Annotated in this window: 34 protein-coding genes and 2 pseudogenes; 14 read left to right on the forward strand and 22 right to left on the reverse strand. The window is 43.0% G+C overall.

The window, feature by feature from the left end; all coding sequences use genetic code 11:
* Positions 1–163: 163 nt before the first annotated feature.
* Positions 164–1,168: a metal-dependent hydrolase gene (locus tag A6D97_RS07600; RefSeq protein WP_065584124.1), complete on the reverse strand. Its 1,005-nt coding sequence runs from the start codon at positions 1,166–1,168 to the stop codon at positions 164–166.
* A 227-nt stretch (positions 1,169–1,395) separates the two neighbouring features.
* Positions 1,396–2,205 (reverse strand): sulfite exporter TauE/SafE family protein, encoded by an 810-nt coding sequence (locus tag A6D97_RS07605; RefSeq protein WP_065584125.1) that lies wholly within the window; start codon positions 2,203–2,205, stop codon positions 1,396–1,398.
* Positions 2,206–2,548: 343 nt separating this feature from the next.
* Here A6D97_RS07605 and A6D97_RS07610 point away from each other — a divergent pair, with 343 nt between their 5' ends.
* The gene (locus tag A6D97_RS07610; RefSeq protein WP_029405689.1) at positions 2,549–3,526 is read left to right on the forward strand and encodes a DUF1852 domain-containing protein; all 978 of its coding nucleotides are present in this window, start codon (positions 2,549–2,551) and stop codon (positions 3,524–3,526) included.
* Between the two features lie 45 nt (positions 3,527–3,571).
* Positions 3,572–4,600 (forward strand): methionine synthase, encoded by a 1,029-nt coding sequence (locus A6D97_RS07615; RefSeq protein ID WP_017062410.1) that lies wholly within the window; start codon positions 3,572–3,574, stop codon positions 4,598–4,600.
* 211 nt (positions 4,601–4,811) lie between these two features.
* On the opposite strand, the gene A6D97_RS07620 is transcribed toward A6D97_RS07615, so the two are convergent.
* The 8 genes from A6D97_RS07620 to A6D97_RS07650 form a co-directional block, all read right to left on the reverse strand.
* On the reverse strand, positions 4,812–5,213 hold the full coding sequence (locus A6D97_RS07620; RefSeq protein ID WP_065584126.1) for a hypothetical protein: 402 nt from the start codon (positions 5,211–5,213) through the stop codon (positions 4,812–4,814).
* On the reverse strand, positions 5,206–5,655 hold the full coding sequence (locus A6D97_RS07625; protein ID WP_065584127.1) for a GNAT family N-acetyltransferase: 450 nt from the start codon (positions 5,653–5,655) through the stop codon (positions 5,206–5,208). Before A6D97_RS07625 ends, A6D97_RS07620 begins: the two co-directional genes overlap by 8 nt.
* 69 nt (positions 5,656–5,724) lie before the next feature.
* Positions 5,725–6,225: a hypothetical protein gene (locus tag A6D97_RS07630; protein ID WP_065584128.1), complete on the reverse strand. Its 501-nt coding sequence runs from the start codon at positions 6,223–6,225 to the stop codon at positions 5,725–5,727.
* Between the two features lie 121 nt (positions 6,226–6,346).
* Positions 6,347–6,712 (reverse strand): hypothetical protein, encoded by a 366-nt coding sequence (locus tag A6D97_RS22175; RefSeq protein ID WP_083190217.1) that lies wholly within the window; start codon positions 6,710–6,712, stop codon positions 6,347–6,349.
* A gap of 215 nt (positions 6,713–6,927) precedes the next feature.
* A complete protein-coding gene (locus A6D97_RS07635; RefSeq protein ID WP_065584129.1) occupies positions 6,928–7,428 on the reverse strand; it encodes an opioid growth factor receptor-related protein in 501 nt (166 codons plus the stop codon).
* Between the two features lie 479 nt (positions 7,429–7,907).
* Positions 7,908–8,381: a response regulator gene (locus tag A6D97_RS07640; protein ID WP_017070648.1), complete on the reverse strand. Its 474-nt coding sequence runs from the start codon at positions 8,379–8,381 to the stop codon at positions 7,908–7,910.
* Positions 8,368–9,723, reverse strand: a complete 1,356-nt coding sequence (locus A6D97_RS07645) for an ATP-binding protein (protein ID WP_065584130.1) — start codon at positions 9,721–9,723, stop codon at positions 8,368–8,370. The genes A6D97_RS07640 and A6D97_RS07645 overlap by 14 nt, the downstream gene beginning before the upstream one ends.
* Before the next feature lie 6 nt (positions 9,724–9,729).
* Positions 9,730–11,148 carry an SLC13 family permease gene (locus tag A6D97_RS07650; protein WP_065584131.1) on the reverse strand — a complete coding sequence of 473 codons (1,419 nt, stop codon included), beginning with the start codon at positions 11,146–11,148 and terminating at the stop codon, positions 9,730–9,732.
* Positions 11,149–11,632: 484 nt separating this feature from the next.
* On the opposite strand from A6D97_RS07650, the gene A6D97_RS22180 reads away from it, so the two are divergent.
* The 3 genes and pseudogenes from A6D97_RS22180 to A6D97_RS21485 form a co-directional block, all read left to right on the forward strand.
* Positions 11,633–12,175, forward strand: a complete 543-nt coding sequence (locus A6D97_RS22180) for a hypothetical protein (protein ID WP_240492694.1) — start codon at positions 11,633–11,635, stop codon at positions 12,173–12,175.
* Entirely contained in the window at positions 12,075–14,651 is a 2,577-nt protein-coding gene (locus tag A6D97_RS07655) for an EAL domain-containing protein (RefSeq protein ID WP_240492695.1), read from the forward strand. The genes A6D97_RS22180 and A6D97_RS07655 overlap by 101 nt, the downstream gene beginning before the upstream one ends.
* 122 nt (positions 14,652–14,773) lie before the next feature.
* Positions 14,774–14,938: pseudogene (locus tag A6D97_RS21485) on the forward strand (DUF3103 family protein); the annotation flags it as partial.
* A 92-nt stretch (positions 14,939–15,030) separates the two neighbouring features.
* Here the strand turns inward: A6D97_RS21485 and A6D97_RS07660 are convergent.
* Complete coding sequence (locus A6D97_RS07660) at positions 15,031–15,348, reverse strand: Dabb family protein (protein ID WP_083190218.1); 318 nt, start codon at positions 15,346–15,348, stop codon at positions 15,031–15,033.
* 213 nt (positions 15,349–15,561) lie between these two features.
* Positions 15,562–15,801, reverse strand: coding sequence for a hypothetical protein (locus A6D97_RS07665; RefSeq protein ID WP_017070645.1), 240 nt, complete (start codon positions 15,799–15,801; stop codon positions 15,562–15,564).
* A gap of 81 nt (positions 15,802–15,882) precedes the next feature.
* On the opposite strand from A6D97_RS07665, the pseudogene A6D97_RS21795 reads away from it, so the two are divergent.
* Positions 15,883–15,993, forward strand: a pseudogene (locus tag A6D97_RS21795) (LysR family transcriptional regulator); the annotation flags it as partial.
* Positions 15,994–16,120: 127 nt separating this feature from the next.
* Here A6D97_RS21795 and tnaA read toward each other — a convergent pair.
* The 3 genes from tnaA to A6D97_RS07680 all read right to left on the reverse strand — a co-directional run bounded on the left by tnaA (position 16,121) and on the right by A6D97_RS07680 (position 21,132).
* Complete coding sequence (tnaA, locus tag A6D97_RS07670; protein WP_065584132.1) at positions 16,121–17,593, reverse strand: tryptophanase; 1,473 nt, start codon at positions 17,591–17,593, stop codon at positions 16,121–16,123.
* A 760-nt stretch (positions 17,594–18,353) separates the two neighbouring features.
* Complete coding sequence (locus A6D97_RS07675; protein ID WP_065584133.1) at positions 18,354–20,030, reverse strand: GTPase; 1,677 nt, start codon at positions 20,028–20,030, stop codon at positions 18,354–18,356.
* A complete protein-coding gene (locus tag A6D97_RS07680) occupies positions 20,017–21,132 on the reverse strand; it encodes a GTPase (protein ID WP_065584134.1) in 1,116 nt (371 codons plus the stop codon). The genes A6D97_RS07675 and A6D97_RS07680 overlap by 14 nt, the downstream gene beginning before the upstream one ends.
* Before the next feature lie 239 nt (positions 21,133–21,371).
* Between A6D97_RS07680 and A6D97_RS07685 the strand changes: the two genes are divergently transcribed.
* A complete protein-coding gene (locus tag A6D97_RS07685; RefSeq protein WP_017063632.1) occupies positions 21,372–21,884 on the forward strand; it encodes a peptide-methionine (S)-S-oxide reductase in 513 nt (170 codons plus the stop codon).
* A gap of 159 nt (positions 21,885–22,043) precedes the next feature.
* Here A6D97_RS07685 and A6D97_RS07690 read toward each other — a convergent pair whose 3' ends face one another.
* Entirely contained in the window at positions 22,044–23,651 is a 1,608-nt protein-coding gene (locus A6D97_RS07690) for a polysaccharide lyase 6 family protein (RefSeq protein WP_065584135.1), read from the reverse strand.
* Between the two features lie 85 nt (positions 23,652–23,736).
* A complete protein-coding gene (locus tag A6D97_RS07695) occupies positions 23,737–25,509 on the reverse strand; it encodes a transporter (RefSeq protein WP_017063630.1) in 1,773 nt (590 codons plus the stop codon).
* Positions 25,510–26,018: 509 nt separating this feature from the next.
* Here A6D97_RS07695 and A6D97_RS07700 point away from each other — a divergent pair.
* Together A6D97_RS07700 and A6D97_RS07705 are read left to right on the forward strand one after the other, a co-directional pair.
* A complete protein-coding gene (locus tag A6D97_RS07700; RefSeq protein WP_017061462.1) occupies positions 26,019–26,630 on the forward strand; it encodes a toxin-antitoxin system YwqK family antitoxin in 612 nt (203 codons plus the stop codon).
* A 1,304-nt stretch (positions 26,631–27,934) separates the two neighbouring features.
* Entirely contained in the window at positions 27,935–28,648 is a 714-nt protein-coding gene (locus A6D97_RS07705) for an oligogalacturonate-specific porin KdgM family protein (RefSeq protein ID WP_017067076.1), read from the forward strand.
* A gap of 140 nt (positions 28,649–28,788) precedes the next feature.
* On the opposite strand, the gene A6D97_RS07710 is transcribed toward A6D97_RS07705, so the two are convergent.
* The 3 genes from A6D97_RS07710 to A6D97_RS07720 form a co-directional block, all read right to left on the reverse strand.
* Positions 28,789–29,505, reverse strand: coding sequence for a 3'-5' exonuclease (locus tag A6D97_RS07710; RefSeq protein ID WP_065584136.1), 717 nt, complete (start codon positions 29,503–29,505; stop codon positions 28,789–28,791).
* A complete protein-coding gene (locus tag A6D97_RS07715; RefSeq protein WP_010438388.1) occupies positions 29,505–31,367 on the reverse strand; it encodes a DUF294 nucleotidyltransferase-like domain-containing protein in 1,863 nt (620 codons plus the stop codon). Before A6D97_RS07715 ends, A6D97_RS07710 begins: the two co-directional genes overlap by 1 nt.
* A 276-nt stretch (positions 31,368–31,643) precedes the next feature.
* Positions 31,644–32,363: a FadR/GntR family transcriptional regulator gene (locus A6D97_RS07720; RefSeq protein WP_010438385.1), complete on the reverse strand. Its 720-nt coding sequence runs from the start codon at positions 32,361–32,363 to the stop codon at positions 31,644–31,646.
* Between the two features lie 342 nt (positions 32,364–32,705).
* On the opposite strand from A6D97_RS07720, the gene A6D97_RS07725 reads away from it, so the two are divergent.
* From A6D97_RS07725 to A6D97_RS07735, 3 genes are all read left to right on the forward strand, one after another.
* On the forward strand, positions 32,706–33,482 hold the full coding sequence (locus A6D97_RS07725) for an SDR family oxidoreductase (protein WP_065584137.1): 777 nt from the start codon (positions 32,706–32,708) through the stop codon (positions 33,480–33,482).
* A gap of 174 nt (positions 33,483–33,656) precedes the next feature.
* On the forward strand, positions 33,657–34,379 hold the full coding sequence (locus A6D97_RS07730) for a FadR/GntR family transcriptional regulator (RefSeq protein WP_017063624.1): 723 nt from the start codon (positions 33,657–33,659) through the stop codon (positions 34,377–34,379).
* Between the two features lie 148 nt (positions 34,380–34,527).
* On the forward strand, positions 34,528–35,895 hold the full coding sequence (locus tag A6D97_RS07735) for an MATE family efflux transporter (RefSeq protein ID WP_081326300.1): 1,368 nt from the start codon (positions 34,528–34,530) through the stop codon (positions 35,893–35,895).
* Between the two features lie 258 nt (positions 35,896–36,153).
* Here A6D97_RS07735 and A6D97_RS07740 read toward each other — a convergent pair whose 3' ends face one another.
* On the reverse strand, positions 36,154–37,191 hold the full coding sequence (locus tag A6D97_RS07740) for a polysaccharide lyase family 7 protein (RefSeq protein ID WP_017063622.1): 1,038 nt from the start codon (positions 37,189–37,191) through the stop codon (positions 36,154–36,156).
* A gap of 538 nt (positions 37,192–37,729) precedes the next feature.
* Here A6D97_RS07740 and A6D97_RS07745 point away from each other — a divergent pair.
* On the forward strand, positions 37,730–38,590 hold the full coding sequence (locus tag A6D97_RS07745) for an oligogalacturonate-specific porin KdgM family protein (RefSeq protein ID WP_065584138.1): 861 nt from the start codon (positions 37,730–37,732) through the stop codon (positions 38,588–38,590).
* A gap of 190 nt (positions 38,591–38,780) precedes the next feature.
* Positions 38,781–40,607 (forward strand): hypothetical protein, encoded by a 1,827-nt coding sequence (locus A6D97_RS07750; RefSeq protein ID WP_065584139.1) that lies wholly within the window; start codon positions 38,781–38,783, stop codon positions 40,605–40,607.
* A 968-nt stretch (positions 40,608–41,575) separates the two neighbouring features.
* On the opposite strand, the gene A6D97_RS07755 is transcribed toward A6D97_RS07750, so the two are convergent.
* The coding region (locus A6D97_RS07755) for a polysaccharide lyase family 7 protein (RefSeq protein WP_065584140.1) at positions 41,576–42,647 on the reverse strand (1,072 nt) is incomplete at its 5' end.

The raw sequence follows: 42,647 nt of genomic DNA on the forward strand, positions 1-42,647 counted from the left end.
AAAAATAGATTGCCGATGTAGTTCACTCATCGAAGTGAACACACAATGGGGCATAAATGAGCTATAGCTTCCCCTAAATTAACAATTCAGAGATAACTAAACGTATGGAAAGTCGCTTAACGTAGCATCCAGTATTGACGGTGCAGATCAGTTTAAAACTAGCTCATTTATCGCCAGTGAGCATACCGAAGAAGATCTGTCTCGACTCTGGCGTGTTGTCTCTATGAGTTTCGTATTTTACATGCGCGTTTGCATCAACTGCTTTTGATAGCTTGATGCTCCATAGTGCTTTCATTTGATTTGGTACAATTGAATATCGGACATCGATAATACGCAGCTCGTCTGTTGGGTCCTGAGCGATATAACCATTTGAAAACCAGCGGAAACGTTCTATGTCTTTGGCTTGTTGAGAGTCCGGGTCAAGCCAAGGTAAATCCCTGCTAACATTCAGCTTCGCAATCGACTCTCCGGGATACGTGCTTACCGATGTGCCAACCCGCACTGCGTCTACATGGTAATGAGCCTCTGTTTCGTACACCACTTTCCAAACCAAGATATTCGCAAAGCTTGGTTTTGCCTCTAATCGAATCGGTGTGTGTTGCCTTTCTTGCGCTAATTGCCACCCAATCGCCTCTGCCCTGTCTCGCTGAATCATCCCTAATGTTGGATAAATTAGCGCCCAAGTAAACGCAACACGCGCTAGCCAAGGCGCTCGTTTTAACGTCGCAAACACAAGCAACACTAGAATGGGAAGCGTATAAACAGGGTCGATGATTGATATGGTATTCCAAGCAAAACGCGCGTTGGTGAAAGGCCAAAGTAACTGCGTGCCATAAGTGGTACAAGCGTCTAACAGTGCATGAGTGCCATAACCCAGAGCACAAAACAGCCAACTTTGTTTGAAAGAAAGCCCACGTTTTTTTGCAATCAGGTGATGCAGAACCAAAGCGCAGATCAAACTGCCAATGGGAATAAAGAAGAGTGAATGGGTAAATTGTCGATGAAATTCCAAAGCCAACAAAGGGTCACTTTGAGACTTAATCAGTGCATCCAAATCTGGTGCTAACCCGGAGAGCAGCCCTAATACCCCAGCAACAACCAAATGTTGTTTTTTGCTGGCAGATTGTGACAAAGAAACGCCTAACACGCCCTGCGTTAAAGGATCCATAAATCACTCATTGATAGCATTCCGTTGAATCAAACAAAATACATTTAGCTATAGCGGTGAACTGTTCATAACTAAACGGTTTTATCAATATACTCATGTACATAGTTGTATAAGCATAGACCGATAAACAAAAAAAGAGCAGTTATGAAACTGCCCTTTTCTAATTATTGGTGGTTGATCAATTTATTCGTTTTTGTTCTGTATATTCACACTTGAACGATCTTTTATTAACGAGCAACCATGCTTGCTGCGATAACCACCAGCAGTACTGAGAAGATTTTCTTAATCGTTGGAACCGGTAAATGGTTGGTGGCTTTTGCGCCTAACGGAGCCGTAAACCAAGACGTGCACACGATACCGAGCAGCGCAGGCAGATAAACAAAGCCGGCAAAACCGTCTGATAGAGCAAAGTGGCTGCTGCCTGAACTGATGTAACCTATCGAGCCAAACAACGCGATCACAATGCCACAAGCCGACGCGCAGCCAATAGCCTTTTTCATATCGACAGAGAAGAACGTTAATAGCGGAACCAGCAATGCACCACCACCAATGCCTATCATGGCAGACAAGCCACCCGTAATGGTTGTCAGCACAGTTAACACGCCCTTGTTTGGCAGTTTTCGTTCCTTAGGTGCATCATTTTTACTGCTTAAGAACATCTTGATCGCAATAAGAACCACACTTACAGCAAACACAATACGAACGACTTTTTCCGGCAACAGAGCCGCCATAAAGCCACTAACCAATGCACCCAGAGCAACACCGAGCATGATCCAAGGCGCCAGATCCCAAGGCACGTTTCCATTCTTGTGGTGAGCAAGTGCTGAAGAAGTTGAGGTGAACAGTATCGATGCCAACGAAGTAGCGATGGCCGCAACAACCACTTGATCCGCAGGTAGAATCTCTAAGTGAAGTAAAATGCTGCTTAGCACCGGAACAATGATCAGCCCTCCGCCAATACCTAACAAACCGGCTAGAAACCCAACACCACTGCCCAGTAACGCACAGTAGAAAATCAACAACAGCAATTCACTCATTTCATCCATCTCTTAATTAAATTAATCGTCTTAAATAACACACTATTAATGCGGTTATATTTCCATCAAGCTAATTAATATAACTGACACCGACTAAAATATTCAAACAGAATAGATCATGAATATTCCTCATGTTGAATGTGAAGTAATACCATTGTTAATGGTCAACCTATCCACGTATAAAAACCTTAAGCGATTAACTTTATACGACATTAATTCTACTAAGCATTAATTTCAGACAGCATAGCCTTCGATTCTTAATCCGGTCACAAGCAAAAAATAAAAGCCGTTTTAATACTAAAGACCGAGAGAATCAGAAAAAAAATTGGGATACCAAATCAGCATGAATAAAGAATTTAATTTTACGATTAAGAGCATTAGCCTCGACGAAAACTACCAGCCTGCAGACAGCACGCGTATCACTACCAACTTTGCTAACCTGGCTCGCGGTGACAGCCGTCAAGCGAACTTACGCAATGCACTACAAATGATCGATAACAGTTTCAACGCGTTAGCGCACTGGGATAACCCTAAGGGCGACCGCTACTCTGTTGAGCTTGAAATCATTTCTGTTGATATGGATATTGAAAGCAACGGCGAAGCATTCCCTTCAATTGAAGTGCTGAAAACCAATATTGTAGACCGTAAAACTAACGAGCGTATTGAAGGCATTATCGGAAATAACTTCTCTTCTTATGTTCGAGATTATGACTTTAGCGTACGTCTATTGGATCATAATAAAGGCCAAGATAAATTCAGCATTCCAGAAGATTTTGGTGATTTACACGGCAAGCTTTTTAAATATTTCGTTAACTCTGACGCTTACAAAAAGAACTTTAATAAGCCACCTGTTATTTGCTTAAGCGTGTCAGATAATAAAACCTATTACCGCACTGAAAACCAACACCCAGTATTGGGTTTTGAATACCAGCCGAATGAGTCTTCTTTAACTGAACAATATTTCAAAAAGATGGGCTTACAGGTTCGTTATTTCATGCCGCCTAACAGTGTTGCACCTTTGGCCTTCTATTTCTTTGGTGATCTGCTGAACGATTACTCTAACCTAGAGCTTATCAGCACCATCAGTACCATGGGTACGTTCCAGAAAATCTACCGACCTGAGATTTACAACGCGAACGCGGTTGCGGGTAACTGTTACCAACCAAACTTGAAAAACTTGGATCACTCGCTGACTCAAATCGTGTACGACCGTGAAGAACGAAGCCAGCTAGCTGTTGAACAAGGTAAATTCGCAGAAGAGAAGTTCATTAAGCCATACCAATCAGTTCTAGAGAACTGGTCGGCAAATTACGCACTTTAATCGTCTATTGCGCTCTCAAACCACCCAAGGATAGGCAGTATTATTATGAAAACACTATTACCGACTTCAACAGCGGGCAGCTTGCCGAAACCGTCTTGGCTTGCACAACCAGAGACGCTTTGGTCGCCATGGAAACTTCAAGGCGATGAACTCACAGACGGCAAACAAGATGCGCTGCGTGTCTCTCTGCACGAGCAACAGCAAGCAGGCATTGATATTGTGAGTGACGGCGAACAAACACGTCAACACTTTGTAACGACCTTCATTGAACACCTGAATGGCGTTGATTTTGAAAAGCGTGAAACCGTTAAAATCCGCGACCGTTACGATGCGAGTGTACCGACGGTTGTAGGCCCAGTTTCTCGTCAGAAATCTGTGTTTGTTGAAGATGCGAAGTTCTTACGTCAGCAAACCGACCAACCGATCAAATGGGCTCTGCCGGGGCCTATGACCATGATTGATACACTTTACGATGCGCATTACCAAAGCCGTGAAAAACTGGCGTGGGAATTTGCAAAGATCCTCAACGAAGAAGCCAAAGAACTTGAAGCGGCAGGCGTGGATATTATTCAGTTCGATGAACCTGCGTTTAACGTGTTTTTTGATGAAGTGAACAATTGGGGCATCGCTTGTTTGGAAAGAGCCATTGAAGGGCTTAAGTGCGAAACAGCAGTCCATATTTGTTATGGCTACGGCATTAAAGCGAATACGGATTGGAAAAAGACATTAGGCACCGAGTGGCGCCAATACGAAGAAGTCTTCCCTAAGCTGCAGCAATCGAATATCGACATTATCTCTTTAGAGTGTCACAACTCTCATGTACCTCTTGAGCTGCTTGAGCTCGTACGAGGCAAGAAAGTAATGGTCGGTGCGATTGATGTTGCAACCGATTCGATTGAAACACCGGAAGAAGTGGCTAGCACTCTACGTGAAACACTTAAGTACGTTGATGCCGACAAGCTCTACCCTTGCACCAACTGCGGCATGGCTCCCCTACCTCGCGAGATAGCCTCAGCGAAGCTTAATGCGCTAAGTGCTGGCGCAGAGATCGTTCGTAAAGAGCTTTCAGCGTAACGCTTTCCTAAAGAACAAAAACTATGCCTTTAAGCCTAAGTATCATATTGATGCTTAGGCTTTTTGTTATGCGAGTTAATGAGCTTTACGCGCTGCTTACCAGGTTTTATCTAGGTCTTGAGCATATAAAGAGATCGCTCGTTGGTACTCTTTAATCGCATCGCTATTCGTCGTGGAAACTAAAAGCTCAAGTAACAGCGATGTCGCTTCTTTATGGCGACCTAGTTCGACACGCTAATACACGCTGCCATTCATCTTTATTCATTGCGCCTTTAGAAAGGTAAATATTGTGTTTCTGCATTGCACCTTTCGTGTATGAAAGTTTGATGAATGAGCCAATTTCAAACGGAAGAAAGCTGCGCTGTAAAGTCACATCACAAGCAACTCCATTTAAACGTACGTGACCGTTCGTGATTTCAAATGAGCTATCGCGAAGCTTCCACCACAACATTAGAATTCTTATTAGCGGGGGAACACAAATTATTAGCCCTATGGTTAGTAGCGATGAACGATCACCGTCTGATATCCAATAGACAAGACCTAATGCAATAACAATAAACAGTAACTCTGAAAATAAGTATTTAATAAAATTTAATTGGATACGGTTATCCATGACACCCTCTCAATGATGATCCTAAAAGCAACTCCATTTCAACGAGCCCTTTCACTTCAGACAACTTAGTAAAACCTTTTGATTGATAAAGCTTAATAGCGGGATTCTCACTGAACACGCGCAACACTAACTGAGTCGATGCTTGATTGTTCGCATGTTCAATAGCTAAATCGAGACACTTAGAGCCAAAGCCTCTACCTTGATATTCAGCTAATATCTGCAAGTCCCGAAGAAACGTTGTATCACTGGTGTAACTGAAGCGGATAACACCAATACGGCTATCCCCTACATAAATTTCATAGTTATCCAGTTCATCCCAGCTACGTAAAAACTGACTATGACCCCAAGCGATTCCACGAGCTTGATAGTAACTCGCCATATTCGTTTTAGTGATCGATTCAGCGAACTTAGGATCGGAACCTTTGACCAACCTTACTTCCATATTGTGTCCTTTGTTTTCAAATCACATCTGAATGCGGCATAGAAAAGTGCCACATATATTGAATCATTTTTAGGTACATTCTGGTTTCACTTCCTCCCATTGTGTATCCCATTCTTCGCCTAACAAATTAGAAAGCTTTTCACAGTCGTATAGATAGCGAAGACTATCTTTACAGTACGAAGTAAGTATTTCAGTTAACTGAGCTGACGCTTTCTCGTTATCTTTGAGTTTTCCGTACATCATCAAACCAGTCCTAAAGGTGTCTTGATCGAGGTCAGACGCTTGCTTCGATAACATCCCAAAGGAAATAGCGTTAATAGACAGGGTTAATGCAATCGCATCGCCTTCATCTCCCTCTAATTCACAAGCACTATAACGAGCTAACAAGTTCGATGTTTTAATTAATGGGGCAAGGTCTTTTGTATTGGCATGTTTATAGGTTTCAAAACCTTGCCGCACCGCAGCTTTATGGCTGTCTTTAATGCTCACAACATAGTCGGCCAAAACATGTAAGCTCGCATATGCGCCTAGCCCGAAAGCCACAATGAACACGGCGATTAATCTGATCACTTATCTCTCCTAAAAGAACCTTGTGCTGGTTAATTTTAAACGGCGTCTTGTAGTAACAACCCTACTTGCCATCGACCTTTTCTATAAACCAACTCCCTTGGCACGGGCCATTGGTTAAGTGTCATCGGCCGTCAAATCTACTGCTACTGCCATTTGCGGAAAAACGATAATCCCATTGGCGATGTTTAGAATATAAACGTAAGTCGCCGCTTTCCGTCACCCAGTCCTCTAACGGTGTTCCATTGTAGGTAAGCCTTAGGGTTGCCTTGCCCTCACGAATGGTTCCGGTAATAGTTGTGCGTTCACACATATTATTGCCAGTGGTGTTAATGCGACGGCCTAGCCACTCACCGTCGAAATCGGTAGAAGGAACAAATTGGGGAATATCAGGAAGTTTAGGAAACAACTCGGAATTACTAGACCCGAACCACTGAAGAGCACGACCAACAAGGGAGAAGACAACAAAGCCGATTGATATCGCTATCACAAGTCCCTTTTCATGAGTCTCTTCCCTAAGTAGCTTACCTTAAGGAAAGAACCCTAACATAATGAAAAGTAATAACTTACCATCAATCTAATTAATTTTGATATATTCCACAAATTGCATTCAAACGTTGAATATAGAGAAAGCGGCATCGTACAAGAATGCCGCGCATTGAGTATCAATTATGTGCAGTGCCGAAAGCTCTGCACAGAAAAGCCCTAACATTCCAAGGCATTACGCCAATACTGAACGGTTTTCTCCGACACCGTGCCTGTCTCGCTCGCCGCTGATACTAGAAACTCACATAAGCTAGTCGCTACTTCTTCATTGCCTAACAAGTATAAACTGCGAATGGCTCGCGTTAACCTTAGCTGGTTATGGTCATGATTCTTTAACCATACGTGATTAGCCGGGCTAAGTGGTAACGATGAAGATATTTCACTCCCGTTTCGCTGCATACCCCAAAACTCAAGCATCAGGTCAAGCACTTGTAGATGAGCTGTGCGGAGCGCTTCTGAATTAGCAAAAAGCACCTTATCTTCTTGAGTAACCAACGGGGCATGTTGATTAAACTTAGTCCCCTCATCTATTGGGAAGAACACTTGAATGTACTTATGGTCATGCTCCAACCAAAAATGATTGTAAGCCAATAACTGTTCTATATTTCGACCAAATTTATCCGGCGCTTCACCAGATATAAAGCGAGCAATCTCACTCATTTTAAAATCCTACTGACTATAAACCCCCACTTGTGGGCGAATGCATTATTACGCAGTAAGCCGTCAAAAGCCTAGTCCTTTACGTTGTAAGTACCGATTTGGCTTAGAACTCCACGTCCCACGCGTTAGGAATCACTTTTGAATAATTTCGACTTACTTTTCTAACAAACGACACGGGAACTCTGCGACACATTTTAGCTCTGCTGTATGTTCAGGGAATCGTTCCTGAAGAAAACACAATGCATCCGTTGGCGTTGGCGTTGGCGTTGGCGTTGGCGTAGCGTATGAGTTTTAGACTTAAGCCAGCAACCAGTGTGTTAATAACTGAGTACCAAAACCTGAACGACTAAAAGAGGTAGGTAAAATAAGCAGCGAAAGATTACATCTTTCAAAGAAAAACCCTTCAGAAAGCGTCCTTCGGTGCATAGAATTTCAAGCGACTTACACTAATGAATAATGTAAGTCGCTAACATAAGAGGCTAACGCAAGCGTCTCAACACAACCTGCTGGTCGAGCTCATTCTGATAGTCCGTGTAATCAAGCCCTTGATCAAATATGTACTCAGTGACAAGAGTACGAATGCACTCAACCAATGTGCTTGCTTGCCAAGGCTTTTCAAAGTAACGGTCGATGCCTGCTGCATTAATCGCATTGATGGTATCGGTATGAGTGGCCTGCCCCGTAAGAAGAATTTTCTTTGTATTCGGAAAGCGGCTGTCATGGAACACTTCAGTGAGTAACTCCACACCCGTTTTCCCTGGCATCACATGATCAGACACGATGACGGTAATGTGTTCGCCTTCTGCGTCAAGTTCATCAATGAGATCAAGCACTTCTTGCGCTGATTCACAATCTTCAATATTCAGCCAACTCGCCAGCGGCTCTAAATCTTGTATCACTGCGCTCAGTACTTCTCTCTGGTCATCGACACAGATTAAATTAAGCTTCTCCATGTTCACCCTCTATTGGTAACTTGATTCTAAATACCGTTTTAGAAGCATCACTTTTCACAATAATACTTCCGCCATAACCTGCCACAATCCGCTTAACTACTGATAAACCCAAGCCCAATCCAAACGATAAACCACCTTTTTTAGTGGTGAAGTTGGGCTGAAATATCTTTCTACGAGTCCCCTCGTCTATCTCAGGGCCGTTATTCGTAATCGTAACTAATATTCTTTTCTTACTTAATCTGGTTTGAATCTCTATTGCGGCATCGTCTGAATTCGACATTGCATCACAAGCATTCTTTACAATGTTGACCCAAATCTGAACGAGCTCTGTTTTCGAGCCTTTAAAAGTCGGCAAATCTGCAGGGCTCAATCGCACAGATACTCTACGCAACTCACTTTGTAACAACGATAAGGCATGGTTAATGGAGTCATTAATATCAACCGCTTCTTCGGTGTCAATATCAACTCTGCCAAGTTGTTTAACCGATTTTACGATGCCCACAGTGTGTCTAGATGCCAAACGTAAATCATGTAAATCACAGCCCATCTGCCAAAAACGAATCGCTTCTTCTGGGTTTTTCAGCCAATGTTTTGAAATAACGTCTGTTGCAGATAAAGCATCAATTGGAATCGCCTTTGCAAGAGAGCGAGCAATGTTTTTGTCTAAACCATATTTTCTTTCAAATTGTCGCCCACGTGTTCGTGCTTCTGACGACGACGTTTTCTGACCATGCATTAACCCAAAATCGAAAAATTGACTGGCTTCTGGATGCACTTCTTCAAGCAGATCCATGATGACCGTTTCAAGTCGACCAGATTTACTATTTACGACACCAATAGCGTTGTTAAGCTCATGAGCAATCCCTGCAGCCAATTGACCCAAGGTCGTCATTTGCTCAGCAGTATGTAACTTCTCTAGCGCTTTTTGTTTCGCTATCGCTTCTTGTGTTGCGCGGCGTTGACGACGCGACAACTCATTGACAATTACAGGTGTGAACTGTGCGGTAAGAGGACCAAATTTACGTTCATCTTCTGCAGGCGTGTCTTTATCGATCCACGCTAACTCAACATCGGTTTTAGCAACAACCGTTGAAGATGCTGTCCAATTACCTGAAAAGAAGCTATGAACGCCTATAAAAGCCCCACTACCCGCGCTAAATACTCGCACTTGCGGTGTATTCGCATCGGTATAAAACCCTTCCAGTTCTCCACTAAACACATAATATAAACGAGTGTTTAACGCTGATTGTTCAATAATGGTGTTACCGGCACAGCACGTCACCCGACGTTCTGTTTGGTTAAAATAGCGCTCGATAAGTGCTTCTAGCTTTTGTTGATACACGTATCGTTATCCTATGTGACCAATTGAATGTAGCACCCACACCATAACAAAACTCAGTAGCACACCAACCACACCCAAAATAATACCGATTCTGGCCATTTGATTACTTTGCACATGACCAGTGGCATGAGCCAACGCATTCGGTGGCGTACTGATTGGCAGCGACATACCTAATGAAGCGGCAAAAGTCACAACCAAAATTAACGTTAGCTCACCGCCTAGTGGCGTGAGTGAAGCCATAGACGAACCTAATGCCGCCATAATTGGCATTAACAAGTTAGCCGTTGCGGTATGAGACATAAAGTTTGCCATTACCAAACACAAGAACGCCGCTCCGAACAACACCACATAGGGTGAGTAGCTATCAAACGGAATACTGTGTACCACGAGCTTTGCTAAGCCAGTTTTATCGAGCGCTAAACCAAGCGCAATACCACCTGATACAAGCCACAATACGTCCCAAGAAATTTTCTTCAGGTCTTCTTTATTGATGATCCCTGTGAGTGAGAACACAGCGACAGGAATCAGAGCGACGGTGTAAGAGTTCATGCCATGGCTTGAACCCATTAACCAAAGAATGATGGTCAGCGCAAAAGTGACGTACACCGCAATAGCTTTGGGTGTTTTAAGGAATTTACCTTTAATACTTAGTTCGATTTTCTTTTGGTCAGCTTTGTACATAAAGCCTATTAAAAACCACGCTAACGCCATCATAATAATGACAAACGGCACACCAAATGCCATCCATTCGCCGAACGTAATTAGGTTATCGCCAACTAAATATTTAAGTGCGATAGCGTTCGGAGGGGTACCGATCGGGGTACCAATGCCACCGATGTTAGCGGCAACCGGGATACAAAGCGCAAACGCTACACGACCGGGGTCTTTCGGACCAAACACAGCCAGTACCGGCGTTAAAATAGAGAGCATCATTGCCGTTGTTGCCGTGTTAGACATAAACATCGAAAAGATACCAGTGATCAACATTAAGCCGAGCATCACAAACTTTGGGTCTTGTCCAAATGGCTTCAACAACACGCGAGCTAAGTTTACGTCTAATCGATATTTAGTGGCGGCCATTGCTAAGAAGAAACCACCCAAAAACAGCATGATGATTGGGCTAGCGAATGTCGCCATGATATCGCTGTATTTTAACAGCTCACCAAAATGTTCCTCCCCATGCTCAAACCTTAAAAAGATCAGCCCTTTATCCGACAACATCAATAATTGCAGAACGATAATAACAACAGACGTCGCGTAGATCGGGATGGGCTCGAACACCCAGCACAATGCCGCTAACAAAAAGATCGCAATAACGCGTTGTTGAATAATCGTAAGGCCTTCAAATGGAAACGCTGATAGCGGCATGACGAGGATAATGAAAGGAATTAAAATAGGGATAATGTATTTAATATAGGGGCGCATAGCACAAAAACTCTTCCTGAGATAACAACTACTTAGAAATTAGATTTACAGTTCTAATTTAGATCCGACAACGAATTATCGACCTCTTATCACTATCTCACTATCGGCTAGATCAATGATTACGTAATCGCGATATCCCCTTTTTCGATTTTGTGCGCTACCTCTACGTTTGTATGTCATTTATTGTTGCAATTAAATTCAGGAGAGTGGTTTCTGCGTTTCTAGTCATAATCCGTTCCGGTTATTCTAGGTACTGTCAGAACAGATCAGTCGCTTAAGTCATGTCCATAAATTGAGGACCGCTTCTGAGTAACCTCTCAAATATATGAGTTAGACTTACTCGGATTGTGCGTGGTTTTGCATTTCCTTTTGCCGTAAGTTTATTTTCAAGCTCGCTTAGTAGAGCATGGAAGAAATAATAAAAAGATACCTATTCTCCCCCGAAAACAGTTCTACACAACACAACTTTCGACCGGCTAATAACATGACTATTGTTACATCTAAAAAACGTCCTACCGTTGGCATTGTGCTGCCTATGCTCAGTGGCTTCTACATGGGCGAGCTAAATGCAACCCTTAGAAGGCTTGCGAAAAACCATAAAGTCAATCTGATCTTCATCCGCTCGGGTGAGCGAAGAGATTTTAAACTTCCTATATATTTTAATCATCTCGATGCCCTTGTGGTCGTTCTCCATGCAGCGACAGTAAAGTTGATCGAAGAAGCTATAAACGCAAACATTCCAGTCATTTCTATTGGAGCAAGCTATGCGCCGCTGCCCGTTGAGCAGTATTATAGTGTGCAAAGCGATGGTGTCACTAAGCTCTATGAATGGTTACAAAGTCAAGGACACGAAGAAATCGGCTTTTGTGGCGATCTCACTGTTAATGATATCAGGTCTCGCTTCAAAGCGTATCAACGCACGGTGATTGATCATAAAGGCTCATTCAACCAACGCCATTTCTTCCGCGTGTCGAATTGTTCTCTATCTGGGGGGACGAGAAGCCGCAATAGAATTTATACAGCGTAAATCCAAATGCACTGCGGTTATCTGCGCAACTGACCACAATGCTGTAGGTATGATGGAGCAACTGTCTCACAGCAATATCTCGGTACCTGACGATGTCGCCATCGTAGGCATTGATAATATTTTCGTCGGTCAACAATTCAATCCCAAGTTAACAACAGTAGACCAACAGCTTGAGCTTCTAGCGACGCAAGTATTTCACCGCGTGTTGGAACGTATTTCTGGGAAGCCTTTTAATAATGCCAATAATAGTGTCCCGCAAAAGCTCATCGTTCATCAGTCTTGCGGTAACACAAACCCAGATCTCGAACATAAAGAAGATATCAACTCAACTCGCCAAATCCTCTTAAATGTGCAAGGGCGTTCTCCCGCTGAGATATTCGAAAATTTCTATTCACAAGCACAAGGAGGTTTTGACTCAATTAGAGATGCTCAAAGCCTTTACGGAAACAATCTTGACTGGGCCTGTCTCGCTGAGTGTAATTCGGAGCAATACACTATTAGGAAATGGGTAGAAAAAGGCATGACTCAGCCAACTACCCTACCGCAACAAACAGATATTCAAGACGATATTCGCAATTTCCCATTTTTCGAACGCTATGATCATTTCGTTGCTTCCATTCTTCCTATCAACTCAGGGCAAGAAGATCACTGGAAGCTCGTCGCTGTTGTTGATTCATTGCAAGATCACCAAGATATCGGTACACAATCGGTATTCAACAATTATTTAGATATGCTCGCACTGTTCATCGAGCGCGACGAGCTTATCAATACAAGTAACAATCGTCAGAAGAACTCCCAACAGTTGTTGCAACAGCTCAAAGTAGTATCTAACAGCTCAAACGATGGTATCTGGGATTGGGACTTACTAACCAATAATCTTGTCTGGAACAGTCGGTTAACCAAAATGATTGGCTTTCAAGATACCTTTTCTGATCGTAAGTTAGGATGTGACCATCTGTTCCAATATATACACTCAGAAGACTTAGAACTTCTCGAGTCCGCCATTCATAACCACTTAAACGAAGAAGTACCGTTCAAATGTGAATTCAGGATGAAGACGCAACATCGCGGATATATCTGGGTTCATGCCAATGGCTCAGCGGTTCATAATGCAGAAGGGCAGGCTGTGCGCTTCATTGGCTCAATGACGGATGTAACTCAAGAGCGAGAAGATGCGGAAAAGATTCAACACATGGCGTATTATGATGCGCTTACTGGCATCGCTAATCGCCGGAAAATAATGGAAAGCATCGCGCAACACATTGTGAATCGACCTAACCAAAAACGCGCGGTCATGTTGATGGATCTTAACCGTTTTAAGATTATCAACGACTCTTTTGGTCATCACGTCGGTGATGCACTTCTTTGCCACGTGACCAAACATATTCAGAACGTGCTATCAAGTGAACACCTTGTCGCACGTTTGGGAGGTGACGAATTCTTGTTTTTGTGTAATGTCAGTTCCGAAGCAGACATCAACGCACTCGCCACGCAGATTTTAAATGCCGTTCAAAACCCATTGATCGTTGATGATATTGAGATTATCAGCCAAGGAAGCCTAGGCATCGCTATGTATCCTTATGATGGCGTAAGTGCCGAAGAATTAATTAAGCAGGCCGACATTGCCATGTATCAAGCTAAAAAGCTGGGAGGACAAAGCTATCTCAACTTTCAAAGGTCAATGGCAAAAGAGACGGAAAACATAATCGAAATAGAGCACCAACTCAGTCGTGCCATCGCTCAACAAGAAATAAAGGTGCACTACCAACCTCAATATTGTGGGCAAGATGAAAAGATTACTGCTGTTGAAGCACTAGCAAGATGGGAATCTCCAACATTGGGGGATGTCCCTCCTGACCAGTTTATCGAGGTTGCTGAATCAGCTGGCCTAATCAGCAAGCTTGGTGAATGTATCATTCATCGAGTTTGTAAGGATGTTGAAGGATCTGAATGGCTACAAACCATGAGCCATATTTCCATTAATATCAGTGCAAAACAGCTGATACAGCCTCACTTCGCTCAAGAAATCATTCGAACTATTCGCCAATACCAGCTTCCTTTGACGTTATTCTGTATTGAGATAACCGAGTCAGCAGCAATTGTCGATTACGAGTTATGCATAAACTCACTTAAAGAACTACACGATGTAGGAATTTCTATCTCTCTTGACGATTTTGGCACGGGATTCTCTTCTCTATCTCTACTAAAGCAACTTCCACTAAGTGAAGTAAAGATCGACCGTTCATTTATCTCTGACATAACTCAAGGGCAGACCAACTTAGACTTCGTCAACACTATGATCATGATGGGTAAAAGCTTGGGCTATCGTGTTGTAGCTGAAGGGGTGGAAACTGCTGATCATAACCAACGCCTAAACGGACTGGGGATAGATCTGCTGCAAGGTTATTACTTCAGTAAACCTCGACCATTAAGTGAACTGGAATCAGAAGTGGCTATCAAATTGACTAGAGCTTAACCGTGGCACAACGGCATTATTTAAAAGTAATGCCATTCTTATTCACGCTTTGCGTTAACTTTACTGCCTATTGGCAGGTTAACGGAATAAAAATGAGCGTAAACAGTAGATGACATAAAGGTCGTTTAGAACCACAGATAGACCTCGTTGAGATGCCTTATCTGGACTACGACAAACAGACGTACTACCCCAATCAGACAGTTATCTTCTGGCCTCGCTACCGCTGGGGCGCAGGCGGGAATGCTGTCGCATCGTTTGCACCAGTCACTATTTCGCCAACAGAGTAAGTCGTTTCTTATTGAGTTAGGGCTTAATTGCTAGGCCCTAACCCTTCATTATTGAAGCTAAGTAAAACACAAGAGGCCTACTCAGAACCTAATTACAGGGAGTAATCAAACACGATAATGTCGTCTAGCAACGGACGAAACACATCTTTCAGCGCATCATGCTCAGGGTGCGGAAGGTAATTCTGACGGCCTTCTTCATCGGCGAACGTCATTAACACCGAGTGGGTATAACCTTGATTCTTGTTTTCAGGGCTGTCATTTAATCCCCATTCTACTGAAGTGACCCCTTCAACCTTGTTTGGCATCGCTTCAAACAACATCTTTAGTTTTTGAACCTCTGAAGCCTCAGCGTTTTCTTTAAACTTAATCAGTAGAATATGACGAATCATTCCCGTTTCTTTTTGAGTCATTCCTAGTCCTTTCGAGCGTTCGCTTACTGGTTTGTAATGCTTAACCAACACCTAATAGCGATCTAAATTAGAGAACAACAAAATGCCACACGTTACACAACATGCCAAGGCTAGATCGCTAGAGTTTATAAAATACTCCACAACCCAATAACGAAAAATGCTGCACCCGAGGGCCCAGCATTTCTCATGACAATGGTAAGCACATCTTTAACGTTAATCACGACGACCTGTAAGCTGGATCGTTTGGTCTTGATCAACGTTCTTTTGGAATTTTATTCCGCCATTAGCGGCGTCATTTCTTCCTTCAAGCACTGGATCAGATTCAACACGCTCAGCCTTTACTTGATTACCTTCGCTTCTCGTCATATCGAGAGTACTCGCATAAGTACCGTCAGCCGCGAAAGCCGTGTTCATAGATAAAGCCATCAATCCAAGTGCGATTAACTTGTTCATACATCACCTCGTTGTATTTCTAATTCTTTGTTCGTTTGGTATCTGTGTTTTTGTTGGAGTAACTTTAACAATCGAACATGAACCATAGATGTGAGCTATGTGATGAGCTGCCGCCGCTCGCAAAAAGACGCACCTTTGAATCAGTGGTTATTCCAAATGTTGAAGTCTACCCTGAAAAACAAACAAGCGTAGTTCAGCTTTTAACGGGTTAACTACTTAAAGGCTTAACTGCCTAACTCCCCTACCATCCAAAAAAAGAAAAGGCTCCCGAGGGAGCCTTTGATTAGGGTTCTAGTGACTATTCGCTTATGTTTTTATTTTAAAATGCTTCTTCGAGCGTTTGTTCGTTCTTTTTTTCTGTTTGTTTCTCGCTGGTCTCTACCTCTTTCAAGCGCGCGGTGAAGTGTCTTAACACCGGTGGCTCGTAGGTAAAGTCGAGCCCTTTCACTTTCCCAGCATTCTCTTTCACTTTTTCAAATGCTTCGATGATGAAGTCCATGTGCGTTTGTGTGTAGGTCGCGCGAGGAATGGTAAGGCGCAACAACTCAGCAGGACATGGGTGTTGTTCACCGGTTGCTGGGTCGCGACCTTGCAGCAAGGAACCAATCTCAACCGCTCTGATACCCGCGACTTTATAGAGTTCACACGCCAAAGCATGTGCTGGGAACTGACCAGCTGGAATATGAGGAAGCAATTTACCCGCATCGACAAACGCAGCATGACCGCCTGCTTGCTGGCACACGATGCCCATCGCTTCTAAGCCATCAACAAGGTATTGAACCTGGCCAATACGGTACTCTAACCAATCTTGGCGCATGCCGTCATAAAGGCCAACCGCAAGACGCTCCATCGCGCCACCTTCTAAGCCACCATAGGTTGGGAAGCCCTCTTGCACCACACACAAGGTTCGACACTCTGTGTACACATCCATGAAAGCGTCGTCTTTAAAGCACAACAAGCCGCCCATTTGTACCATGGCATCTTTCTTGGCAGACATAGCTAAACCATCCGCGTATTTGTAAGACTCACGCGTGATCTGTTCGATTGTCCAATCCTGATAACCCGCTTCACGTTGTTGAATGAAGTAGGCATTTTCTGCGTAGCGTGCCGAGTCCATGATCACAGGAATATCGTACTTCTGAGCGATTTCATACACGGCTTTTAGATTGGCGATAGACACTGGCTGTCCACCAGCAGAGTTACAAGTAATGGTGCTCACAATGTAGGGAACATTGGCTGCGCCCGCTTCTAAGATCGCTTCTTCCAGCTTCACCACATCGAAGTTGCCTTTGAAATCCGCGTTCACTGAGGTATCGAACGCTTCTTTGGTATAAACGTTCTTCGCCACACAGCAATTCACTTGAGTGTGGCCTTGTGTTGTATCGAAGAAGTAGTTCGACAAGGCGACCATTTTGCTGCGATCGAGCCCTTTCTCCATTTCACGCTTCTTAATAAGAACCGGAATGTAGATCTGCTCTGCACCGCGTCCTTGGTGTGTTGGAATCGTCAACTCGTAACCGAAGATATCCTTAACCGCATTCGACAATGCGTAGTAACTGCGGCTACCACTGTAAGCTTCATCACCCATTAACATCGCGGCTTGCATACGCTGAGTGATAGATCCTGTTCCGCTGTCTGTCAGTAAGTCGATAAACACATCATCACTGTCGAGCAAAAATGGGTTCATGCCCGCGTCGACAATGGCTTGTTCACGATAGGCGCGAGTTGTTCTTTTGACTGGCTCTACAACACGAATACGAAACGGTTCTGGTAGATGTTTGAAGTTTTCCATAATAATACCTTTCAATACATTCCGATCAGGTCGAAATGTATTTTCTTTAGATGTCACGAGTCCTCACTATTAAATTAATAGTTCCGTATAAAGATACACAGAAAATTAACAGTGAAAATAAACAAATTAAATAATGACTTATTAATCAAACCTAAACAGAGGCTAAGATAATTAGCGAGAACGACAAAAAACGAATACCCCACACGGAATAATAAGTGCGACATTCATACGTTCAAAGGTTATCAAAGCTGCTGATAGGTAAACAAAGCTCGCTGCTTTGCTGGCGCGTGACGCCTAGAGGGTACTACTCTGAAGAAAGGTGGAACGAGAGTTGGTGATCTAAGGTATACCAAGCTAACAAGGTTAGCCAAGTTGTTGATTGCCATTTCAGATACATGTTCACAATATATCCCTACGTTGAAATCAAGATGATCCGAAGTTTAAATATAGTGCAATTGTTTTATAAATACAGCTTAAAAAAGTATAAATGTGATCAATATTTAGAATGATGATTAAATACGATAGCGTGTTATATAAAATGTGAATCACAGCTGTTTATATGCTATTGAACTAGTTCAGCGAGAACCTTAATAATATCAAATCTCTTTTGAAATCAACACCTCTCTAATAAGGGGCGAAGATAGCTGTTTTCTAAAAAAGCCATCATCTAATAAAGCCAAGATCCAAAACTCGCCGATCTAGAAAAGATAAATTCTGATGAGGCTCAAACCTCACCAGAACCGTATTCGCAGTGAATGACTTACTTCTTCTTCACGGCTTGCTTGATGGCCATTTCAGCCAGTTTTGGTGTCGCCGCTTTCAATACGCTGGGTGCCACCTTCTTACCCACTTTGACTGCTTTATTCAGTTGGCCTTTAACCGACGAGCCTCTTTTCATGGCTTCTAAACGTTGGCGGTTTCTCTGAACGTTATTTGCGTCAGCGATACGCTCTATCAACGTCTGCCTTAAAGTATCTAAACCAAACTGTACCTTTTCTGGCGCAATCGCCAGCGGTAACACGATATCGGTTTGCAGCAATATATGATTGTATTCGAGCGCTTGAGCAATGATCTTCGCTTTGGTCGATGTTGGATTCTCTAAGTCATACGGTGGCTGCCAATCGTCTACAGGCTTTAATCTGTCTACCTGATTCACAACCGACACCACAATCGGTTTCTTGCGTGAGATGTTCTTAGGATCGTCATAGAAAGCATCAAATCTATCTTTCAATTGCTTATCCAAATCACGTGCAGACTGATTGGCTTTAAGCACCCATAGCACCACATCCGCTTGGGTCATCTCTTTCAGCATTAAGGCTTCGGTTTTAGGATTGCCATCAAGCCCCTGAAGATCAACAACGCGAACATCATTGTCGTCGACAAATGCGTTGTATACGGTTGAAGTGTCGGTTGATGGCAGCACATCGACCTCGGCAACCAACTCTTGCTTAAGCGCATTGATAAGTGAAGATTTACCAGAACTGGTTTGCCCCACCAGCACGATTCGCACAGGCTCTAATTCAGGAGCAAAGCGTTGTTCGTCGAGTTCAGAAACATCGGACGCTTTCAATGCTTCATCTTCAATGCTGAAACGTCCGCTATAGAGATCAATCGCCACCGCCGCAACTTCATCTAATAAGGCTTGTTTGGCGGCGTATTGCATGTCATCAACCACACCTCTTGTCATTGAAGATGTCGCTTGCTCTCGTCCTAAATCAGAAATCACCTTGAGTGGATTCAAATACAAGTTTTTAAGGTGGTTACCCCAAATAGCCGCTTTGAAGATCTTCTGTCCTAGCTCACCGTATTTATCGTAGGCTTCGTAGCCCGCTTTGATGTAAGAAACCTTGAGATACTCAATGCCGGGGATATGCTCTCGCACTACCAATTTGTAGCGTCGGCTGACCTCTTCGAACAGCTTTAGCCCTTCAGGAATCGAAAAATCGAGTGATTTCTTATCAAACTTTTTCGCAACAAATTCAAGTACCTCTAAACCGGTTTGGTCTAGGTTACCCCACTCTATGTCGACCATTAATTGTTGGCGTACATGGTGTTTTGAATCATTCCAGATCGACAGTTCTTTTTGAGACCAATCAGCCGAAGCCTTAACCAATGCATCGTTGATATCAGCTTTTTTATGCTGTGATTCAGCTTCAGCAGTATCCTCGCCAAGGCCGCCACTCTCTTTATTCGAGAAAGACTCTTTATTTGAAGAGCGGCTTGAAGAACGGCTAGAAATGAATAAAGGAATGGTGAACACCAAGGTACTCACGGCAATGGCAATCGACATTTCGAGTAGATAACCGTATTTGATCGCCAAGAAGACACCAAAACCCATCATGATAATGCTTGGGAAGATCGCCGAAATCAGGGCAATGCCCCAGCGTCCGCTCGATAGCACCGCCAGTAATCGAAATAGGTTTCTAATTTTCTTCATAACCCGACGCCGCCTTTCCTTTTTTCAGAGATTCTTTGTAGATCTTCTGCATCTCTTGTTCAGACACTTCTTCACCTTTGTTCTTATGATAGAAGTAAAAACAAGCCGCGCGACCTAAACCATAAGAGGTGCCGAAACTCATTGCCGCTGCAGCCACCGCACCTACCGTTTGACCATAAACTGGAATCAGCTTTATCAACTGTCGAGTGCCCAGCTTCATTCCGTATTGCAAAGCAAAGCTGCTTCCCAGAGTGCCTATCAACTCACTAAAGACTCTCTTATTCCATTCGACCCCATATTGATTGGCCAAGCTGTGAAGCATTTTGGCTTGAATCGCAGGTACCGACACCAAACCAACACCCGGAATCAGGTCACTCGCTGCGGCACTTCCTGCATACCAAAGCACTTCGTTTTCTACTTGATCAAAGTTGGCTTCTTCTTGCGTGGAATGTTCTTTGTCTTGCACCATCATTCCTATCACCGGAAGAATACTGCTCAGCTTTTCTAACAAGATGTCATAGTTGTAAACCGCTTCGCTGTTAGACATAGCGTTGTCATCCGTTTCGAAATCGACCGCTACCGATTCAAACTCTTTACCCCAAGCCTTCTCTACTTGGTTGGTGTTGAACTGAATTTGCCTTGCTCGATCTGGTTCACTGGAAGACAACACCGCCGTATGAAGCAGCAACAAGTGTTTAATCTTCTTCTGTTTCTTAATCTGTTTTAGAGCCGTAAGCACAGCGGATTGTTCAGGTTCGTCGGCTTTCATTACAACGACTAACGCATTACCTGCCTGACCAATCTCTTCCAAATCCTCTTTCGCATCGTAATTCGCTTCGCTGAGTCCTCTGGTATCAAGAAACCTCATCACGGGTTTGTCTTGCGGAAACTCATACGACATCGCCGTCATGGTACAAGGCGCAAAACCATTGCCCACTTCTACAGAAGAGTCGCCCGTGACCGCTTGAATAAACGATGACTTGCCCGCCCCCGTTTTGCCCAACAGCCACAATGTAGGAAGATGCTTGCGCTGATATTCATGAGCCTGAGTCAAGTCTGGGTTCTTGCTCGGATTAATGAAGTCTTTTATTTGATCAAACATGTTTAGAGTAACGCTCACTTGATGTTGAGATTCGAGTTGATGACAAAGCAATACTGACTTATATAATCACAAATCATATTAAACTTATGTTTGTTCAGTCGCACAGGTTTACAATGCCTAAACGCTTGTTTTTATTTGCGCGCTCATTTTTATAGACGCTTTTTTATACGTACGGGTATCATCGTATTGATTCGGGTACCTAACGAACATCAACAAACACAGAGAGCTCAAAGAGAAGTATGGAACAAATTTATTTAGCTGGCGGCTGCTTGTGGGGTGTACAAGAATTTATTAAGTACGTTCCTGGTGTTATCAGCACAGAAGCAGGCCGTGCTAATGGAAGCGCCCAGCCAACAGAGAACAAAACAACACAAAGCGACGGCACACAAAGCGATTACAATGGCTACGCGGAGTGCGTACAAATTGAATTTGATCCAAACATCACGTCAGTCACGATTTTGATGGAACACTTGTTTGAGATTATCGACCCTTACAGCTTGAATAAACAAGGTGTCGATGTCGGAGAGAAATACCGCACAGGTGTATACAGCACTAATGCAGAACACTTAACCGAAGCTAAGCACTATATTTCTTCAAGAGATGATGCCGACCGTATCGCTGTTGAGGTGTTGCCGTTGACCAATTATGTTGCCAGCGACGACATCCACCAGCATCACTTAAGTCACTTCCCTGAAGATCACCACTTATGTCATATCCCTTGGGATCTACTGCATAAGTATAAATCACAGTAGTCTCGACGTAAGATTGAGATGATCACGACCTAAGATCGATAAAGCCTCAACAGACATTATCTGTTGAGGCTTTTTAAGTGTTATGGTCAGGACAGCTATCGTGAATTGATTTGGTAGCTCAAGCCATTAACCTTTAGCCATTAGCCATTAACTAATAAATTACTTAGTCGTATTCTCAAGCACGTAGTCTGGACCCGCTGTTTCAGCTGTCACAACCGCAAGTTTAGACACGTCTGCGCCTTCACCTTGGTAAGCGTTAATGCCATTTTCTACAACGACTTTTGGTAGCTCAACCGAGTAGCCTTCGATCAGTTCAGAATCCGTTACTTGACCTACGTAAGTTTCGTCTGTGTAGGTTGCGCCAACTAATGGGAAGTCTTGCGTTGCACGTACACTTACAAACTCAGGTGACTGCGAGTTATCAACCACATTGTGTTTAAACGCCACATCAACACCCGCATAAATGCCTTCCACTTCTGCGTTGTTGAACAGGCTTACACGGTGACTTTGGTTGCCGTAAACAATGCCCCACTCAGTATCGACTAGAGAGTTGTTCTCGATGGTGATATTTTTCGGTGTCCACTGCTTGTTCAGCTCTTTGCCTTTCACCGATTGATCTAGCTGCTCACCATTCGCTACGTCGATGATGCCTGTGTTGATAACAATACCGCCACGTAGGTCAGCGTTGCCTTCAATCAAGCCATCGCGGCCTCGAGTGTTGGCAATGTAGTTATTGCGGATCACATGGTCTTCATCGTAGATACGGACGCCGCCCGTTAGGCGCTTTCCATTGCCAAGAATCATGTTGTTCTCAACCGTGTTGCCTTTTCCGTGACGCAGTGAAATAAGCGCGGTGCTTTGGAAAATAGTATTACCTGAGATCGTGTTGTCGCCCGACTTAATCGAGATAAGCTCACGCTCACCATCCATATCGATCATTAGGTTGTTCACGAACTTAGAACTTGAATCCCACTGTGAAGCTTTAGAATCACCGATACGGATCGCTTCCCAGCTGTTGCCGTTGTAACGAATCGCTTCTTTGATGTCGAATTCGTTGAATTGGTTAGGCTTTTGATCCATGAAGATGTTGTTTGCGATCAGGTGGTTATCAGCTGTGTCATCTTTTTGTACGCCAATCAAAGTGCCGCGTTTTTGCTTACCTTCGAAGCGGTTGTTGATGACTTTGCCGTCTTTACCCCATAGAGAAACCCATAGGTACTTTGGATACTCAGAACGACGCTCGTCTGGCTCGTACGTGTAATCGTGGTTGAAGTAGTAGAACGTTGAGTTTTGAAGCGTATTGCCATTACCCATCATACGTACTGCGCCAAAACGCTCGTTAGGGCCGCCCTCAGTAAATACCAAGCCATCAAGCGTGATGTCATCACCTTTCAGTTCAAACTGAATCAAACCAGTGATCCACGCAGATCCTGCTTGCTCGGCCTTGATAGTGATGTCATTCGCCGTAATAGTCACTTGACCTAAGTTCGCGTATTTACCGGCAGGGATCACCAGTTCGTCGCCATCTTTTAGGTTTTCAAATTGTGCTTTAAGCGCAGCCACTTGTTCTTCTGAAGCAACGGCTAAAGTGTCGCCATCTACCTCAGTTAAGCGGTCACTGCTCAATAGGTAACTACGGTCGATTTCGCTAATAGCTTGTTCAGCGACACTGACTACGGGCGCTGTTTTTTCTTGTGTTGTACAGCCAGTTGCAAAAGCGAGCGTGAACGCGCTAATAATGCTTACCGATAATAGTTTTTTGTTCATCGTACATCTCACGTTAAATATTGGATTATAAAAATGACGACCACCCGTTCAGGTGGCCGTGATGTTATTTAGGATGCGTATTAAATTAGCCTTCGGCTGGAGTCACTTCGTCTTGTTGCTCGACTTTGTCATCGACTGCTTTAACAAGTAACAGACCAACAGAGAACACAATCAAGCCACACAGAACGAATACCATGCGTCCCCACATTGGGTTTGGCAGTACGAACATAGTCATTACGCCCACACCCGCTACCGCGATAAGTGAACCCAACATACGACGTTGCTTGTTATCCAATTTCTTCTGTTCATTACTTTCAGCAACTAGTGGCGTCGCTAGGTTGTTGAAGAACTTGTCTACGTCTTTCTCACGGTGCTCAGCAAGAGGCTTGTAGAACAGTGTTGAAAGAATAAAGAAGCCAGCAGTAAATATGATGTGACCGATAAGGCCGATAGCCACTTTCAGGTCAGCCCACTCACGGCCAGTTAGTTCATTTAGACCGAACCAGTTTTGAATCATGTCCGCAGTGATAACGAAACCAACGAAGTAAGAAACCACACCACCTACAACTAGCGTGCCCCAACCTGCCCAATCCGGTGTTTTACGGATGAAGAAGCCACAGAATGCTGGAATCGTCATTGGGAAGCCGATCAATGCGCCCACGTACATCATGGTGTCGAAAAGGCTCAGACCTTTAAGAGAGTTGATGAACAGAGCAACCAAGATGATCGCGATGCCGAAGAAAGTAGACGTTAGTTTAGAAACAACCATTAGCTCTTTCTCTGTCGCTTTAGGACGAAGAATCGGCTCATAGAAGTTCTTAACGAAGATACCTGAGTTACGGTTTAGACCTGAGTCCATTGAAGACATTGTTGCTGCGAACATAGCGGCAATCAGAAGGCCAACCATACCTGCAGGCATGTATTCTTGAACGAAGTAAAGGTAAGCGAAGTCAGCGGCTTTGCTGCCAGCTTCTGGGTAAGCTGCTGCTAAATCAACACCTTGACCTGCCATGAACCAAGAAGGCATGAACCAGATGATTGGACCAAGCGTCATTAGTACACAAGCAAGTAGAGCTGCTTTACGTGCGTTATTTGAATCTTTCGCAGCAAGGTAGCGGTAAGAGTTAAGCATGTTGTTGGTGATGCTGAACTGCTTTAAGAAGATGAACACAGCCCAGATGCTGAAGATGCTCATGTAGTTCAGGTTATCACCCGTAATGAATGAATCTGTTGGGAAGTCGTTAACGATCTGCGTAACGCCGCCACCGTGGTAAATCGCAACCACAGCACACGTCACCGTTACCGCCATGATGATCACCATCTGCATAAAGTCAGATGCGATGACCGCCCAAGAGCCGCCTGTTACTGACATTACTAGTACAACCAGACCCGTTAGGACAATCGTCGTTGTCATATCAAAGCCGAAGATACCCGATGCGATGATTGCTAGACCATTCAACCAAATACCTGCAGAGATAACGCTGTTTGGCATACCAGACCAAGTAAATACTTGCTCATTCACCTTACCAAAACGCATACGAATCGCTTCAATTACCGTCACAACACGCAGTTGACGGAACTTCGGAGCGAAGTAAAGGTAGTTCATTAGGTAACCGAATGCGTTCGCGATGAAGATAATCGCTACGGCAAAGCCATCGGTAAAGGCTTTACCTGCTGCACCAGTAAATGTCCAAGCACTGAACTGGGTCATAAATGCGGTTGCACCTACCATCCACCACAGCATATTACCTCCCCCACGGAAGTAATCACTTGTCGTACTTGTAAACGTTCGAAACATCCACCCTATCGCAATTAAGAATAGGAAGTAGATGCCAACTATCAGGGTATTGAGTTCCATCGTTAGACCTTTTATTTATGTTTTTTTGTTGAGGTCACTATAAATAAATGGCAAGTATATTTGTACTACAATAATCCAAATGCGTGACAATGATCTTACAGTCTGACACTCAATTAATCATACAAGTGATCGAGTTCAAAGTTGCACCACCTAGGAGCGCAATTCCTCAAGTCAGTGCAGTTATCCGCACTAAATTTCGACCAAAACCCCAAAAAACATGAACAAAGTCTCTAAAAATCGAAGATTCATCGTTAAAAACTATTATTCTTGACGATCAAAGCTTAAAGAAGAGCAGCAAAAATATCGTTAGATATAATTTATAAAAATGAATTAAACCAATATATTTGTAGTACAAATAAGATCGATAATTTGCTTTTGAAAGTTCCCTATATTAGGCAGCCAATAATGAAAACTTGAAAACCACTATTAGATACTGACAGGGATACACGGAAGTGAAATGCTTTTAACACACCCGTTACACTTTCCCCGTCCAATAAAAAGGTGTCATTATGAAGAAATACGTTCCAATCTTAATTGCTCTTAGTACGGTATCTTCTATGAGCTATGCAGCAACACCGCGTGAAGATGCTGTTGACTACTTACAGATGCGTAAAGGCGTGGCTTACCAAGTAAACCATTCAAAACCTTTCACTGGTCAATTTGAAGAGAAGTTCGATAACGGCCAAGTCGCGACCCAAGCTCAGTTTGCCGATGGGTTAGAACTTGGGCTAGAAACTAACTGGTATCCGAATGGCCAAGTCGCTTCTAAAGTGAATTACGTAAAAGGTGAACTGCAAGGCAAAGCTGAAACCTGGTATCCAAACGGACAGAAAAAAGCAGAACTCAATTATAAAGACAATGAACTATCAGGCACCGCCTCTCGCTGGTATCCCAATGGGGAACAAAGCTTGACAGCTGAATACAGCGACGGACAAAAAGATGGATTGGTAACGGACTACTACCCGAACGGTAATAAGGCCAGCCAAGCGAAGTTTGATGAAGGTGAAGTCGCGAACGGAAAACTTACTCGCTGGAATACTAACGGTGACAAAGTTGAAGAACTGACCTTTAAAGATCACAAAGTCACCTCTAAACAGGTGTGGATGCCTACAGAAAGCTAAGCCTCAAGAACAGCTCTCACGGAGCTCTTTGATATAACTAAACGCCTGCTGTTAAAGTTTGCAGCTACACGTCTGCAACTAAGAGACAAGAGAAGAGAAGAGAAGGAAAACGAACATTCATGTGATTAAGCGTGAATGTTCGTGGCTTTGATGCTGTAACAGACTCACTTGAGCGTGTTGTCATCAACCTAAAAGCCTATTCTTAAGCCGCGGTTTACACGCTTATTGAGCCGCACACGACTCTCTACTCAAATTTAAAATAAAAAAACGCTCATGTTGCCTGTATCAACATGAGCGCAAGGGTAGATCTTCGACTACCATCTCCTACCTTTCTAGATGAAAGCAGAAGTTATAATTAGAATAGTTGGGAGCAATAATCAAAATGCTTTCGCAAGCACTTCAACGATTTCTTCTTTTTCATCAGTTTAGAGCGACTATATCCAATCGTTCTAACTCCGATCTCTATAGCAGGCTGTGTAACTGCCTTGCCTACTACACTTCAAACCTTTTTTGATTGAGGCTTTTTATCCCCTCACGGCAAATACATCGTACTTTTAGGTATGTTAACTTTTAGACTATCTTCGCTTTTAAACTATCTTCGCTTTTAAACAAAGCCTTAGCCTTAAAACCATCATCCCAATGCAGCTATGAACCATAAGTTCATCCATTCACGTCGGTAGTCACTTAAAACTAACCGACAGAATCACTACCTAAAACCATACAGATGCATGTGCACCTGTTTAACGTACTGACGATATGAGTTGCCACATAAAGTTAGTAAATAATAATGTATTACAAATAAAAATGACAACTAAAGATTCAATTTTTTGCTGTAGCGCACATTTATTGATAGACAAAACTCAGAAAATCAACATAACCTGAAAAATAACCATTAAAAAACAAAGGCTTAATTCAAACCCTAACTTTGTAACCCTTTGTAAATAGTGGTTTTATCATGACAACACGATCTAATTCACAGAACCTCACCATTCTAATCGCTAGCATATTTGTAGTATTTTAATTCAAAAGAAAGAGTAACCCTACACACGAAAACAAACGTCATCGCATTGAGCGTATAACTCCGCTTTACCTAAAAGCCGGCGTTGCTAGGGAAAACCCTGAATGGTGAAACTGGCAACTTAGACAGACTTTAGCAAGTTCACAATGAAAAAGAACTTAGCGGAAATATGGGCTCAGCGCGACGTAGAACGACTTTACCCAAAACTTTAATCCCAATACAACAAAGGGCTCAACGTTGGTCCTTTATTAACCATTTTTTATTTAGATACAGTGGAAACAATAAAATGATAAAAACGAATAAAGTAACGCTTGCAGTATTAGCAACTCTTTTTGCAGGCAGCGTGTCTGCGGCATCACTAGATTTTCGTGAAGAGTACAAGCACGATTCGGAAGAATGGGCTGGTCGAGTGAAAATTGGTGGTAGCACAGGTAATCATTACTACGGCGTAGAAATGAAGCACAATGGTAACCTAAGCGAACTTCAACGTGGTGATAACGAATTTGAATACGGCTACCACTTCAAATTCGATAACAACTGGCGTGTAACAACTTCAATGCCGATTACTTTCGGTGATGAAGCGGTAACTTACAAACCGCAAGTACGTGTTCAATACAAATTTGATTCAGGTGTAACAACGAAACTTCGTTACCGCCATGAGTTCCGCAATTATGCATCAGGTAAAACTTCAACAGGCCTTGATGGTAAGCAACACGACTCATTAAATGCCGGTAAAATTACGGGTAATATCGATTACAACTGGAACGCTTGGCAGTTTGGCTTTGAAGCAAACTACAAAGAAGATTTCTTTAATGACGAATGGAAAATGGGTAACAACGGCGAGTACGAGTGGGACTACAACATGAAGATCGGCTACAAAGAAGCAGATTGGAGCTGGCGCCCATACGTAGAATTTGGCAACGTTCAATGTACAAGTGATACGGTGTGTGACTCAAGCCGTCAACTACGTAGCCGTGTAGGTATTACTTACAGCTTCTAAGCTGTTCCCTATATGAAAAGTCTAAGATGATAACTGCCTAATTTTCTAAGACCCAAACAAAAGCCAGCATAATCGCTGGCTTTTATGCTTTCAAATCAGTTCAGTCAACAATGATTCAAATAAGGGAACAAATGGCTTCCCTAGTGACTGATCCTATATAAAAATGATAGTGTCACTTCATCATTCGGAACCACTCGTTTCTGTTGAGCCAAAAATAGCTCCGCTGTTGAAACTGCATCAGCTAACGCATTGTGGCTGTTATACTCAGGAAGACCATACCTGTCACGTGTGCCTGCCAAAGTTAAATCTACCTCTTCATGATTACTGATCGCTTTCTCCATGCTTTTCTCAATACACAAGGTATCAAGCCAAAGCAGAGGAATCGCTCTTAAACCGTAGCAGCGAAGAAGGTATTGGCTAATGAACTTCTCTTCGACTACACACGCGTGCGCGACGATAATCTTGCCTTTCGCTGCTTCGAAGAAAGCGAGCATCGCATCATGAATAGATGCGCCCTCTTCCAGCATCTGTGGTGTGATGTGGTTAATCACCGCAGTTTCAGCGTTAATCTGAGAATCATTGTTCAGGTAGATATGCTTGGCAGATGCCAAATCAATTCGCCCCTTAACCACATCAACCCACCCCATCGATAAAATCAGATCTTGTTCACTGTCTAAGCCCGTCGTTTCAAGATCTAACACAATATACTCACTATCTTTAGCCAAATCCGCCATCTCTGGACACGGCTGTTCAACAAGATCGTGTAATGCTTCAGGCAGTTTAACCGTATTTAGGTATTGCTTTCGCTTGCGCTTGACTCGCTCAAGCGGATGAAAATAATTTAACAATGCTCTCATTAGCGCGCTCCAAAACGAATCTTCGCCGCCTCTTGGAGATCAGCTATGATCCTAAAGGCATCTTTCAAGTGCTTACGTTCAAAGCTACCAAAGCTATCAGGGTTGATGTTGTTGTCTGGTACCTCCCCATTCTTCAAAGCTTCAAGTTGATGACCAAATCGGAAAGATAAAATGAACTGATACGCACCCAGAATGTTCTTGAACGCGTCATCACTGAGCATACCTTTCTCGTTCGCAGCTGCAAAACGCTCGTCGGTTGCAGACAAATCACATTCAACGGCTAGCCCGTATATACGTGCGAGATCGATAATCAGGTTAATCGCGTATTTCTTCACATTGAGCGTTTTCTTGTTCTCTCCCGACTTCTCTAACACCAAGCTGTTAAAAATGCCCAATGGTGGATTAGTGTTCACCGCATCTTTCACCAACGTGCTCAAAAATTCTCGATTATTGCGAATATTGGAGTGCAACTCATCACGAAGAATGCCCTCAAATTCACTGTTGCCGTAAATAGTGCGAATTTCAAGGAAAACACTGATATTGAGTAGACGCTCATATTCAGGGTTTGCTACCCACTTCTTGTAGTAGTGCTTCCAAACACCCAGTGGCTGACACCACTTTGGCGTCGCAGCCATGAATTTTCCTGGGCATAACGGATAGTCACAACTTGCCAATCCATTTGTTACCATCATCGCTAAATGCTTGAAATAAATACGGTCACTGTCGGTTGCATCGTCAGAAAGTACAATCGCGCTGTCTTGATCCGATAACATGTGTACTTCATTGCGAGCGTGAGAACCCGCAACAATCCAAGAAAAGTCACAAGGTGGTGGGCCTAACTTGTCAATTGCTATCTGAATTAATCGGCGGGTGTAGGCATCCATAATCATGGTCATTACCTTACCCACTGTTTCCGGTGCAACTTTACCTTCCACCAGCGCTTCAAATATAGCTTGTCGTTCCGAGGTAAATGAAGACATGGTTTTCACACTGCCCGCGTATTTGATTTTCTCAATCAAGAAAATGGCTTGAACACGGTGGTTTTGAACCAAGTGAGACGTGGTAAGAAGCCCAATGACTTTGTTCTCTTTCACAACCGGCAAGTTGCGAATATTAAACTGCATCATAATAGACGCGGCGTGTAGCACTAAATCGTCCGGTTTAACCGTAAGAGGAGAATGCGTCATCACCTCAGAAATAAGGCTATCAGTACTCACGCCGTGGGCAATCACTCGCTTAGTCATATCTCGGTCAGTAATTAAGCCTACAATCGACTCATCCTCATAAATTACAGCACAGGGTGAGCGTTGATGAAGCATTTCAACCGCGACCGATTGGATGGTTTGCTGGGACTTAACAATTGCCACCTGTCCGCTTGCGACTTCTTCAACCTTACGAATGAACAAGCCTTTCTCTTTGTTTGACCAAACCACATCCAGTGCCGATTTCAAACGAACTTGGGCCTGTGAAGCAAAATGCTCAGCACAACTTGGAAAAGCTTTGAAAAGTGTTTGAAGCGCCGAGTGTGGAATAACATAAAGTAAGGTGTTTTCAATTGCGACAGCTCTATAGCCTTTATCATCATTAACTTCAGAATCTAAGAACGTGAAGCCGAACAGATCTTCACTGCCTAACCGTGCACGAAGCACACCGTCCGATTTTCTTTGCTCCATAGATCCTGTTCGAATGATATAGAGCGACTTTTCTTTTCCTGACTCGCATAGATCGACGACATCCCCTTTGGCTAGATAGGTAATCTGAACATTAAAAGCGAGGTCACGAAGCGCTTCTTTAGGGATCTTATCGAAAGGGTCTATCTGACCGATGAACTGAAGAATATTTGGCAATAGAGACTGAGGCATATAATCACACTCGCATTAATTTGATTAGTATTATTATATAACTAACAATGCTGGTTACTAGCGGTTTTAGCAAAACAACGCACATAAGACTAAATATTGGACATCGGTCAAGTTTTCATCAATTTTGGATGTAAAAAAAGCACGTATTAAACGTGCTTTCAATAGATAACTGTCTGTAGTAACAGCAATTTTAGGTTGACTCCACTAGGTATCCAGAGCAACGCTCGATAGAAACGGCTAAGACCTTAGAGTTGAAACCTCACCCAAAACACTAAGCTAGCTTGCTACTGGCAATCTGTGGTTAGTATCTAATAGATGACTTGCAGAAGCTTGGCGTGCTTTATCACTGTTACCCGCCATGATTGCTTCATAAATTTGACGGTGTTCATTAATACACGTACTTCCCTCTTCTGAAGAATGAGAAATAAAGTTAACAAACATTGTCGTTAAGATATTGCCAAATGGAAGGTAAAAGTCATTACCTGTTGCATTGAAGATGAGGCTATGGAATTTCATATCAATATCTAGCCAACTGTCTTGGTTAAACTCTTCAGCACCTGATATTTCTACCATCTGTTGGAAAATGCCCGACAGTTCAATGCGTTGTTCAGCGCTCGCGAACTGAGCAGCCAATGCACATGCTTCTGGTTCAATCGCGCGACGTAAGCCCAAAAACTGATGACAGAATTGGTCTGTATCTGCCAAACCATCCATCCATTCGATCAATTGCGGGTCTAAAAAGTTCCAGAACGCACGGTCAACAACGCGAGTACCGATCTTTGGTCGAGATTCTAGTAGGCCTTTTGAAGTAAGAAGCTTAACCGCTTCTCTTAATGCAGTCCTACTAATTCCAAATTGCTCACACAGAGCCATTTCACCAGGAATGATAGAGCCTTGAGGCAAATTGCCCGACAAAATACCACGTGCGATTTCACGTGCAACTTGCACATGAAGGCTTCGCTTAGAGCCTGAAATCGAATTGAAAGAGCCAGCCATGTGTCTACTTACTTATTAGATATGTATTATTTAACTCGGACTATAGCACTGATTTATATCTGCACCAACTAAGTATAAGAATAACGTGAGGTCACGAATGATATAGGCTAGCGAAGATTTTATGAATATTATAAGTATTTAGTTCATCAAACTAATTAAAAACATTTATTCATACAAATGGTTCTTATTTACACCGTTTTTTGTATGCGCAAACTCACAAAACGACTCTTACTCTCACTATTTATGTCGTTGATGATCAGTTTTGAGATGACTATCCTTGAATACTGCAAGTGTTATTGTATGATTTATTAACGCGAATGATCTACAATATAGGCGACTGTGATGTTTAACGATTTAAAAGGCAAACGCATTCTAATTACTGGCTCTACTGCAGGTATGGGCTTAGCTACAGCACGTATTTTCGCAAAGTATGGTGCAAAAATTGGTATCAATAGTCGTGCTTCTAGCCCAAAAGTTGATGACGTTCTATCTGAACTTACCGCACTGGGTGGCGATGTTGCCTTTTTTCCTGCAAACCTAATGGACACATTAGAGTGCGAAAGGTTAGTCAAAGAGTTCACTGATCATTTTGGTGGCATGGACGTGTTGATTAACAACGCCGGTGGCCTTGGTGGTCGCGCCAATCTAGAAAATATCGATGATGAGTTTTATGAGCGCGTAATGAACCTTAATGTTCGCTCTGCGCTGATGACAACCAAGTTCTCTATCCCGCACTTACGCGCCTCTGCTGCTGAGTCCGGGCAAACATCTTGTGTGATTAGCACGGGTTCGATTGCCGCTCGTGAAGGTGGTGGTGTGGGTGCTGGTGTATATGCCGCATCGAAAGCTTGGTTACACGATATCCATCGGAACTGGGTAAAAGAATTTGCTAAAGACAATATCCGTTTCAACATTGTTTCACCGGGCACTATCGACACCGCATTTCATGACGGCAAAAGCGATGAGCTAAAGTCGACCATTGCTAGCAATATCCCTATGGGTCGCTTTGGCAGTATTGAAGAAGTAGCACCTACTTTTGCTTTCTTTGCCTCACATGCTTGCAGCGGTTACATCACAGGTCAAATCCTAGATGTTAACGGCGGACAAATAACGCCCTAGTTAGCTGGTTTATATAAGCTCACTCAGCGATTTAAGTTCGCCACACTATATAAGGTTAACAGACCCGAGTAGATGAGGGAAAACCTCACACTAAATTCGACGTATACACTGACACTAAACACCAGATTCGTCTGGCTTTTAGTGTTTTCAAAGTTTCAATTTCAGGTGGTTTAAATGTCAATATTTACATTGGTGGAAGATTCAAGCCGCCGAATTCATGTTCAAGTGGCGAGACAAATTGCTCGCAAGATCTTGTCAGGCGAGTTAGAAGAAAATCAAAAGTTACCCAGCGAAATGGAGCTGTGCGAAATCTTTGGAGTGAGCAGAACTGCCCTTCGAGAATCAACTAAGCTACTTTCGGCAAAAGGTTTAATCGAGTCGAAGCCAAAAGTGGGCACTCGTATCAAACCGAGAACACAGTGGCACTTCTTGGACCCGCAATTGCTGTACTGGATCCAAGATTTAGAAGATACTAAACCCTTCTTGTCTCAATTTTTAGGCTTAAGAAAAGCGATTGACCCGGAAGCGTGTGCGCTCGCTGCAACCAATGCAACTGTAGAGCAACGCAAAGAGCTTTCGATTCTTTTCCAGAAAATGACCATCGCAGCAAATAGCTTCGATTATGAAGAGTGGACGACCAACGATCACCTGTTTCACCAAACGATTTTCTTATCGACAGGTAATCAATTTTACATTCCATTCGCGAACATTCTGTCGACTATCTTCAAGCAGTTTATCGACCACTCCGCTGAAGGCGGTCGCTTCTGTTTAGAAGAACACAAAGCGATTTACGACGCAATAATGTCTGGCGATGCCAAGCAAGCTCGAATTGCTTCTCAAGTCCTGCTAGACGATGAGAACCAAAAGCTCTCTAGGGTTGAATTAGCCATCGCATAACCGAGATTAACCAAACTGACTTGTTTTTCAAAGACACAAGTCAGTCTTGTTTTAGCACCCATTTTTTAACCATCAACTACCGTAGTGTTTTCTTCTTTAAACGCTCTACTCCGCCACCTCAGAGAAAGCTTACGGTTATACACATAAGGTGTTGTTTGTGTCTTCACAATCGTACGTAAGGAAAAATTTCTCTCTCGCCTGGCCCCTCGCCTTAAACGGTATCTTGATGCAGTCGATGTTGATGATCGACACACTGCTTGTCTCTCCTCTTGGTGAAATCCCTTTAGCTGCAATGGGGATTGCGACGACTATCGTTGCCTTTGTACTGGGAATTCAAATGGCGCTGGCAAACGGTACTCAGTTAGTATTAAGCCGCGCAGTGGGCTCTGGCATCGCCGCATCATTATCTAAAGCATTTTGGGCAGGGTTATTTATCAACCTTGGCGTAGCAACACTATTTTGGCTTCTACTTACTTTTTTCGAACAACCCTTGATTCAAGCTTTAACAGATGACGCTTCCCTTCACTTAGAAATCAGCCGCTATCTAGACATCTCGAAATACATCGTTATTTTTACCGCGTTAACGCAGGTGATCATTGCTTTATTTAATGCGCTAGGCAGAACTAAAGTCCCATTCAAAGGTTACTTAATTGAACTGCCTATCAATGCTGTACTCTCATATGTGCTGATTCATGGTTTTTCTAATTTTGAAGGGATTGGTGTTCAAGGCGCCGCGCTAGGCAGTGTTATTGCTATCACCCTTCGCCTTGTGTATCTGGTTCTTTGCGTGTATTTGAGCTCAGCAATTTCACTCAAATTAGACGCCCAGCGATCTGAGTTCATGACAAACGTTCGTCGTCACTTTATCGAGATATTCCCTGTCGCAGCAAATGTAACCATGCTATTGATTGGCGCAACGATTTATCAGTTACTGTATTCGCAACTTAACATCAACGCGTATGTTGCGATTACTTTGGTGATGCCTTGGATCAGGGCTGTCTCTCAATTTATTACTGCTTGGGCTCACTCTTCCGCAATTACTATCAGCCAAGCGATTGGCTCTAAAAAGATGGATGACCTAGTCAAAAACGTCGATACCAGTATTGATATTGCGGTCGTCATTTCTTTTGTGTGTGCAATCTTGTTCGCAGGATTAAGTCTGGTTATTGGTGACATTTACCCGAACTTGGATGAGTCTACCTATCAAGCATTGGCCGTTATCGCCCCACTCTACATCTTCTTGCCGATTGTCCGTGGCTACAACACGGTTCATGGGAATGTATTAAGAGCACTAGGAAAAACGACCGCAGTCTTCAAAATCAACTTTACTGGTCAATGGGTAATTTCAATTCCATTGTGTGCATTGATCATCTTTGGATTAGACGGTTCTATCTTTTGGGCTTTCGCTATCCAACCATTCGAAGAAGTCGTTAAAGCTTTCCCATTCCGTCATTTGGCTCGAAAGTCTCTTAAAGAGTTTGATGCCGACAAAGCTAAAGAGTTGATGTATGACTAAGTCCGGTATCGAGTCGCCGTCCTAAAATCTTTCTACGCTTTCTGATTACAACCTTGTCTTTTGACAAGGTTGTATTGTTTCAGCTGTACCATTCATTGGTAGGCTTCAGCACACCCTCATTGATACCAAGGTCACATTAATACCAAGGTCATCTTAAAACTCATATAAAACAAAAAGACCACTCAACATTCGGTTAAGTGGTCTTCGAAAATATTCCTTAAGGACTGCGTCTAGCTAGCCTATTGGTTATGCTATGTGCTATTTACCGTTCAACTTAAGCGCTGAGAAAGTCACACTGTTGTAATCGCCATTCTTTTTATCGATAGCGAAATCGCCAGTACCGCCACAACCAGGTCCCCATACAGGGTGAGAATCGCTCACGCTACATTGGCCGTATGCGCCCGCTTTGTAGTAAAAATCATCTTCAGCATAACCCGTTGGTGAATCAAGTTCATCGATGCCCTTACTCAGGTCGATTTCATACTTAACGGTATCGTGACGCTCGGTTTCAAACGTTAGGTACATCATGGTGCCTTTCACTTCCACTTTGTAACTAAACTCTTCACCAAGAGCAATACCCGCTTCACCCGGCTCTGCAGGGTTTTCCCACGTGTTACCCCACACTGGATAAGCGATATCGGCACGGTTAGGATCTTTTTTCTCTAGGTTACGTTCATAGTTCCAGAATACTGAACCCATTTCTTGGTCAGGAAACTTCTTATAGAAGATCTTTAGTGGTTCATTACCATGCCCATAACCGGTTCCAGCTTTGATTAGCTCATTATGTTTTTTAGCGTGAATCTGACCAACAACCACCGAGTGAGCTGGGTACTTTTCTGGGAACTTAGCGTTAACTGAGACGTGATTAACTTTTAATGTCGCTTCTAATGTTCCGCCAACAGCACTGTATTCACTAGCCGCTGGGTGACTCGACAGTGCCCACTGGTTTCCTTTATCAGCCGTATCGATAGAGAAATCTGCGCCTCTTGGCATTTGTCGTAATTCAGAACGCGCATTCTTCGAGTTTTTCGTCGTAATCGCTTGGTTCTGCACTTCAAATACAAGGTTGCCGTCTTTATCAAGATGGAAGAAATCACTATGTGAGTAGCTCATCATGGCTACCCCTTCTATTTCATCAACACGACCATCTTCATTAATATCTGAAGGTATGGTTATTTTCCAATTATGCATATCGAATTTATCGGCAGGTACGGGGTAAGAAACACCGTTATTTGCGAAAGTAACCATTGGTACAGTCGCTAATAGCGCCACTGCTAATATGTTTTTCTTAAACATGACTCATCCTTTATTGTTAACAGATACCGAGTACACACTCAGTACAGGAACCACTTTTGAACACGAATTAGTACTAAATATTTTCTCTTCGACTTAAATAAGCCAACCGATAAATAGAATTTACATTTAGCCATTTTGTAACTTTTATTAAACATCTGGCTATGGTTTATATTTATGCCTCTCAACATGCTCCCTATGTTTAAGCCACGATGGTTAAAATCATCATTATTAACATATAGAAACACTTAATATTTGTATTATTTTAACACATGCAAAAAAGTGAGTTTCTAAGGTTTGTGAATATGAGAAGTACGTCATGATTGATTTAATACACAAGCCCTAAATTGAGATATTCATAACATTTAGGTATATATTTGGGCCATTAGTCAGAACTTCTTGATAGATCTCACAGAAATCTGACTCAATAGTAAATACCATATTTGTCATACATTAATTTAATACCATGTAAGGTATTGGTTTGTGAGCCACGGGTACATTGGATGTATCCAGAATAAAAAAATAATAGTGAGACAAAGGTATGAATTCTGTTACAAAAATTTCTGCAGCTGTTGCATGTACTCTTTTAGCGGGCACAGCTACTGGTGCATCTCTTGATTATCGTTACGAGTATCGTGCTGCGACGGATTATACAAAAACAAATGGCGACACGGCTCACGTAGACGCTCGCCATCAACACCGAGTGAAGCTAGGTGAAAGCTTTAAACTGTCAGATAAGTGGAAGCACTCAACGGGCCTTGAAGTTAAATTCCATACTGACGATTCTTACTACGACGCAGATTCTGGCGAAGTTAAATCAGCAAACAGTAGAAGCTTCTATGACGGCAATTGGTATATTTACGGTATGGAAGTAGAAAATACAGCAACTTACAAAGTCGATAACAACTGGTATCTACAAGTTGGTATGCCGATCGCTTGGGACTGGGATGAGCCGAACTACAACGGCGGTGACTGGAAGATGAAAAAAGTCACTTACAAACCTCAATTCCGTGTTGGTTATAATGCGGATATGGGATTAACGACTGCCATTCGTTACCGTCACGAGTATGCTGATTTCCGCAACCACACTCAATTTGGTGACAAAGATTCAGAAACTGGCGAACGTTTAGAATCAGCTCAAAAATCCAAAATAACGCTAACAGGTGCATATAAAATTGAGTCTCTACCGAAGCTTGGTCTTTCTTACGAAGCAAACTATGTAAAATCTTTGGATAACGTACTTCTTTATAATAGTGATGACTGGGAATGGGATGCTGGCTTAAAAGTAAACTACAAGTTCGGTTCTTGGAAACCTTTTGCTGAGATTTGGTCTTCTGATATCAGCTCATCTTCTAAAGATCGCGAAGCAAAATACCGTGTTGGTGTTGCTTACTCATTCTAATTAGAAATAGTCAATTTATAAAATACCCCTCTCCTCTTGTAAATTTTTGGGGCATATTTTAAGCACTTTATTTAAATAATAGGATGTTCTAATTAACGTTAGTTTCATCCTAATAAATATTTAACGACTATTCATTATCTACTTCTTATGTGATTTACATATGGATTTAATATCATAAAGAGAATATTTTATGCAGATTTCTAAAGTCGCTACAGCTGTTGCTCTTTCGACAGGTTTATTATTTGGTTGTAACAGTGACGGTTTACCTATTCCGACGGATTCAGGTGATGGCAGCCAAGAGTCAGTACTAACAACAGGTTACTGGCAAATCAGTGATGGTAACTCTTCTTCAATTTCCGCGTCATCAAACGCTGATCTACCAAATGTTTATGTTTTCCAAGAAGATGGCAATCATAAATACTATGACGATGATGATGACTTAGGTACTTACACGATTAAAGATGCAAGTGCTTCTACTAATAATTATGATGAAGAAGCCGGTACGGTCTCTTTCACATATTATGAAACAGGCACATCAACGATCGAAATTCTAGATGGTGTTTTTTCTTTCGATGACGCTGGTGCTCTGAATATTTCAGATAACACCACTGGCATAGACTACTCTGGTTCAGACCAAACTGCGACTGACGCCGTACAAGAAGCTATCAGTGAAGCCAATGAAGCAAATGGTATCAATGGCTACGTTCAAATCTTGGACACCAACAATGGTGGTGTAAAGAATGATGTGGGTGAACTACGTTTGAAATTGTCTGACAGCAGCACAGGGGCAACAGTAGACAGTATCGCATCAGGAAAGGTAACCGTTGACTTAATCTACCAAGTAGATGAAAACACCGAGCAAGAAGCGAATGGTTCAGGTAACAACGCTTATATTAGTCTCTACGCTTCTGGTACTTCTAACACTAATTTACACGGCGAAGTTATTTTTAATGCTGGAGAAATTTTCTACCGTTCCACGGTTACCGATAGTAGCGGTAAACCTCAAATTCCTGATGAGCCTGTAGGCACTTACACTTTAGGTGAAGATCTCGCGGTTGAAATCAGTTGGGCGAGCGGTTACTACACATTCAAAGTCAATGACACTGTATACGACAATAGCGGCAACGGTTTTGAGGCTTTCGACAAAGCTGCCGTTACTATCGTGTCATTGAAGCTTGGTGATACTTCTAACACAACACACTACGAGTTAAACGCTGACAACTTTAAAGTTTATTCGAATGACACAGCTTCTGATGAGCTAGTGTTTGAAGATAACTTTAACAATTACCCGAATGGCCAAGCGCTATCAGGTAATCCGTACAACAACAATACTGCGGAAGCGACAGTTGTTGTTGATGGCGGTAGTACTGAGCCAGAGCCAGAACCTGAACCAGATCCAGATCCAGAGCCCGGCGAAGTAACAGACAACTTCGATTCTTATACTGTAGGTACGCAGATCGATGTGGCTAACCCTGCGTACCAGACAAAAGGTGTTGATGGGGTTTTAAATACAGCAGTGATCAGTAGTGACTTTGCCAAGTCGGGTTCTAACTCTTTACGAATTGAAGATGGTGCGGACTCAACCACTGATAATAACAAAGCTATCGTTGGCCGCGACTTTGCTAGTGGCGCAGCAGAAACTGGCTCTGTTTCTACATCTGTATACATCCCTAGCGATGGCTATGTAAAAGCATCATACATTTTCTTAGGTTCTAATAACGATGCATCATCTAGTGGTCGCTTCACTGAAGTTGTATTTACATCTAGTATGATTAAATTCCGCAACGAATCAGGCAGCCAAGTTGACCTTGCTTCATACTCAAAAGACACATGGGTAGATGTGACCATTTCATGGGTAGATACAGACATTACCGTCAATGTTGATGGAACAGACTACACTGGGTTAAAAGCTGAAAGTGCAGGTGGTTCCCCGACCGCTATTGCGCTATACAATGGTGACAATGGTTCAAAAGGGACATACACCTACTTCGACAACCTAGATTCAGACCTATTCTAGTTCTCACTAGAAAGTCTGTTTGACTTGATTGCTAGATAAAACAAATCCCTATCAACGTAATTTGATAGGGATTTTTTATTGTTAGCTCAAGAATAAAAAGCAGACTGGCGATTCAGTTAAGCTCTCTGACTCAGCGGAACTTTGCTTCAGCGTTGAATAAGCACCGATGCTGCTAGTAACGAATGCCCCCTTGCCTCTCTAACTTATTTAACCCTCTCAAAAGCCCTGTATCTATCATAGATAAACAAAACCCCTCAGCTCTGCACTCAACCCACAAATTATTATTCAGCATCACCGTAGCATACAATCAAGGTATTTACGGCCTGCAAGCAACTAACCCTCAAGCGTATCCCCTTGAGCACTAGATGCGTTTGATCATCGACTTGAGCCCGCCTGAGTATTTCATTAAGCATTGGCGCTAATAAAGTGATGGCTAACCGCCCTTCTATTTATGCAAGAGTTAGAGCACGATTTATGGCTGTTGCTAAGAGTCTTGCTAAACAACCCAAAAGTGACGGTTTCAAGAACAAAACGGGAGTAATCAGCCGAGCTAACGCTTATTAGTAGACCAGGCAAAACAATACGTTCATGTGTAGACGTCGCATTAGTACATACCTTGAGAACGAAGTCGAAGTTTTCTAGCTATGGCGATTCCAAAATAATATTGGCATTGTTTAGCTTTGAATGAGAGCCAATATGACCTGTTATCAGCTGAGATTAATCATGACTGAGGTTAATGGTGATCGGCGATTGGGGAAAGGATAGTGACTGAAACTGATAATGACTGAAGTTAATACTGAATGAGCTTAATGATAATGTCTTAAACTCTGTGCAACTGATAACTACCCTTCTCCGACTCAATTAAATCATACGCTTAAGCCCAACCAACAGCAGGCACAAAAAAGCCTCCAAACCCTAAGGCTGGAGGCTATTGCGATAGCTTTAATATTAAGTGTTATTCGGTTAGATTACTTTTGGTATTGATCGTGCGATACATCTAGCTGGTAGAAAGTCGCTTGTGAGTAATCGTCTAGGTCGCCGCTGATGTTTTGGTTGTAAACACCTGCTTTGAAGTACATGTACTTGCCGCCAACATCGTAACCGCTGTTACTCATATCAACCACTTGTTGTACGTCGTCATGACCTTCACGCATTAGCGTTACGATCAGATCGTGGCCTTTCACTTCGATGCGGTAGCTGAATACCTCACCAAGTGCGATACCATCCTCACCCACTTCTGCTGTCATGCCACCAACAAGTGGGTAGAAGTTCTCTTTAGTACCGTTTTGACCTTCGTGTGCAAAGTAAACCGCACCAGTCGCTTGGTTTGGCAATTTACGGTAGTACAAACGAATTGGCTCATCGTCTTTGTCGTGAATTTGACCAATGATAAAGCGACCTACTTCATTCGCGTTACCCGTTGTGGTTGCATGGTCAATCTTCAATGTTGCTTCCATTACGCCATCAATGCCAGCCGCCGCTTTTAGGTCAGCTTCTGGTGCCGTTGAGAATACCCAGTTGTTCTTGTTAACACCTTGGGTTTTGATCGACTGGTCACCACGACGCATCATTTCACGTAGCTCAGTACGAGCATACTTAGTGTTTGCAGACGTACGCACACCTTTTACGTAAGATTTGAATACCATGCCGCCATCATCAGCAGTGTAGAAGATCTCTGGGTGCTGGTAACCGTTTGCAAGGTTCCACTCAGAAACGTCATCTGGCTTGCCATTTTTGTCATGATCGAATGGTTGAGATAGGTACCAGTGAGTCAAGTCAAAGTTTTCGCTTGGTGCATTACCTGCAAGCGGTGTTTCAGGTAGGTTAGTCGGTGCTGGCATCGCAGTACGTGTTTGGCACTCTACGGTTGTATCACAAGGGTAAACCGCTGGTGCACCAAAGTTACCGGTACGCAAATCTTTGCGCGCTTCTTTAGCGGCTTTTTCTGCTGCTTTCATTTCAGCGATCATTGTTTGCTCAGCGGCAACCACTGCTGGCGTGATGATATGGCTTGTTGGACAAGCGTTAACATTACAGTTA

Source organism: Vibrio sp. ZF57 (assembly GCF_001691235.1).
Lineage (GTDB): Bacteria > Pseudomonadota > Gammaproteobacteria > Enterobacterales > Vibrionaceae > Vibrio > Vibrio crassostreae_C.

Coding starts and splice junctions, on each gene's coding strand:
- A6D97_RS07600 (WP_065584124.1), bottom strand. CDS start 1,168: ATGGATCCTTTAACGCAGGGCGTGTTAGGCGTTTCTTTGTCACAATCT.
- A6D97_RS07605 (WP_065584125.1), bottom strand. CDS start 2,205: ATGAGTGAATTGCTGTTGTTGATTTTCTACTGTGCGTTACTGGGCAGT.
- A6D97_RS07610 (WP_029405689.1), top strand. CDS start 2,549: ATGAATAAAGAATTTAATTTTACGATTAAGAGCATTAGCCTCGACGAA.
- A6D97_RS07615 (WP_017062410.1), top strand. CDS start 3,572: ATGAAAACACTATTACCGACTTCAACAGCGGGCAGCTTGCCGAAACCG.
- A6D97_RS07620 (WP_065584126.1), bottom strand. CDS start 5,213: ATGGATAACCGTATCCAATTAAATTTTATTAAATACTTATTTTCAGAG.
- A6D97_RS07625 (WP_065584127.1), bottom strand. CDS start 5,655: ATGGAAGTAAGGTTGGTCAAAGGTTCCGATCCTAAGTTCGCTGAATCG.
- A6D97_RS07635 (WP_065584129.1), bottom strand. CDS start 7,428: ATGAGTGAGATTGCTCGCTTTATATCTGGTGAAGCGCCGGATAAATTT.
- A6D97_RS07640 (WP_017070648.1), bottom strand. CDS start 8,381: ATGGAGAAGCTTAATTTAATCTGTGTCGATGACCAGAGAGAAGTACTG.
- A6D97_RS07650 (WP_065584131.1), bottom strand. CDS start 11,148: ATGCGCCCCTATATTAAATACATTATCCCTATTTTAATTCCTTTCATT.
- A6D97_RS22180 (WP_240492694.1), top strand. CDS start 11,633: ATGACTATTGTTACATCTAAAAAACGTCCTACCGTTGGCATTGTGCTG.
- A6D97_RS07660 (WP_083190218.1), bottom strand. CDS start 15,348: ATGACTCAAAAAGAAACGGGAATGATTCGTCATATTCTACTGATTAAG.
- A6D97_RS07665 (WP_017070645.1), bottom strand. CDS start 15,801: ATGAACAAGTTAATCGCACTTGGATTGATGGCTTTATCTATGAACACG.
- tnaA (WP_065584132.1), bottom strand. CDS start 17,593: ATGGAAAACTTCAAACATCTACCAGAACCGTTTCGTATTCGTGTTGTA.
- A6D97_RS07675 (WP_065584133.1), bottom strand. CDS start 20,030: ATGAAGAAAATTAGAAACCTATTTCGATTACTGGCGGTGCTATCGAGC.
- A6D97_RS07680 (WP_065584134.1), bottom strand. CDS start 21,132: ATGTTTGATCAAATAAAAGACTTCATTAATCCGAGCAAGAACCCAGAC.
- A6D97_RS07685 (WP_017063632.1), top strand. CDS start 21,372: ATGGAACAAATTTATTTAGCTGGCGGCTGCTTGTGGGGTGTACAAGAA.
- A6D97_RS07690 (WP_065584135.1), bottom strand. CDS start 23,651: ATGAACAAAAAACTATTATCGGTAAGCATTATTAGCGCGTTCACGCTC.
- A6D97_RS07695 (WP_017063630.1), bottom strand. CDS start 25,509: ATGGAACTCAATACCCTGATAGTTGGCATCTACTTCCTATTCTTAATT.
- A6D97_RS07700 (WP_017061462.1), top strand. CDS start 26,019: ATGAAGAAATACGTTCCAATCTTAATTGCTCTTAGTACGGTATCTTCT.
- A6D97_RS07705 (WP_017067076.1), top strand. CDS start 27,935: ATGATAAAAACGAATAAAGTAACGCTTGCAGTATTAGCAACTCTTTTT.
- A6D97_RS07710 (WP_065584136.1), bottom strand. CDS start 29,505: ATGAGAGCATTGTTAAATTATTTTCATCCGCTTGAGCGAGTCAAGCGC.
- A6D97_RS07715 (WP_010438388.1), bottom strand. CDS start 31,367: ATGCCTCAGTCTCTATTGCCAAATATTCTTCAGTTCATCGGTCAGATA.
- A6D97_RS07720 (WP_010438385.1), bottom strand. CDS start 32,363: ATGGCTGGCTCTTTCAATTCGATTTCAGGCTCTAAGCGAAGCCTTCAT.
- A6D97_RS07725 (WP_065584137.1), top strand. CDS start 32,706: ATGTTTAACGATTTAAAAGGCAAACGCATTCTAATTACTGGCTCTACT.
- A6D97_RS07730 (WP_017063624.1), top strand. CDS start 33,657: ATGTCAATATTTACATTGGTGGAAGATTCAAGCCGCCGAATTCATGTT.
- A6D97_RS07740 (WP_017063622.1), bottom strand. CDS start 37,191: ATGTTTAAGAAAAACATATTAGCAGTGGCGCTATTAGCGACTGTACCA.
- A6D97_RS07745 (WP_065584138.1), top strand. CDS start 37,730: ATGAATTCTGTTACAAAAATTTCTGCAGCTGTTGCATGTACTCTTTTA.
- A6D97_RS07750 (WP_065584139.1), top strand. CDS start 38,781: ATGCAGATTTCTAAAGTCGCTACAGCTGTTGCTCTTTCGACAGGTTTA.